Below are 50,759 nucleotides of genomic sequence, written 5' to 3'. Positions count from 1 at the left end.
ACCGGCGGTTTATTACTGACGCTCCGTATCCGACATAGCTTTCATCCCACCCCTAAAGGAGTGGGCTTTCTCGCTATGAAGTTCTGTAATGTCAACTCGTCAAGGTCGATGTCCGCCTCGACGAGATAGATGTCATCGAACCCTTCGTCAAAGTTGACCGTCAAATGCGGTCGTGTGTTGGACAAATCGAGTTTCAGCCCAATCTCCTCCTCGAGCTCGCGCATCGCCGCCTGTTGGCTCGTATCACCTACCGTGGCGCTGCCGCCGACGGTGATGTCCCACATGTTCGACCAACCGTCTTTAAACGGCTGGCGCTGTTGAATCAACATCTGTCCGTCCTTGTTGAAGATACAGACGTGGATGACGAGGTGATAGTCACCGTTCTCGAGACGGTTGCCCCGTTGCCATGTCCGCCCTGTTTTCTCGCGATCGACCGTGTACACGTCCCATAATTCCATCTTGTGTTCCCCTTTACGTCGCAGCGCTCGAAGATGCCGCTTGGTCGGCTTTGACGCAGTCGATGGCGACGACGATCGAGATGAGCAAATGTTCCATCGCGTCATCGACCACTCGAATCTCGTACGTATCGCCCCACGTCAGCCATTTCTTTTGGACACTGCCGATGACATGGCCGTCCTGTTTCACTTCGAAGTCCATGTCCCACCAGTTGCCGTCGACTTCAATCCCGGCCGCGTCAATCGTATAGCGCGGTTTGAAGAACGTGAACTCTTTTGAAATCGTCAACGTCTCTTCTCCCTCGACGTCGACGTAAAACGTCGGCAAGAAACTGAACGTCTTCTTCGTGATCGTCGTAATTTCACGTCCGCTCGTATCCGCGATCGTGAACGACTTCGGCAGCTTCATGAAGCTTCCTTCGACGAAATAAATGTCGTGCTCATCCGCATCCTTAATCGTAAAACGTCCGCGCAGACTAAACACTTTCTGTTTCATGTAGAGCGTATTCATGTTCATCCCTCCGATTCGTTGATTATTCTTTTCTTTATACGACTGTTTACCCGAATATGGTTCAACCTTTCATGCTGCAAAACAACTGTTTATACGAAACGTGAAGGGCGTATAATGAGATAAGGGGGTGGGAACATGGTTTCTGACGTGATTAACCAAGCAGTCATCGAAACGATTCGACAGAAGACAGACGCGGATTTCATTTTGTTGTTCGGTTCGTTCGCAAAAGGGACAGCTCGAGATGACAGTGACGTAGACCTCGCATATTTCAGTCAGAAACGCCTCTCACCTTATGAACGATTCACGTTGGGGAACGAAGTGGCCCTCTTATGCGGTCGAGACGTCGATCTGGTCGACATCCGTGAAGTGGACACCGTCTTCGCCATGCAGATTTTCTCAGAAGGCCTCCCTCTGCTCGTGCAGGACGAAAATGAATGGGTCCGGCAACGGATCAAAGCATATCGAATGTATGCCGAGTTGAACGAACAGCGCCAAATGATAGTAAACAATATTCAATCTAGGGGAAGTGTGTTTGATGAATGATGTGATTCTAAACAAAGTGACGACAATTGAGCGTTGTATCAAACGGGTTCATGAGGTCTATGAGGGAAATCCAGAGCACCTTCACGATTTCACGAAACAAGACAGCATCATCCTCAACATTCAACGCGCGTGCGAAGCGAGTATCGACATCGCGATGTACCTCGTCAGCCAAAAGAAGCTAGGGGTGCCAAAAGCGAGCCGAGACGGGTTCATCATGCTCGCGGACGCAGGAATCATTGATCACGACCTAGCCAAGACGCTCATCAACATGGTCGGCTTCCGCAATGTCGCGGTCCATGACTATCAAGCGCTCCAACTAAATATTTTAGAGGCGATTCTCGAGAAACACATTGATGATTTCAAAGCGTTCACAAAAATCATCCTCCAGTTGGATGTGTGACAATCATGGGGGAGCAAATTTCAATTGAACTAACGATTGATTCCTTAACTTATGACACCCAAATCGTTGGCAACATCGCCTTCGTCATCAATTCGTATAATTATTTCCCGGGACAAAGCTGGTCCGATTTTGTCGCCATCGTCTTGAACTGGTGGATTGACAGTTGTCGTGCCCTTGTATTTGCGCCGATACATGAATCGTATGCATTCTCCTTTATGGACGGACCAGTCAAAGTGGTTGCGAGAAAAGTGAACGAGACAGAAGCCGAACTTTTCTACGTGGATCGCGATGCATGTCACGCGCACATGGGGACGGTATCGATTGAAGAGCTAAGTCAATCTCTCATCAAATCGACATACCAGCTTCTCAACGCAATCGACCGAAACGGCTGGGAGAACGAGGAGGCCGAGACGTTACGTCACACCGTAAAATCCATTGAACGCATATAAAAAAGCGCCGCCTCTTTCGAGACGGCGCTTCGTTCGTTATCCGTTTTTCATGCTGAACGAGTCGGCGAGCGTGAACGTGATGTCTTTCACGTCGAGTCCACCGAGCGCGAAATAGAGCTGCAAGTAGTTGTGTTGATTCAAGAAGAACACTTGCTTCGTCTGTGTCACCCATTCCCCGTCCGTCCCGTTGAACGTGAACGTCGGCCCTGGGATGTTGTTCGCGAACAGCGTCACCGGCATCTGGGCGAGTGCGCCCGCGTCCGACTTGGCCGTGATCGTCACGTCATACGTCCCCGTCTCATCGACCGAGACGGCGAAGACGTGCATGCTCCCTGTCGATGTGTCGGCATCACTCAGGCTGACGGGCTCGCCGCTTTCAAGATGACGATACGTCACATCGAAGTCGATGGCCTGGTCGGCTTCCTCGTCGAGTCCGATCACTTCGACCGAGCCGTCGTGGATGCCGAGCGCACGCTCCATCGCCGGCGACGTCAACACGAACCGACAGATGTTCGCCGCGCTCCGGAGCAGTTCTCCGCGTGTGAGCGAGCCGTCGGCAAGTGCCGCCGCCGTATTATCGTCGAACGAGTTCGTGTCCGGACGGTCGACGACCATATACAAGTCGTTTTGTGCGCGCACCATCGCCGCCGTGTTCTGGCGGTTCGCCGGCTCGTCTTCATGATGGTTCACTTTCGCCCACCAGTCGGTCATGACGATGCCGTCAAAGCCCCACTCGTCGCGAAGGACGCGCGTGTTCTGGTCATACAGACCGGCCGTCCAGATGCCGTTGACGGCGCCATACGTCGTCATGATTGAGGTCGCCTTGCCTTCCTTCACCGCCATCTCGAACCCTTTCAAATAAATCTCACGAAGCGCCCGCTCCGAGACGACCGAGTCGATGTCGTGGCGGTGGGCTTCTTGGTTGTTGGCGCTGAAGTGTTTGAGCGTCCCCGTCACCCCGACACGGTGCATCCCGTTCAACTGGGCGACCGCCATCTTGCCGGTCACGTGCGGGTCTTCCGAGAAGTACTCGAAGTTCCGGCCGTTGAGCGGGTTGCGGTGGATGTTCATCCCAGGTCCGAGGAGCGTATCGACGCGGTTCTTCCGCATCTCAAGTCCTGTCATCTCGAACAAGTCTTCCACCAATTGCGTGTTGAACGTCGAGGCGAGGAGCGTCCCGTTCGGAAGCGCGAACGCCTTCGTCCCGATGTCCATGCGGATGCCGGACGGGCCGTCCGCACAACAGGCGGCCGGGATGCCAAACGTTTCGAGACGGTCCGACACCCCGCCGAACGCAGCGGCCGTCCCCGGCGTCACGCGTGGCGAGTTCATGCCTTGACCGCGGACGATGCAGGCGAGGTCCTCATCCGTCAATTGGTCGAGGAACGTCTCAAGGTCTGCTTTCCCGTGATAGACGTCTGAAAGCTTCACGCCTGTGTCACCCGTCTCTTCACGCACGACCGGACGTTCTGCTAGATAACGTGCCTCGACGTCGACGCTGCGAAGCGGTGTCGCCTCATAGCCGACCGTCAAGCCAGACTCGGTCGCACGCGGTTTGATGCGCTCGAACGAGGTGACCGGGGCCATGTTCTCGCTGAGCGTCTCGACGACCTCGAGCGCCTCGACCGCATAGTCGTAGCACGCCTCGGCCGAACGGACGTCAGTCCCGACGTAGAGGCGATACATGCCGGCCTCTAACACGAAGCTTGATTCGTGACCGGTCGCCCCATTGTCGTCATAGCTCGCGAAACCTGTGATGGGAACGCGCAGCGTGAGCGTCTCCCGCTCACCCGGTGCCAAGCGATTTGTCTTGTCGAAGGCGACGAGCGCACGAGCCGGGTTGCCGAGCACACCTTGCGGCTTCTCGACATACAGCTGCACGACTTCTTTCCCGGCGACGTCTCCCGTGTTCACGACGTCAATCGTCACCGTGATCACCCCGTCCGCTTCATCTGAGGATACGACGTCCGTCGAAAACGTCGTATACGACAACCCGAACCCGAACGGATAGAGCACATCGTCTTTCGCGAACGTCTCAAAGTAGCGATAGCCGACGTAGATGTCTTCTTGATAAATGCCTTTGTCGGCGTGCCCGAAGTTTTTCGTCGACGGATAGTCGTCAATCGATTTCGCGATCGTGTCGGTCAACTTACCGGACGGGCTGACCGTTCCCGTCAGTACATCGACGAGCCCGGTGCCACCTTCAAGACCCCCTTGCCAGGCGTAGAGGATCGCGCTCGGTTCGTTCGCCCAACGCATATCGATGATGTTGCCGACGTTCAAGACGACGGCCGTCTTCGAGAACGTCCGCGAGACCTTTTCAATCAACTCGAGCTCGATGTCGGTCAACAAGTAGCTGCCCGGGTCGGCCGTGTTGTCACGGTCTTCCCCAGCCGTGCGCCCGATGAAGACGAGCGCGACGTCTGATGCGGCAGCCGCTCGCTCAACGAGTTCATCTGTCACCGCCATCTCCGGCTGTGACCACGGTTCGCCGGCCCAGCCGACACCTTGGTCGAACGGGTTCTCCTCGACCCACGTCTCGTACGTTTCGAGGAGCGACTCGTTGACGTCAATCCCTTCTGTCGCTTGAAGCGCCTCGAGCGGGCTCGTCACGTGGGAGACGTTGACCATCCCGCCAGAACCGGTGCCGCTCTTGTAGTAGTTGAATTGACTGCGGCCAAAGACGGAAACGGTCGTCCCCGCTTTTAGTGGGAGCGTCGCCTGCTCGTTCTTTAAGAGGACCGCCCCTTCTGAAACAGCTGTCCGTGCCAGTTGCTTATATGTATCCCAGTTCAATGTATATGTCTTCATCTTGTCATCTCCTTTAATCCATTTGCGATTTCAGCCAGGCAATCTTCTGCTTGGGGATAGTCACCGAGTTTGTCCATGAACGCGTGGTCCACCCCCCGGTATTGAATCAACCTCGTCTTCACCCCATCACGCGCCAACTTCCGCGCGTACGCCTCACCTTCGAGCCGTAAATAGTCGTACTCGGCCGTGATGATTAACGCCGGCGGCAAGCCTGTGACGTCTTCTGCGAAGAGCGGGGAGACGAGCGGGTCGGTTAGCTCGGCCTTGCCTTGTAGATAGATTTGGTTCAACAGATTTTCTGAATCTCCGAGTGCCATCACGACGCCACGGATCAAGTCGTGATGATGCTTGATTTCATAGCGGTCGAGCGTCCATTCGTAATCTTCTGTCGGAATCGACCCTAAATTGACGACCGGATAAACGAGCGCTTGGAAGATGATCCAGTTCGTCCCTTGCGCCCGGTCCATGAGACAACACGCCGTCGCCAAGTTCCCACCGGCACTGTCACCGGCGACCGCGATTTGATGGCGATCGACGTTTAACTTTTCTGCCTGCAGATACACCCATTCGACGGCGGCGAAGCAGTCGTCTAGCCCCGCTGGGAACGGATGCTCCGGCGCGAGCCGGTAATCGACCGAGACGACGAGAGCGTTCGCCTTCTCGGCGAGCCGTTTACACGGGTTCTCGACCGTATCGAGCGTGCCGCCGAAGAAGCCGCCACCGTGGAAAAAGAGGATCGCCGGTAACGTCTCGGTCGTGTCCGGGCGATACATCCGGGCCGGAATATCCCCGTCTCCACTTGGAATGTTGACTGTCTCCGTCGTGATGACGGTCTTGGTGACGTCCCGGTTCGGCCAGCCCATGCTCGCCCGGGCACTCGCCAAATCGAAAATCTCGGGTCCGTCAGACGGCACAAAGGCGCGCATCGTGGCGAGCACCCTCGGGTCGAGATCACCCGGGACGTCCGAATCCGGGATCGGTTTTGTGATCGTCTCGACACCGTCAATCGTCTGAGACGGACGTGCGGTTTTGAGTCGCTCGACTAACCGTTCATACACTTCAACATCGTTCGACATATCAAGTTGCCCCTTCCAGTTCAAAATTAGGAATATAGTTAAACGATGATTCAATCATGCACAAGAAGAAATTGACAATTGCGTTTCTTTTCCCTACCATTTCTACTAATACCCAAATGGAGAGGGATGGATGGAATGACTGATATACAGTATGACGTCGCCGTGATTGGGGCCGGGACGATGGGGATGGCGGCTGCCTCGTTTTTGACAGCACGAGGTGCGCAGACGCTCGTCATCGATGCCTTCGACCCGCCCCACGACAAAGGGAGTCATCATGGTGATACGCGAATGATTCGCCACGCTTACGGAGAAGGACGGCAATATGTCGCGCTCGTCAAACGGGCCCAAACGTTGTGGGAAGAACTCGATCGCGAGGCGGCCTATCCGGTTTTCCAAAAGACAGGTGTTCTCGGCCTAGGTCCAGCCGATTCTGTATTCTTGAACGAGATGATGGCCTCGGCCGATGAACATAACTTGTCGCTTCAACGTCTTTCGTCTACGGACGTCATGAACCGGTGGCCCGGTCTATCGATTCCCGACGACTATATCGGCTGTTTCGAGACGGAGTCGGGCCTGCTCTATAGCGAGAATGCGATTCGGGCGTATCGCGAGCGTGCTGTTCGAAACGGTGCCACCCTTGCCATGAACACGCCGGTCGTCTCCATCACACCGACAGCCGTCGACATCACAATTGCGACACGGAACGAGACGTTCCACGCGAAGAAAGTGATCGTGACGGTCGGGGCTTGGGCGAAACAGCTCCTTCCTGATATCTCACTCCCGCTGCAACCGACAAGAAAAGTCGTCGGTTGGTTCGATGCCGATGAAACGTTGTTCAGCGACATGGCGTTCCCTTCTTTCTTTATCGAGGACGACGAACGCATGTTTTACGGCTTCCCGAGCCTAGATGATTCCGGCTTAAAAGTCGGCCGTACCGATGGCGGACAACCGATTGACCCGGGGCTTCACACGCAAGACTTTGGCCGCTATGACGCGGACGAAGGTGACTTGCGACGATTCCTATCCGCCTATATGCCGGCGGCGAACGGTCCGTTGAAACAAGGGAAGACGTGTCTTTATACGATGTCGAGCGACCATGACTTCATCATCGACTTTCATCCCGAGCACGACTCGATTCTCTTCGCATGCGGCTTCTCCGGTCATGGGTTCAAGTTTGGTAGCGTCATGGGTGAAGTGTTGAGTGAACTCTCGTTACACGGTGAGACACCGTTCGATTTATCACGCTTCTGCTTGGCCCGTTTTCAGGCATGAACGACGAACTGCCTCGTTTCGTGTATAATGAGGCGTAATCCAAATCGCTAATGAAAATTTCGAATACAGAAGTTTCTTACATGAAAACGAGGTAAACACATGAATCAACCACAATTTGCAGACTACCGCTTAAGCGAAGAAATCCAACGCGCGCTCGGTATTATGAAGTATGTCGCCCCGACCGAGGTCCAACAAAAAGTCATCCCGCTCGCACTCGAGCGTCAAGACCTCGTCGTCAAAGCGCAGACCGGAAGCGGGAAGACAGCCGCCTTCGGCATCCCGGTCACCGAGCTCATCGACTGGACCGAGAACAAGCCGCAAGTCTTGATTCTTACGCCGACGCGCGAACTCGCCGTTCAAGTTCGAGAAGACATGACGAACATCGGCCGTTTCAAACGCATCAAAGCGGCAGCGGTCTACGGGAAAGAACCGTTCTCGAAGCAACGCGAAGAATTGAAACAAAAAACGCACATCGTCGTCGGAACACCGGGACGCGTCATGGACCATATCGAGCGTGAGACGCTCGCTTTAGACAAAATTGAATACTTGATTATCGATGAGGCGGACGAGATGTTGAACCGCGGCTTCCTCGCCGACGTCGAAGCGATTCTTGATCAGTTGCCGACAGATCGCGTGACGATGGTCTTCTCGGCCACGTTCCCGAACGACATCGAGCGTCTCTGCCAAAAGCATATGAATGAGCCAGTCCGTGTCGCGATCGAATCTGCTGGCGTCACCGCCTCAACGATTGAGCATCGTTTGATCGAAGTCCGCCGCGAAGAGAAACTATCAGTCTTAAAAGACGTCACCGTCGTCGAGAACCCGGACAGCTGTCTCATCTTCTGTCGGACGAAAGAACATGTCGACACGGTGTACAGCGAACTCGACCAAGCTGGCTACTCGTGTGAGCGACTTCACGGCGGGCTCGAGCAAGAAGACCGCTTCGCCGTCATGAACGGCTTCAAGATGGGCAACTTCCGCTATCTCGTCGCGACCGATGTCGCCGCTCGCGGCATCGACGTCGACAACGTCGCGCTCGTCATCAACTATGACGTGCCGATGGAAAAAGAGAGCTACGTACACCGGACGGGCCGAACAGGGCGCGCCGGGAAGCAAGGAAAAGCGATCACGCTCGCCACACCGTATGAAGGCAAGTTCGTCAACGCCATCGAGTCGTACATCAAGTTCGAGATCCCGGAGATGGACGCGCCGACCGAGAGTGAAGTCGCGAAAAACCAAGCCGCGTTCGAAGAGAAGTTGAGCGGACGCCGCGTCGTTCGAAATAACAAGACGGCACGTATCAATCAAGACATCATGAAGCTTCACTTCAGCGGCGGGAAAAAGAAAAAGCTCCGCGCCGTCGACTTCGTCGGGACGATCGCCAAAATCCCAGGCGTCACGGCCGACGACATCGGCATCATCACGATCACCGATCAGATGACATACGTCGACATCTTGAACGGCAAAGGGTCGCTCGTTCTAGAAGCGATGGAGACGACACCGATTAAAGGGAAGAAGTTGAAAGTAAGCAAAGCCCGGAAATAAACGATGCCTTGGAGGACGTGTTCCTCTAAGGCTTTTTTATTGTCATCCACATAACCGAAAGCGCTTTCGATAAGGTTCAAAAAAATAAGGGTGATTGAGAGAACGCTTTCAAGAGCATCATACCGATATTGATGTCTAAATTCAACCGCCCTTACGCGATTGTCATAAAAAAGCCCAGGAGGAAATCGCCTGGGCTCGCTTCATAGAAACAATCTCTGCCTCTCTGTGAATCTCAAATCAGTCAAGCAACTCTTCCGAGATTAACTTGAATCCTTCAATCTCCGTGTCGTCCTCCACTTCAATCAACAGGCACGGTCTTCCTTTATAGTTCACTTGCTTCACGTATTTCAAGTCTTGTGGGCTGATGGCGATATTGGCGACTTTCGTGTTGATTTTAATCGATTTCGACGTATATTTCGGGATGACGCTGCTCGCTTTCATCTCGTATTGGCGGTCGTCGACGACTTGTTGGAACGCCGCTTCGACCTTTTCCGTCGTCACGTCCTCGACCCCGCTCGCCTTCAATACGATCTCGACCGTGCGGGCATCCATGACCGGTACCGTCTGGTCCTCTTCCTCGCGCTCGGCCTCGGCGACGATGATTTGGTTAATCTCGTCATACACGGTCGCGAGCGTCGCTAAGTTAACCTCTTCGCCGATGACGGTTTTGACGACTTCTTCGAACATCGCCTTCTCCTCGACCGCCGTCACGATCTCGGTGCCGTTCAACACGTTCTCGATGAAGCGATAGTCCGGTTGATGCGGTTTTTGCGCCGCATACAAGATATGGTTGACGTCGGCCGCGTTGTCCGTGAAGCTCGGGAACATGAACCCGCCGACCGGCGCGTCGAGCTTGATCACCGGATTGATGAAGATGTTCGACTTGAACTCGCGTTCGATGAAGTCGAAGACGAGCGATTGTTTCGGCAACTCCGTCTGATTGATGCTGCAGAGGATGAACCGGGACGTCCACACCTCGTCACGCATGTCGATCTCCGTCTCCTCCGAGTGGCGGCGTGTCGGTTTATTGTATTTGAAGCGGATGAACGTGATGACCATGTCCTTCTCGAACGTGGCGTCCTGTACCGTCTTCAAGGCGACCTTTTGCATCGAAGACGCCCATCCTTCGATCTCGTCCGTCTTCAACCCCTCGTAAAGAAGCGTCTGCGTATGGTCACTCTGCCCGGGTTCCGGATGTTGGAACTTCACCTCGAACAGCTTCTCGTCCATCTTCCCGCCGAGCACTTTCTTGAAGTTCGCGAGGAACAGCTCTTGGTGCTCCTGCTCGAGAAACGGGAACGAGCGCAACTCCTCATGGAAGATCTCATTGCTGTCCTGTCGGATATAAATATTATAAATGTCGGCGATTTTGACCGCCTCGGCATTCAATTTGAAATGTTTGCGGATTGCCGCGATGTCTTTTTGGTTCATGTGTTCCAACTCCTTCGTTCTTCACTACAAGCCGCCTTCATTATACCAATAGTTCGGGCTCACGCGAGGATGTATAGTGCTAAAGCCGGGACGTCTGATGTCATATATTATGTCTCTCATCTTAACTTTTCTAATCTTTCTATTCATTTTTGTAAATTTCACACTTTCTTCATCTTATCCCTTGTATAGTCGATGTGCGTCCACCGATTGGGCGCTTGATTTCGTCGTCATACATATGAGGAGGTTTACCCATGTTGAAGAAAATGCTCAGTTCTTTATTCGCCATCGTTCTCGTTTTGACCACGCTCCACTTCAGTACACCGACCGCTTCGGCCTTGCCGCCGAACATTCCGTCGAAAGCCGACGCACTCACGAAACTAAACGCGTTGACCATCCAAGCGGAAGGGCCGATGACCGGCTACAGCCGTGACTTGTTCCCCCATTGGAGCAGTCAAGGGAACGGCTGTAACACCCGTCACGTCGTCTTGAAGCGTGATGCCGATTCAGTCGTCGACACTTGCCCGGTCACGACCGGAAGATGGTACAGTTACTATGACGGTCTCGTCTTCACGTCCGCTTCTGATATAGACATCGACCACGTCGTCCCGCTCGCGGAAGCGTGGCGTTCAGGTGCGAGCAGCTGGACATCGACGAAGCGTCAAAGCTTCGCCAACGATTTGAACGGGCCGCAGTTGATTGCCGTATCCGCGACATCAAACCGTTCCAAAGGGGACCAAGACCCGTCGACATGGCAGCCGCCGCGTGCCGGTGCGCGTTGTGCCTATGCGAAGATGTGGGTTGAGACGAAGAGCCGTTGGGGACTCACGCTCCAATCGTCAGAGAAAGCAGCGCTTCAAACAGCCATCAATGCCTGCAGCTATTGATTCAAAAAGGAGGCCATTATGGATCAACAATCGTCTATCTTTAAAGCTTCTCACGGTGTCATGACCGAAGAAGTCGGCGTCATCAGCGGAGAACTCGAACTGAAGACGTCGTGCCATGATGATGGCACACTCGAGCTCGCCGTCACGTACGTCGGGGCAGCCGAATGGTACACATTACCCGGGAAAGACTACAAGCTTCACGACGTGCGCGACCACGCCGTCGTCCATCAACTGCTCGTGAACGTGCTCGAGCGGGCGTAACACGAAAAGGAGCCTCGACACCTCATTCTGGTGACGAGACTCCTTTTTTGTGCGGGCTCATTTCATTCTTCTCATAATAGAACGAATGATTAGGAACAGGATGCCAATCATAACCCCTGTCAACAGCAAGCTGGCGCCCCCGACGATGCCGAATGTGAACATAGTGGTCCTCCGTGGTGATGTGATAATCGTTACTTCCCTACTATATCATTTGTCCTACTTCTACATAAGCTAAGTTTATTTTTACATCGTTGTTCAACGCTTGTATTTCTCAAGCAACGCTTGCGGGATGTGACAATAATCGTCCGGACAGCGGGCGAGACGGTCCTGATGCTCCGCTGCGCTCGGAACGTAATTCGTAAGGGGCAACACTTCGACCGCGATTCGGTCCGCGTCGCTTCGCCTTTGGATAAACGCACGGGCCGCCTCCATATGTTTCGCATCCTCACTATATAAACCGGTCCGGTACTTCTCTCCGACGTCTTCGCCTTGTCGGTTGACGCTATACGGGTCAATGATTTCGAACAAGTACCCCATCAACGCTTCAATCGTGACGATTGTCGGATCGAACGTTGTTTTAACGCATTCAGCGTATCCATCATAGTCTCCTTCGAGCGTGGTTGTCTTTCCGTTCGCCCGTCCGGCTTCCGTCTCGACGACGCCGGGTAACGTCTTGACGAACGCCTGCACCCCCCATAGACAGCCACCGGCGAGATAGATTGTCTGCATCCTATCACCTCTTTAAATATTAGTAAAAATTCCCACTATCATGCATACATACGCTACACTAAAAGAAAAGTCGCGCTCACTTGGGAGGAACTCCTATGAAAAAACTCATCTTGACCACATTTTATACGATGACGCTTTGTTCAGGCATCTATTATATGGCGACAGGCGAATCGTTCGTCACGATAAGTCAGTCCGTCCAACTTGATCAAGCCGCGGTGGAGCGCTACTTGGCGACCGAAGTGATGGCGCCGAATTTTGGTGGTGAGGTCTATACGACGTATAAAATTCTCGACACGAGTACGACGAAACATGAGATTTACGTCTGGGCTCTCATTCAAGAACATGTGCGAGAAGGGGACCACTTCGAGCCAGGGACGGGCATGGCAGGTCCGCTCGTCCTCTACGTCGACAGCGAGGCAGAGTCGTTCACGATTACAGGGCATGAATCGCCACGTCCTGGGGATTACTATCCGGATGATGTGCGCCGTATGTTCCCGCTTTACGCCGAACTCTCTGTCCTCCCGAATCCAATCTCGCTCGGCCAAAAACTGCATGATCAAATGGAACAAAAGCTTTCACGAAGCCTACTCGTGAAAGAATGAAAGGAAAATTTTTATGAAACGACTGACCCACGCCGCTCTCACTTCGGCGGCACTTCATCTTGTTTATTTCATCGCCACGTTCGGAATCGGCTTTCTCCGGACGTTCACGTATGAGCCCGACATCATTGCCGAAGCGGACAACGTCGTCGTCTTACAAGACGCGGTCGTCATCGGGACGACCTGGCCGCCGCTCCTATTCGTGCTTACATTTATCGGTTTGACCGCCTTTATCGCAGTCGGCTTACAGTTTGTCGCTTATAAACGTGACCACACGTTTGATTGAACAACTGAAGACTATTCATAGGTTTGAGGCAGATATAAAAGGTTGATGAGCGCTGGCTCATCAACCTTTTTATTTGATTTCACTTTATTTATGATACGGCTCATTCCGATTGATTCGATATGCCCGATAAATCTGCTCGCACAAGACGAGTTTCATCACTTGGTGCGGGAACGTCATCTTCGAGAATGAGATCGTATCGTTCGCGCGTTTCATAACGTCCTCGGATAAGCCGAGCGAGCCACCGATCACGAAGGCGATTTTACTTTTCCCATACGTGGCGAGTTGATCGAGCTCACGGGCGAACTCTTCACTCGTCCGTTGTTTGGCGTTGATGGCGAGTGCGATGACGTGCGTATCCGGACTGATTTTGGCCAAAATTCGCTCGCCTTCTTTTTGTTTTACTAGTATCATATCCGCGTCACTTAAATGCTCAGGCGCTTTCTCGTCTGCGACCTCGATTTCCTGCACTTTTGCATAGGCAGACAGCCGTTTCGTATACTCGGCAATTCCTAGTTTCAAATACTTCTCTTTTAGTTTGCCGACCGTGATAATTGAAATATTCATCCAATTCTTCCTTTTTCCACAGTTTTTTCGGAGTTATCCATAGGGTTATCCACAGAGTTATCCACAAATCCACATGTTGATAATCATTTTTTGCTTGACACAACATATGTTGCATCGGCGTCACAGAACGCACACGTCACTTGTCCACTTGTGGATAGCTCTTCGAGCACCGGGTATTCCCCCGTCTCATCGACGATGATGTCTAAAGCGATTTCAACATGTTCCTTGCATACTTTTTTTTCCACAGGTTTTCCTCCTTAAAAAAGAAGCGTCGCCGCTTCTTTATCTCGCTTCTGTTAGCGTTGCATCGGTCTCGTTCCGCTCACCGCGCCGCGTATATTCGATCGTGACCGTATCCCCGACCGTCGCGTCGCGGTAGAGCGCGTCCCGTAAGTCGACGTACCGTTTAATCTCCCGGTCGCCAATCTTCACGATGACGTCCCCGACTTGAAGCCCCGCCTGTTCGGCCGGACTGCCGGGTGTGATCTCTTCGACAAAGACCCCGTCCTCATTGTCAAAACTGATGCCATACTCTTCCCGGACGTTGCCCGGGACCGCGATGACCTCTTGAATCGTGACGCCGAGCTGGGCCCGCGTCACGCGCCCGTCCCGTTCTAGCATATCGATGACGGGGAGCGCCACGTTGACGGGAATCGAGAACCCGACCCCTTCGACGCTCGCTTCCGCGATCTTCATCGAGTTGATGCCGACGAGTTCGCCTCGGATGTTGATGAGCGCCCCGCCGGAGTTGCCCGGGTTGATTGCCGCATCGGTCTGGATGACCTCGGCGTTGTAATCCATGAGCCCGTCACTATTCGTGTCGACCGGCACGGTGCGTTCGACACCACTGACGATACCACGGGTGACCGAGTTTGAAAAGACACCGAGCGGATTGCCGATCGCCATGACCGTCTCGCCGGCTTGAAGCGTCGTCGAATCGCCGAGGACGATCGGTGTCGCCTCGATGTTGTCCGGTAACTCCACGGCCGCGACGGCCAAGTCGTTCAGCGGATCTTCGCCGAGGACGGTCGCCGTGGCGACTTGTCCGTCCGAGAAGGCGATGCTAATCTCATCGGCCTGTTCGATGACGTGGAAGTTCGTGACGATATAGGCCGTGTCGTCCTCGACTTTATAGATGACGCCGGAGCCTGCGCCCGCCTCCCACTGCGAGTTCGATGTAAAGGCGCGCTGGATGTTCGTGATGCTGACGACGGACGTCTTCGCCCCGGTCACGGCCGTCGTGATATCCGACTCGGTGAACGTGACGGCCTGTTCGGTCCGAATCAACTCGTTCGTCACAAAACGAGAGGTCGGCGAATCCCAGAGCATCATCGCCAAAAAGAACAAAGCCGCTCCTAAGAATCCGCCAACCCCTCCGAGTAACAACGGTTTTATATTCGTTTGCGGCTTGTGGCGCACGCGTTCCTCACTTTTCGGACGCCAGTCGCTGCGAGATGGGTAAGTCGATTGACTGTTCATCGTGTCTGCTTCGTGCGGTAAAGGTTCGACGTCTTGAGGTTCATACTCATGGTGTCTCTCTTCATTCACGACGCGTCCCCCCTTTAAGACAGTGTGTTATCTGTCTTTTCCCAACTTCGCTTATAAAGAAACGAGGGAAGTCGGAACGGTTGGGTCGGTATCGCACAATTTGATGCGACCGAGGTCGACATCGCGCATGCCGAGCGTCTGAGAGACGCTCATCTGGGCGAGTTCTTTCATGTTGTTGTCTTTACTGAGGTGAGCCAAGTAGATGCGTTTCGTCCGCTCGCCGATGACCTCGCTCATGGCGATGGCCGCGTCCTCGTTCGAGACGTGGCCGTAATCACCGAGGATTCGCCGTTTGACGCTCCACGGATAACGTCCCATCTGCAGCATCGACACGTCATGGTTCGACTCGAAGATGAAGTCGTCCGCACCGCGGATGACACCTTTCATCCGGTCCGACACGTAGCCGGTGTCCGTAATGTGGGCGAGCCGCTTGCCTTCGTGGGCGAACTGATAGAACATCGGATCGGCCGCGTCATGGCTGACGTTGAACGACTCGATCTCGATGTCTCCGAACTGTTTGATGTCCCCGACCTCGAAATGAAACTTGAGCGCCGGGTCAATCTTCCCGATGTTCGCTTCCATCGCGTCCCACGTCTTCGCGTTCGCGTAAATCGGCAAGTTGAACTTACGGGCCAAAATTCCGACCCCTTTTATATGGTCGGAGTGCTCATGGGTGACGAGCAGTGCGTCGATGCCTTCGAACGACCGGCCAATCTGATGGATGCGCTCTTGCATCGCCTTCCCGGTCAATCCGGCATCGACGAGCAGCTTCGCCCGTTCCGTCTCAATGTAGAGCGCGTTACCGGTCGAACCGCTCGCAAGTACACTATAGCGTAAAGTCACGCCATCACTCCTTTCTTTCATTCTTCCGTTAAAAACTCGACTCGCTCGACCGTCCCGTCAATCGCGTTGACGAAGTAGACGTTCTCGTCAATCGCAATCGACCAGAGCGGTGGCATGATAATCAAACTGCCCGAGCTGTCGAGCGGGAGGCTGTAAAAGCCTGTATTGATGGCCCGCATCTCTTGGTTCGGCTGGAAATACTTCCTGGCCGCGAGTTGCGAGATGGCCTCGCTCGCCGTCAAGACGAGATCGTCTTGCGACTTCGACGACAAGTTCGTCAAATGACGTTGTTTGTAGTCGGTCACTTCGTATGCTTCGTTCAATTGGAGTAATAACAGCGACGGACCGATATATTTCTCTGTATCGGCCTCGATTTCAGGGTTTGAGAAAATCTTGTTGTTCTCATACGTCTGCACGAACGCGATTTGACGCGTCGCTTCATCGAAACGCCAATACGCATACTCGGAACCGAACGGCACGTACTCGGCGACGAACGTCGCCGCTGTCGTCCGTAAGTCCGCCTCATCGAGCGGGACGGGCTCCTTCAACTCGACTTCGAGCTGCATGTTGTCGAGCGTCGTCGCGAGCTGGGCTTCCCGGTTTTTCGTGATCATCGATGCCGACATCTGCTCGGACGAACCGGTCAAATAACCGATATCTCGGCCCATCCTCGGCAGTTTGGACGCATCGACGTCACGTTGATTTAAGATTTGCGCAATCGACGTATTGTCGTTTGAGACGACCTCGGTCGCCCACGTCTCGGTCAAGAGCTGGAACAACAGGTAGATGTTCAGCGCGAGGAAGGCGAATAAGAGAATCGTTTTCGCTTTACTCCAATCCACGGTACATCATCCTTTCTGTCCAGTCTCCCGGTTTATCATAAGGAATCCAACGACCCGCCTCACGGACGAACCAGTTCGGTGAGAACGTGACGTAACGGCTCGTATCCTCATTGTATTCAATCTCATACCCGAGGCGAATCTCCGTGACGTTCTCGAACCGTCCCGTGTTGACGAGCATGTCAATCACGTCTTGGCCGTCCGCGAGTTTCGTCGTTCCGACCGAGATCATCCGATCGATTTCAAGGTGGTGCCGTGTGACGGATCGGACTTGCGCCCCGTCGTTCTCGACGCGAAGCGTCGACAAGTCGACCGCGTCGTTATTGATGAACGCTTCCCGTTGACTAAACACCGGATAGCCGTTCACGTGAAACCGGAAGACGGTCGTCTCGAACCCTTTATTCGCGGGTGTGATCGCATCGAACCGGAGCGACAACCCTTGGCCCTCAGACGTCTCGTCGACCCAACCGCCGTGGAAGTTGACGAACTCGACGATCGTATCGAGTCCGATAGCGGATTCACGCTCGGCGCTGTTACGCGACAAGTTCCGGTAGCGGCTCGCGTTCAGTTTCGCGTCGTATTCAGCGACGCTAATCCCGTTCGTGAGGGCCCCGACCGAGCTCGCCGGGTCGACTTCTTGGACGTTCGGGTCTCCCGGGAAGAACGTATCCCGCATCCAATCGAGACGGGCCGCGATTTGAATTTGTGAGACGTCATACGCGAACAGTTCGTTCATCTCTGGTCCGACGACTGGGATATAGTTCACCCGGTCCTCCGTATACGTGACGCGCTGCATTGAACGGCTCGAGTCTTTCAAGAACAGGCTGTTGACGTCGCCGTTGCCGACTTTGGCCAACCGTCCTTCCCAAATCGACTGGTCGCTCATGATCGCCCGAATCTTCCACACGTCACTGTCTACGAACAAAAGGGCGCGCTGCGGCACTTTTCCGGACAGGCTGTACGAGCCCGGCACGATATAGCTGAGCGTATCCGAGTAATACGGTTCCGGCAACACGAGTTCGAGCGCCTCGTTAATATCCGTGTACAAACTTGGCACGTTTTTCGCGGCGAGCGGCTTGAACTCGTTCGCTTCGAACGTGTCGCGGATGACCCGGGCGATCTGTTTCGGCGTATTCTTCGTCGCAAAGACGGCGTTATTCTCATGGACGACCGTTTGCGCTGGGATAATCACTTGACTCGCCCGACGTTGGAGCGACGTGTCGACCGTCGCGACTTGCGTCTCCGACTGGACCGACTGGTATTTCGGATGATAATCCCACAGGATGATCGTTTGGACGATGGACGTGACGATCAAGGTGAGCAAGACGAGCGATTTCACTAGTTCTGGCTTTCCCCAAAAACGTTTGCGTTCCATCAGTCATTCACCTCCACAATCGTGTCGAACGGGATGGTGAAGTAAATCGTCGTCCCGCGGCCGAACTCACTTTCCGCCCAAATGTCCCCACCGTGCGCCGAGACGACTTCTTTGGCGATCGACAGACCGAGCCCGGTCCCCCCGATGTTACGGGCCCGTGCCTTATCGACACGGTAGAACCGCTCAAAGATTTTCTTCAAGTTCGATTTCGGGATGCCGACGCCTTCGTCTTTAATCCCGACGACGAGCCGTTTCGCCCGAAGCATCGTACGGAACGTGATCGTCCCGCCTTCTGGAGAGAACTTGATCGCGTTCGTGATGATGTTGTCAATCACTTGCGTCATCTTGTCTTGATCGGCGTGCACGTACACACGGCGCTTCATGAGCTTCCGACGAAACTCAATCGTCTCCCCTTTCGTCATCTCGTGACGGTCGATGATGTCGTTGAAGAACTGGATGAAGTCGAACTTCACTTTTTGCATCTTATACTCTTTACTGTCCATTTTCGAGAGCTGCAACAAGTCGTTGACGAGGCGAATCATTCGCTCCGTCTCGTTTTGCGTCGTCTCGAGGAACCGTGGTGCGAGCTCATCGTCTTTATACGCGCCTTCGGCGAGTACTTCGAGATAGCTGCGCATCGTCGTCAATGGCGTCCGAAGCTCATGGCTCACGTTCGCGACGAACTCACGACGGTCCTGCTCGACTTGCTCCTGTTCGGTCACGTCGTGCAAGACGACGATGAGACCGGTGATGGGACCGCTATGCTTTTGAATCGGCGAGAAGTAGGCGCGTACAAGGAACAGCTCATCGTCCGTACTGAGGTCGATCAGTTTCGGCGGCATCGTCCCATCTTCCGGGATGACGATCTCGTCGTCAAACTCGAGCAAGCTCTGAAGGTTCGCCCCCATCGCCTCCTCTTCGTCGACACCGATCATGTCGCGGGCCTGGTCGTTCATGAGAATGACACGGAGCGAACGATCGGTCGCGACGACCCCGTCCGACATGTTCTCGAGTACGCTCGTCAAACGACGGCGTTCGGCCTCGGTCGTGGCGTTCGCTTCCATCAATTCATCGGTCAATTCGTTGAACGCGTAAGCGAGCTGTCCGACCTCGTCGTCAGAGTACACTTTAACCTTTCGGGAGAAGTTCCCTTTTCGCATCTCGACGGCTTGACGACGCATATCCGCAATCGGCCGCGTGATCGTCCGTGACAGCAAGATGCCGAGAATCGAGGTGATGATGAGGGCGATGAGCGTCCCGGTCGCAAGGATTCGGGTCACCTGCTCCATCTGGTTATAGATGGACTGCATCGATGCCTCGATATAAATCATGCCGGTCGTCGTGCCGTCGACTTCCGATTTGACCGGAACGGCGACGACGCGCATCCGTTCGTTCGAGTCCTCGTAAACGACCGTCTCTTGGGCCCCGCTCGTCGCGAACGATTTTTGGATAAACGTGCTCGCCGTCCGTTGCCCGACGAGACTTTGATTGTTCGGGTTCGACGTCGCCCGGACGACACTGTTCGTGTCGATGATTTGGACTTCGCGAATGTCGTCAGCTAGCGTCGTGCTCTCCGTAAATTCAGACAGCAGTTGATCCAGTACCTGGTTCAACTGCTGATCGGAGGTCGAGTCGCCGCCGTTCGATGCCACCCCTTGGCTGACGTTATAGCTCAGAAGGTTGGCTCGGTCGACGAGCGACTGCGAGAAGTTGTTGATGTATTGCCGTTCAAGGGAACGTACGAAGTACACCCCGATGACTTGCATCGCAACAAGGATGAGCAGCGCATAGATGACGACGAGCTTCCACTGGATAGATTTAAAGAAGTTCGTCCGTTTCATCGTTTAGTCTTCTTCTCCTGCTTTTAAATAGTAGCCGACCCCACGACGCGTGATGATATACGTCGGCGTCGACGGGTTGTCTTCGACTTTCTCACGAAGACGTCGCACCGTCACGTCGACCGTCCGGACGTCACCGAAGTAATCGTAACCCCATACGGTCTGGAGCAAATGCTCACGCGTCATCACTTGCCCGATGTTTTGGGCGAGGTAATGGATGAGCTCGAACTCACGATGTGTCAGTTCAATCTTCTCTTCCCGCTTCGTCACCATGTACGAATCGGGGTGAATCGTCAAATCTCCGATGACGATATCATTTTCATTGGCACCTTTCGTCTCCGGCGCCGGTGCCGTCGCATGACGGCGCATGTTCGCCTTGACGCGTGCCAACAGCTCGCGTGAGCTGAACGGTTTCGTCACGTAGTCGTCGGCGCCAAGTTCGAGACCGAGTACTTTGTCGATCTCTGAATCTTTCGCCGTCAACATGATGATCGGCATGTCGTATTTCTTCCGGACTTCCCGGCAGACTTCCATCCCGTCTTTGAGCGGAAGCATGATGTCGAGTAAGATCAAGTCTGGCTTGACCTCTTCGACTTTCACGAGCGCCTCTTCCCCGTCGTATGCGACGTGGACTTGGTACCCTTCTTTTTCAAGTTTGAATTTCAATATATCAGCGATTGGTTGTTCGTCATCTACCACTAAAATCGTACGATCCATTCAGTGAGTCCTCCTCTATCATTAAACGTACATGTCTACATTGTAACTCTTTTTCTATAGGTTAGAAAGCATGGGTCATTTCCGTGGAAATGAAAAAGAGAGCCGCGCGGGCTCTCTGTCTTATGCTTCGTAAATGTCACGCAAGATGACCGTCTGCTCACGTGCCGGTCCGACCGAGAACGTCAACAACTCGATGCCCGTCAACGCTTCGATGCGCTTGACGTAGTTCTGTGCGTTCACCGGTAAGTCCTCGAACGCGCGGACGCCTGTAATATCTTCTGTCCAGCCCGGGAGCTCTTCATAGACCGGGACACACTTCTCGAGGACACGGAAGTTTGGCGGGTACTCATCGAGGAGCTTGCCTTCATACTCGTATGCCGTACAAATCTTCAACGTCTCAAGCCCTGTCAACACGTCAATCGAGTTGAGACAAAGGTCCGTGATTCCGCTGACGCGACGTGAGTGGCGAACGACGACCGAGTCGAACCAACCGACACGACGCGGACGACCCGTCGTCGTACCGTACTCTTTTCCGACTTCCCGGATCATGTGGCCAATCTCATCGTCGAGCTCGGTCGGGAACGGGCCGTCACCGACGCGCGACGTGTACGCTTTACACACCCCGACGACGTGATGAATCTTCGACGGGCCGATTCCGGCACCGCTCGACACGCCGCCAGACGCCGCGTTCGATGACGTGACGAACGGGTACGTCCCGTGATCGATGTCGAGGAGGACGCCTTGCGCGCCTTCGAAGAGCACCTTCTCGTCTTCGTCGAGCGCGTCGTTCAAGACGACCGACGTATCACAGACGTACTTGGCGAACTGTTGGCCATACGCATAATACTCTTCGAACACGTCATCGAACGCGACCGCGTCGACTTCGTACATCTTCACGAACATGCGGTTCTTGATCTCAAGAACGGTCTTGAGCTTCTCGGCGAACACTTCTTTATCGAGCAGGTCGGCGATGCGAATCCCGATGCGCGCCGCTTTGTCCATGTAACAAGGACCAATCCCTTTTAACGTCGTCCCGACTTTCGCGTCGCCTTTCGCATCTTCTTCAAGCTTGTCTTGAAGCTGGTGATACGGCAAGATGACGTGCGCCCGGTTCGAGATACGGAGGTTGTCCGTGCTCACACCTCTCTCATGCAAGTAGGCGAGCTCTTTGACGAGCGATTTCGGGTTGACGACCATCCCGTTCCCGATGACACACGTCTTATCCGAGTAAAAGATCCCCGATGGAATCAAATGAAGTTTGTATTTCGTATCATTGAAGACGATTGTATGACCAGCGTTGTCTCCCCCTTGATAACGCGCGACGACGTCGGCTTGTTTCGACAAGAAATCGGTAATCTTCCCTTTTCCTTCATCGCCCCACTGCGTTCCCACTACGACTACTGATGACATAATGAATCCTCCTTGTAAATAAACGTTCTGTTCAAACCATCCGTAAGTGTACACCTGACACTTCAGAAAGTCAACCTAATACCGAACGATATTTTTATACTGTAATCTTTCGTTCGTTATTGACTTAACTTTCTTCGCTCACTTCTCGAATTCTTGATTTTCCGAAGACGTTTGGGTATAAAGTCGGACAAAAAAAGCGACGCCTCGTCGACGTCGCTTGATTCGTCGCTACATCGGCGGCGCAAAGGCTTGCGTCTCCATGTTGACGAACTTGTTGAATTCTTTTCGGAACGAGAGTTTGACCGTACCGGTCGGACCGTTACGCTGTTTGGCGATGATAATCTCGATCGTGTTCGCATCTTCACTCTCTTTGTCGTAGTAATCGTCACGATACAAGAAGGCGACGATATCGGCATCTTGCTCGATGGCTCCGGATTCCCGGATATCCGACATCATCGGCCGCTTGTCTTGCCGGCTCTCTACACCACGCGAGAGCTGGGACAAGGCGATGACCGGAACTTGCAGCTCACGCGCGATCGCTTTGAGCGTACGTGAGATCTCCGAGACTTCTTGTTGCCGGTTCTCGCCCGGTTTCCCGTTCCCGACGATGAGCTGCAAGTAGTCAATCATGATCATGCCAAGGCCATGTTCTTGCTTCAAGCGGCGGCATTTCGCACGAATCTCGTTGACCCGGAGGCCCGGCGTATCATCGATATAAATCCCTGCTTGAGACAACGATGACATCGCGAGCGAGAGCCGTCCCCAGTCCTCGGCCTCGAGCCGTCCGGTCCGGAGACGCTGGGCATCGATATTGCCTTCCGCACAGAGCATCCGCATGACGAGTTGCTCGGCGCCCATCTCCAAACTGAAGATGGCGACGTTCTCGCCGGTACGGACCGCGACGTTTTGCGAGATGTTGAGCGCGAACGCCGTCTTCCCGACCGAAGGACGAGCCGCGACGATGATGAGGTCGTTTCGTTGGAAACCGGCCGTCATCTTATCCAAATCGGTGAAGCCGGTCGCAATTCCTGTGATCTCGCCGCTTGATTGGTGTAATTTTTCAATCGTCGAGTAGGCGTCCGATAAAACCGACCCGATCGGGTGGAAACTGGACTGCCCTTTTCGCTGCGACACTTTTAAAATGTTTCGCTCCGCGTCGGATAAGACCGCATCGACTTCGTCTTGGCGCTCATACCCGTCCGAGACGATATTCGTTGCCGTACGGATAAGTCGGCGGAGCGCCGCCTTTTGGTCGACGACGTTCAAGTAGTAACCGATGTTTCCGATGGCCGGAACCGCTTCAGCGATTTCCGCCAAGTAGTTCAAGCCACCGATTTCATCGAGGATCCCTTGGGCTTGAAGCTCCGAACTGAGCGTGACCAAATCGACGAGTTCGCCGCGGTCATTGATTTTTAACATCGCCTCAAAGATTCGTTGATGGCTGACGCGATAAAAATCGTCCGGGTCGACTCGTTCCGAGGCAGTGATCAGACGGTCCGAGTCGAGGATGACGGCTCCGAGGACGGCTTGCTCCGCCTCAACGCTATGCGGCGGGGTATTCACTTGAATCGCATCACTCATCCGTCATTCCCTCACCTTCACGCTTCTTGGACATGGACGTTTAACGTGGCCGTGACGTCCTGATGCAACTTCACTGGCACTTTTGTGAAACCGAGCGCTTTAATCGGGTGCTCGAGCTCGATTTTACGCTTGTCGAGCTTGTAGCCCATCCCTTTCAACGCCTCGGCGATCTGCTTGCTCGTGACCGAACCGAAGACGCGGCCACCTTCACCTGACTTCGTCTTGACGACGATCGTCTCTTTCTCGATTTTGGCTTTGAGTGCTTGGGCTGCTTTCAACTCTTCTTCAGCCGCTTGCTCGGCCCGACGTTCTTTCGCCGCGAACGCCTTCAAGTTGCCCGGCGTCGCTTCGACGGCCAAGTTCTTTTTGAAGAGGACGTTCTTTGCATATGCGTCGGCGACGTCTTTCACGTCTCCAGCTTTTCCTTGCCCTTTAACATCTACTTTCAAAATGACTTTCATTCCGTTTCCTCTCCTTCGGTTTCATCTGTCAAATAATGATCAATCGCTTCTTTCAACAGCTTCTTCGCTTGGTCGCGATTGACGTCGAGCTGTGTCGCCGCGTTCGTCAAATGACCGCCCCCGTCAAGCATCTCCATGACGACTTGAACGTTGACGTCTCCGAGCGAACGAGCGCTGATCCCGGTTCGTCCGTCCGGTAAGACGGCGATGACGAACGAGGCTTTGACGCCTTCCATATTGAGTAACTGGTCGGCCGACTGGGCGATGAGCACTTGGTGGTGCGGTTCATCGTCCGGGGCGACGGCAATCGCCATGCCGTCCGAATAAATCTCGGTATTTTCAAGAATATGCGACTGTTCGATATATGAATCGAGGTCTTGTCGCATGAAATGTTGAACGAGTACCGTATCGGCCCCTTGAATCCGCAAGAACGATGCGGCGTCAAACGTCCGCGATCCAGTCCGGAGCGTGAACCCTTTCGTGTCGACCATGATGCCCGCAAGGAGCGACGTCGCTTCTAAAATCGATAGTTTACGCGTCCCGGCCTGATACTCAATCAGTTCCGTCACGAGCTCGCACGTCGATGACGCGTACGGCTCCATATAGACGAGCACCGGGTCTTCGATGAACTCTTCGCCACGGCGATGATGGTCGATGACGACGACGCGCTCGGCCCGATCAAGAATCTCGCGTGAAATGACGAGCGAAGGCCGGTGCGTATCGACGATGACGAGTAACGTCTGCTCATCGATGAGCGGTTGGGCCTCGAACTCGGTCAAGAAGCGGCTATACAGCTCCTCATCGTTCTCGACCTCATGAACGAGACGCTGGATGCCGACACTCGTCTCGCCGGCCGGAATGACAACATACGCCTCACGTCCGACGAACTCAGCGAGCTTCATGATTCCGATCGAGGCGCCAAGTGAGTCCATATCCGGGTTTTTATGGCCCATAATGAGCACACGGCTCGATTCTTTAATCAAGTCTCGCATCGAGTTCGAGATGACACGGGCTCGGACGCGCGTCCGTTTCTCGGTCGGGTTCGTCTTGCCGCCGAAGAAGCGGACTTTCCCGTTATGCCGTTTGACGACGACTTGGTCGCCGCCACGGCCGAGTGCCAAATCGAGGCTCGATTGTGATAAGTTACCGAGTTCAGTCAATGACGTCTCCCCGCAACCAATCCCAATCGAGAGCGTGAGCGGAATCTTATGTTCTTTCGTCGCTTCCCGGACCTCATCTAAAATCGCGAACCGATTGTTCTCGAGTTCTGAGAGCGTCCGTTCGTTCATGACGAGGAAGAAGCGGTCAGCTGCCGTCCGGCGCATATAAATGTGATACTTTTGCGCCCATTGATTGAGAAGGACGGTCACGCGGCGATTGATTTCGCTACGAATCTGCTCGTCGACCCCCGTCGACATCTCATCATAGTTGTCTAAATACAAGACACCGATGACAGTCTGGGCTTCTGAGTACTTCTGTTCAATCTCAGCCTCCTCCGTCATGTCGAACAAGTACAGCGTCTGAAATTCTTGATTGTATAACACACGATACACCCGGTCTCCGACTTCGATCGTCGCTTCGTCCTCTTCTTCTTCAATCAACTCGGTGAACGCGGAATGAATCGCATCAAGCGGGATACCAAGTTCCATCTCGAGCTCGAAGATGAGACGGGATTGCTCGTTGAACCAACTGATGCGACGCGCCTCATCAAAGACGAGAATCCCGATCGGCATCCCGGTCAACGCTTCTTTCCCGACGTCTTCAATCCGGTGGGACAGCAAGTGAACGTACTGTTCCCACGCTCTACGTTGCCGGCGAATCGTCACTTGTTGATAGATGAAGAAAATCAGCGTGAAAACGAACAGGGTGACCGCTGCCACGATGTTGTAGAACGCCAATCCGAACGCAGCAAGGATCCCGAACACGTAAGGGAGCGCGTGCTTTGATTGGTTCTTCACGGATGTTATTGCTTCACCACTGTGCATGTATGCCTCCTAAAATGAGTGTCAAACACCCATGATGTCGAAATGGTTTCTGCTTTATCATACCATATCCGTCCGTTCGACTTACACTCCGACGATAAACAAAAAACGACTTATCCCGAAGGATAAGTCGTGCGCCAAGATTACTCTGCAACGTATGGAAGCAAAGCCATTTGACGTGAGCGCTTGATAGCGACAGTAAGTGGACGTTGGTATTTCGCTGAAGTACCAGTCACACGACGTGGAAGAATTTTACCACGCTCCGAAACGAAGCGTTTGAGCAATTCTACGTCTTTATAATCGATATGAGTGATGTTGTTCGACGTAAAGAAACATACTTTACGACGACGACGACCTCCTGGACGACGTGCCATGTGAAGACCTCCTTTATAAGTTTAGTTTCGAATCGGCTCGATCAAAATGGTAGATCGTCATCCGATAAGTCGATTTTGCCTCCGCCCGAGAACGGGTCGGCGTCAAAACCTTTGTTTGAGTTCGAGGACTGAGATGAAGTCGAAGAAGCGGCTGCGCCCCATCCTGACCCACTTGACTCACCACCACCGAAGACATCTCCAGCCGGTGCTGTATCACGTTGCCCTGAGGCTCCGCGTGGTTCAAGGAAGCGTACGCTATCGGCTACGACTTCTGCCCGGTAACGACGTTGGCCATCTTGACCTTCGTAACTACTGATTTGAAGGCGACCGTCTACGCCGGCCATGCTGCCTTTTTTCAAATATTGTGCCACGTTCTCTGCCTGTTTGCGCCATACGACACAATCAATGAAGTCCGCCTCGCGCTTCCCATCTTGTCCAGTGAATGGACGATCGCAAGCGAGAGTAAAGCGAGTTACGGCGATGCCGCTCTGCGTGTAACGCATTTCTGGATCGCGTGTCAATCGACCAACTAACACAACTCGGTTAATCATCTCAAAGCTCCCCTTTCGCAATATGAAGCGTCAAGAATCAACGCTCGTCTTTAGTTGTCATTTGACGGACAACGTCATCAGAGATCTTCATGAGACGCTCTGTTTCTTGAATCGCTTTCGGCTCAGCAGTGATGTTAAGAAGAACGTAGTGTCCTTCGCGCATCTTGTTGATTTCGTAAGCGAAACGACGTTTACCCATGTCTGTTGTTTTATCAACAGTACCACCGTTGTCAGTGATGACGTTGTTGAAGCGCTCGATCAAAGCTTTCTTCGCTTCCTCATCAACTGATGGACGGATAATGTAAAGAAGTTCGTATTTACGCATTATCTTTCACCTCCTCTTGGACTAACGGCTCCTACCGGTTGTAGGAGCAAGGAGCAAACAATTGTTTTACTCACGTCATAATATACTATCAAACTTCTCTTCGTTTTACAACACATTTTCGTAAATTGACTTAGACGTTGAAACGGAACGTAACGACATCACCGTCGGCGAAGACATACTCTTTTCCTTCTGAGCGAAGCTTCCCTTGCTCTTTTACCGTCGTCATGTTGCCAGCGGCTGAAAGATCGTCAAATGACACGACTTCGGCACGGATGAATCCGCGTTCGAAGTCCGAGTGGATGACACCCGCACATTGCGGTGCTTTCATACCCTGTTTAAACGTCCACGCGCGCACTTCTTTTTCACCCGCCGTGAAATAAGTCGCGAGTCCGAGCGTAGAGTAGGCAGCACGAATTAATTGGTCGAGACCCGACTCCTCGATGCCGAGGTCTTGCAAGAATTCAAGACGCTCTTCTGGCTCGAGCTCAGAAATCTCTTCTTCGATGCGGGCGCAGATGACAATGACTTTTGCGCCTTCTGTCGCTGCGTGCTCGCGAACTGCTTGTACATACGGATTGTTATCCGAGTCTGCCACTTCGTCTTCGCTTACGTTTGCGACGTAAAGCATCGGCTTCATCGTGAGCAATTGGAAATGCTTGACGATGGCGAGTTGTTCATCTGTCAATTCCGCGACGCGGGCTGGACGCTCTGACTCGAGCACCGCTTGCACGATTTCAAGTGCCTCGAGTTCTTGTGCGGCGCCTTTATCTTTTGACTTCACCATCTTTTGAACGCGCGTGATGCGTTTCTCGACGAGTTCAAGGTCCGCCAAAATCAATTCGAGGTTGATGGTCGTGATGTCATCGATTGGCGACACTTTACCGGCGACGTGCGTGATGTTGTCGTCTTCAAAACAACGGACGACTTGGCAAATCGCATCGACTTCACGAATGTTGGCGAGGAACTTGTTGCCAAGCCCTTCCCCTTTTGACGCTCCTTTGACAATTCCGGCGATGTCCGTGAATTCGAACGCGGTCGGTACCGTCTTTTTCGGTTGAACGAGTTCCGTCAACCGATCAAGGCGTGAATCCGGTACTTCGACGACACCGACGTTCGGGTCGATCGTAGCGAACGGATAGTTGGCCGCCTCTACACCTGCTTGCGTAATCGCGTTAAATAATGTCGATTTCCCGACGTTCGGCAATCCGACGATTCCTGCTGTTAATCCCACTTGTATGTCCTCCTCATCCGGGTTTTCCGGGAAATGTTGATCCGTCTGTGGAGTGGGTACATTGAGTACACCACACCGTCACATCCTTCACAATTATAGTTAGTCCACGATTAAACCGCAACTCAACACGTGAACGTAAAGAAAAACGCCTCTTATTCAGCGGCGTTTTCTTCTTTAAGCACTTTCTTTAATCGCTTATCAAAATCGCGACGTGGCATGAGCACGCTCGCACCGCAGCCTTGGCATTTGATGCGGATGTCCATCCCGACCCGTGTCACTTGCCAACGGTTCGTCTTGCAGGCGTGCGGCTTCTTCATTTCCACATAATCGTTTAACTCATACGATTTAGCTTGCATCTCCAGGCGCTCCTTTAGTCGAGGTAGTCGGCGACATCATGACCGTGCGTGGGTACGGAATCTCGATGCCACGCTCGTCTAGTCCCGCCTTCAATTCTTTATGCAAAATGCGGCCGGCCGCGAAGTGTTGTGTCGGCGGCACCTCGGCCATGAGTCGATAGACGACTTCAGACGGTCCGAGCGATTGGACGCCGGCGAGTGTGATCGGTTGAATGAACAAGTCGTGATATTTCGCTTCGACCGTCTTCGCGATCTCTTTTAGCGCCGTCTCGACTTTACCCATATCTTCTTCATAGGCGACACCGATATCGACGACGGCGACACTGTTCTCAAGCGAATAGTTCGTCACTTGCATGATTTGACCGTTCGGGATAATCGTCACTTGGCCGTTCAAACCTTTCAGCTTCGTCGTCCGAATCCCGACTTCGATGACCGTTCCATCGACTTGCTGGTTCAAGTTGACGTAGTCCCCGTTCTTATATTGGTTTTCAAAGATGATGAACGCGCCCGTGATGACGTCCTTGACCAAGTTCTGCGCGCCGAACGAGATCGCAAGACCGGCAACCCCGGCCGACGCAATCAAACCGGCGATGTTGACGCCGAACTGGCCGAGCACCGTCAAAATCATGACGAGGCCGAGCACGTAACGAATCGTATTTTGCGCCAGTTTCAATAACGTCTCGTTTTGGCGCTGGGCGACGATGTTGTCTTCATGGATTTTGCGTAACGTGAAGACGCGTTGTACCATCGACGTCAAAATGCGTGATGCGATATAGAGTGCCAAGATGATGAGCGCGACGCCGGCGAGCTTGAAACCGAAGCCGATCCACATCTCGGTATCTTGAAAGTAAGCGACGAACCGGTTGACGTTCTCAATCGTCTGATCCGCCACTGATGACAAATCAGTTGGGTCTGTATTTTGTGAAGCCATGTTTTCACCTCGTAAAATCGTATATTCTAACCCATCAAAACATACTTTACGACTTTTCTCAAACGCTACATCCAGACGTTATAAGTTTCAACGTTTTGGGAATGGGATAGTACGGTATCTTTCCGACAAGGCAACTAGACGTTCTGCAGCTCAGAAGAGAGGATGAGATTCATGCCGTTTCGCTTAAAACCACACAAACCCTACTCGTTCTTCATCGAACATACCGAACGGAGCGGTTCACAGCTATTCGCTGACCAGCTGCACGAGCAGTTGGCGAGCGAGGCGCATCGTCCCATCGTCCTCGTCTGCATCGGCTCCGATCGTTCGACCGGCGACTCGCTCGGTCCTCTGGTCGGTACGTTTCTCGAAGAAAAGTCGGTTCGTAATTTATACGTCTATGGGACGCTTACGAAGCCTGTCCATGCGTTAAACCTCGTCGAGACGCTTCACGAGATTCAGACCCGCTTTCATCGGCCGCTCATCATCGCCATCGACGCCTGTCTCGGTCGATTGTCGAGCGTCGGGTACGTCTTCTTCTCAGAAGGACCGCTCGCCCCGGGCGCCGGTGTCCAAAAAGAGTTACCTGCCGTCGGTGAATACAACATTAAAGCCGTCGTCAACGTGAGCGGTTTCATGGAGATGATGATTTTACAAAACACACGCCTCCATCTCGTCTATGAGCTCGCCCGTTTCATCACGGAAGGGTTCGCCGAGTTCGATGCACGCATCGGTCGGCTCCATCATGAAGAAGCGGCGATCACCCGGCTCCGTCAATCCCGTGACGAATCGAAATCTTGAGGCGACAGGAGCGTCAACAGATGCTCGAGGTCGTCCTGTGAGAAATATTTCAGTTCGAGGACGCCGCCTTTTCGTCGGGGGCGAATCGATACATCCATCTGAAGACGTTCCGCTAGAACCGCTTCGACAGCTTCGACGTCGGCGCTCGAGCGTTTGAGCGTCTTTTTTGCTGTCCGCTCTTTTTGCAAAAACCGTTCAAGTCGACGTACCGTCCATTGTTCGGCGATGACCCGGCGCGCGATTTGTTCCATCGCTTGTTCGGACTTCATCCCGGTGATGGCACGCGCATGCCCCATCGTCAATTCTCCGACCATGACGGCATGTTGAACGGCGCTCGGCAGACGGAGTAGGCGCAAACTGTTCGTCACATGGCTCCGGCTCTTTCCGACGCGTTCTGCGAGTTGCTGTTGCGTCAGCTCGAGCGTCTGCATGAGCTGTTCATAGGCGAGCGCCTCTTCAATCGCGTTCAAGTCGGCGCGTTGAATGTTTTCGATGAGGGCGAGTTCCATGACCCGGTCCGAGTCGGCCGTCACGATCAATGCCGGAATTTCTGATTTACCGGCGAGCTTTGCCGCTTGATAACGTCGTTCTCCGGCGATAATCTCATAAAATCCGCTCGCCTTACGGACGACGATCGGTTGTAACACCCCGTACCGCTCAATCGACTGGCGCAACTCGTCGAGCTGTTGCGGTTCGAATTGCTTCCTCGGTTGGTTCGGGTTCGGGCGGATGAATTTAATCGGTAACCGTTCCATGTTGCTCCTCCTTTTTATTTCGATGATTGAAAAAAGCACGGGCTCACTGTTGTGGCCGTGCTTTCGGGATTCGAATTCGAATCTCGACGAACCCGTCTTCTTCGACTTCTTCTGTTTCCACTTCGATGCCGGTCTTTCCGATCAGTTCGACCGAGTCACGAATCGTATTGATGGCGATTCGTGTGTCACGGGCAAAACTCTTCGTTCGACGCGGCCGTTTTTTCGGCTTGCGCTTCTCTTCCTCAATCGGTGTGAGTAAAAATTCGACGCGTTGCTCCGTCTCTTTGACGTTGTACTCTTGCTCGATAATCTCGATGAGCACTTCTAATTGCAACCGTTCGTCTTTTAACGGCAACAAGGCACGGGCATGCCGCTCGTTGATTTGACGATCGCGCAAGCAATGTTTGACGTCTTCCGGCAATTTCAACAGACGTAACTTGTTCGCGATGGTCGACTGGCTCTTTCCGAGACTTTTCGCAAGCGCGGCTTGTGTCAACCCGTTCATCGCCAACAGACGCTCGTACGCCTCCGCTTCTTCAATCGGGCTGAGCTGCTCGCGCTGCAAGTTCTCGATCAATGCGAGTGCGGCGGTCGTATCGTCATCCATATCGCGCACGATGGCCGGAATCGATGACCAACCGAGCGATTTGGCCGCACGAAAACGTCGCTCCCCGGCGATGATTTCGTAGCGGTCGAGTTCGACCCGTCTGACGACGATCGGTTGGAGCAGACCATGCTCTTGAATCGTCACGGCCAGTTCTTCAATTTTAGCCGGCTCGAACACTTTACGCGGTTGATAGCGGTTCGGAAGCAAAAGCGACAACGGGATCTCTTCTACTTGGTCGTGCGGCTTGACTTGCGCCATTTCCGTGACGGCCACTTCTTCTCGATTTCCAAACCACTTGGCAAATGTTTTTTTCAACGTCGGCACCCCTTATGTAAAAAAATAAGCAGACTCCCACCGGAATCTGCTTTTAGTTTCACGTGAAACACTATTACTCAGATTAGTGGCTCTTTCGCCGGTGTACCCGCTTTACGCGGATATTTCCCAGGCGTTTTTCGTAATTTATCTACAATTACGATATTACGCTCACTCATCTCTCCTGGCAATAGGAACTGGTGTGTCGCTTTTACCTTCCCACCGAGTACCGCCAAGGCGTTTTTCGCGTCCACGAGCTCGTCGGAAACTTTCGCCGCTTTGAGCGCTACGAACGTTCCACCGACTTTTGCAAGTGGTAAACAGTACTCGGCGAGCACCGTCATTCGGGCGACGGCACGGGCCGTCACGACATCAAATTGCTCACGAAATTTTTTATTTTTTCCAAATTCCTCGGCCCGTCCGTGATGGAACGCGACGCCTTCAAGTTCCAGCGCGAGCGCGAGCTCGTTCAAAAACGTAATGCGCTTGTTCAAGGAATCGATAATCGTCACATGAAGGTGCGGGTATAGAATTTTGAGCGGCAAGCTCGGGAATCCGGCGCCGGCTCCGACGTCACATACCGTCTCGACGGTCGTGAAGTCAAAATGAAACGCTGCGCTGAGCGAGTCATAAAAATGCTTCAAATAAACTTCTTCTTGATCGGTGATGGCCGTCAAGTTCATCTTCTCGTTCCATTCGACGAGCATCTCGAAATAGCGTTTGAACTGAGCGAGTTGTTTCTCACTCAATTCAAACCCTTCTGCTTGTAACGCCTCAATAAATTGGGATTCGTTCATCGTCTCACTCCACCGTCGCGTATTGTCCTTGCTCGATGTAGACGAGTAAGATCGACACGTCAGCCGGGTTTACCCCGGAAATACGTGACGCTTGCCCAATCGAGAGCGGACGCACTTGTTTCAACTTTTGTTTTGCCTCTGTCGCTAAGCCGCCAATCGCGTCATAGTCGAGGTTTTCAGGGATTCGTTTTTCTTCCATACGCCGCATCTTCTCGACTTGTTCAAGTTGTTTTGAGATATACCCCTCATACTTCACTTGAATCTCGACTTGTTCGGCGACGTCAGCCGGCAATTCGACCGGTGCCGGCACGACGGTCATGAGTGCCGCGTACGTCACTTCCGGTCGCTTCAACAAGATGTTCGCATGTGTCGCTTCTTTCAGCGGGTTCGCCCCGACTGACTCGAGCATCGCGTTCATCTCTTCCGTCGGCTTGACGACGAGCGACTCCAATCGTTTCACTTCTGTCGCGATTGCTTCGCGCTTCTCGTTCAATTGTGTTTGACGCTCTTCTGAGAGCAAGCCGATTTCATGACCGATGTCGCTCAAGCGAAGGTCAGCGTTGTCGTGACGCAACAACAACCGATACTCGGCCCGTGACGTCAAGAGACGGTACGGTTCGTTCGTTCCTTTCGTGACGAGGTCGTCAATCAAGACGCCGATATACGCTTGTGAGCGATCCAAGATGACCGGGTCTTTCCCGAGCACCTTACACGCGGCGTTAATACCGGCCATGACGCCTTGTCCGGCCGCTTCCTCATATCCGCTCGTCCCATTGATTTGTCCGGCCGTGAACAGTCCTTCGATCGCCTTCGTCTCGAGTGTCGGCCAAAGCTGAGTCGGGACGACCGCATCGTATTCGATCGCGTAGCCCGGTCGCATCATCTCGGAATTCTCAAGTCCCGGAATCGTCCGGAGCATTTGATGTTGTACGTCTTCTGGCATACTCGTCGAGAAGCCTTGCACGTAAATCTCTTCCGTGTCACGCCCTTCCGGCTCGAGGAAGATTTGGTGACGTGGTTTATCGTTAAAACGGACGACCTTGTCTTCAATCGATGGGCAATAGCGTGGACCGGTCCCTTTGATTGCGCCTGAGTACATCGGTGAACGATGCAAGTTCTCGTCAATCAATTGATGGGTCCGCTCGCTCGTGTACGTGAGCCAGCACGGAATCTGTTCAATCGGGTCGAGGTCTTTTGACGTGTACGAGAACAGCGACGGATTGTCGTCACCCGGCTGAATCTCCGTCTTCGAATAGTCAATCGTCTTCCCGTCGATACGAGGCGGTGTGCCGGTTTTGAAACGGACGAGCTCAATCCCGAGTTCTTCGAGATGCTTCGACAGTTCGACCGATGGCATCTGGTTGTTCGGGCCGCTCTCATACGACAGTTCGCCGATGATGATTTGACCGCGCATGAACGTCCCCGTCGTGACGATGACCGCCTTGGCGCGATATTCCGATCCCGTGTTCGTCACGACACCGGCGATTTTCCCGTCCTCGATGAGGAAGCGTTCGACGAGCGCTTGACGAAGTAATAGGTTCGGTTCGTCTTCAAGCACTTTTTTCATATGATTTTGATATTGGAACTTGTCCGCCTGGGCACGTAGCGCGCGTACCGCCGGACCTTTCGAAGTGTTGAGCATCTTCATTTGAATGTATGTCGCGTCAATCGCTTTCGCCATCTCGCCGCCGAGCGCATCAATTTCGCGGACGACAATCCCTTTCGCCGGTCCGCCAATTGACGGGTTGCAATACATGAACCCGACCATGTCTGGGTTCATCGTCAGCATCGCCGTTTTCGCGCCCATGCGCGCCGACGCAAGTGCCGCCTCGATGCCTGCGTGCCCGGCTCCGATGACGATGACGTCAAACTCGCCTGCCGTGTAAGCCATAGTATTTCCTCCTTATTATTTACCAAGACAAAACTGTGAAAAGAGTTGGTCAATCAAGCTTTCTTGGACCGTATCTCCATTGATTTCGCCGAGCGTATCCCACGCTCGTCGTAAATCGATTTGTACCATATCGATCGGCATGTTCATGAGGGCGCTACCGAGCGCCTCATCGATTTGCTCAATCGTCTGTTTGATGAGTTGAATGTGTCGTGCGTTCGAGATATACGTCATGTCCTGTGACTCGACCCCTTTAGCGAAGAACAAGTTCGAGATCGCCTTCTCGAGCGCATCGATTCCTTCTTCTAGTAACAGCGAGGTGGCGACAATCGGACGCCCTGCCGCTAGTTTCTCTAGCTTAGAAGAATCCATGTTTTGTGGCAAGTCCGTCTTATTGATGATAATGATGGCGTTCATGCCTGAAATCGCTTCGAATAACGCCTCATCTTCCGGTGTCAGTCCTTCGTGCCCGTTCAAGACGAGTAGAATCAAGTCTGCGCCGGCGAGTGCTTGCCGTGACTTCTCAACCCCAATCCGTTCGACGATGTCTTCGGTTTCCCGAATCCCGGCCGTATCGATCAGTTTGAGCGGTACCCCTTTGACGTTGACGTATTCTTCAATCGTATCGCGCGTCGTCCCGGCGATATCCGTCACGATCGCTTTCGTCTCTTGCACAAGCGTGTTCATGAGCGACGACTTTCCGACGTTCGGGCGACCGATGATCGCCGTGGCGAGGCCCTCCCGCAGAATCTTGCCTTGACGGGCCGTCTCAAGCAGTTGCTCGAGAATCCGCTTCACTTCTCCGGCCTTCTCTTCGACGATCGCTTGCGTCATTTCTTCAGCGTCATACTCCGGATAGTCGATATTCACTTCGACGGCCGCGATGGTCTCGAGCAACTGCTGGCGCAATTCACGGACGAGACGGGACAAACGTCCCTCCATCTGAGACATCGCCACGTTCATGGCCCGGTCCGTCTTGGCGCGAATCAAGTCCATAACAGCCTCGGCTTGTGACAAGTCGATGCGGCCGTTTAAAAAGGCGCGTTTCGTGAACTCGCCTGGTTCTGCTAAGCGGACGTTCGGTTGTTCGAGGATCAACTCGAGGACACGATTGACCGCGACAATCCCACCGTGGCAATTGATTTCGACGACGTCTTCTCGTGTGAACGTCTTCGGCGCCCGCATGATGCTGACCATCACTTCGTCCACGACTTCTTCCGTGTCCGGACGCTTCAATTTGCCGTAATGAATCGTATGTGACTCGACTTCCGTCAAGTTTTTTCCAGAAAATACGCGTGCCACCGTCTCGACGGACCGGTCCCCGGACAAGCGGACGATTCCGATTGCCCCTTCACCCATCGGTGTCGAGATGGCTGTAATCGTGTCAAACTCTAGCATCGTTCTCTCCCTCCAAACTCCAAAGCTTCTTCTATCATATGCATAACGAACCTACTATACACGATATTTGACTTGAACGAAAGGGTCGGACATCTCAGGATTTCATTGCATTCCCCCGACTCATTTTCGTACAATAAAGTAATATATTTCCAATGGAGGAGTGGATTTGATGCGACAACAAGTAGCCATCCAAACACTGACGGAGGCGTTACGTAAGGATGACGCTGTCGAAGCGATTTTTTTGAAGGGATCGTTCGGCCGCGGTGAAGGGGACGAGCATTCCGACGTCGACTTATACGTCCTCGTCGCTGATGGGGACGTGGCTTCGTTTTTAACGCGACGGCGTGACCATCTCGCCGCGTATCGTCCAATCTTATTAACCGATGAGATTCATATCGTCGCCCCGCAGCTCATCGTCGTGTATGACGATTTCTTACACGTCGATTTGTTCACCGTCACGATCGAAACGTTGAACGATCAGGACGAGTTGACCGTTCTGTACGACCCTGAGGCGCGACTGAAATCGCACCGCTCGAAGCTGACGTTGTCGGACGACGCGCTCTTTAACCATGCGTTTGACGCGGTTTGGTTCTTTTTCCAATATACGAAAGCACGTGACCGTGGCAATGACATCTGGGCGACCGAGATGCTCCGCCAAGGCATGAGTCATTTCGTTTACGCGCTCGCCGCCCATTACGATTCGTCCCGTTCGACGCTCGGCTTGAAGGATGTGGCGGCTCGTGGCCTCATCCCGCTCCGTGATTGGTACGAACGGTTAACCCCGTCGCAGCATGCTTCCGCTGCCGCGGAATACGTCCGTCGCCTTGAATCAGAGGAGACGTTCTTGACTTCCATCGTGGGCTTCGAGCGAATCGAGACGTTTTATCGACAGTTGCTACATCGTGAAAAGAGCCGCCTCGCGTGAGGCGGCTCTTTATACGACTTGGCGTCTCGATCGGCGCAGCGTGAAATACAAGACGAGCTCCATCATCCCTACGGCAATCAAGAAGCCGCCGAACAATTGGAACAAGACGAGCAGGCTACTGAACGGGTTCGTCAATAGGAGAAGTCCGATCCCGATCCATAATATACTCGTCACTAGAAAGTACATCCACCGGTTCGCCATCACACGGCGATAGCCAAACGCCTGAACGAGTCGGATGATGCCTCCGAACAAAAACAGTAAACCGATAAAGATTGGGAGTAGGCTCGCGAGCACTTCTGCGAAAAAGAAGACGATGAGCGCCATCACCAAATAAACGATGCCCATAAAAAAGGATGGAGGCAAGCCGTCGCGACGATGGCGCATCCCTTGCACGATGGCCCAAAGTCCGAGAATAGCAAAATAGCCAGCTACCAAATAGACGATGATGTCAAAGAAGAAACGCGGATTCCATAAAATGAATAGGCCGACGAGCACATAAACCGCTGCCTGGACGAGCGTCGAACGCTCCAACCGCTTAATTAACGTCTCCATAGGAAAGACTCCTTTCTTCAGCTATCAACACCCTTTCTCTCTTCTATTCCCGCCTTTGCTCAAACTTACGTCATAAACAAAAAAGACTGCGAATTCACGATTCGCAGTCTGGCATATTATTTACGTTTTTTCTTTTTGTTCTTCTTTTCTTCTTCCGCGAGGGCGGCACGTTCTGCTTCTTTCGCCGCAATCTTCGCTTCCGCTTGAACCTTCATCTTCTCACGCATCGGGAGCATGATGGCCATCGTCACGATAATCGAGATGATGTAACCAACGACCCAGTACATCGAGAGCGCGGCCGGAAGGGTGATCGACATGACGAAGATCATGACCGGGAAGATGTAGAGCATCATTTTCAACTGCGGGTTCTGTTCTTGACCGGCCATCGAGATTTTTTGTTGGGCGTATGTCAATACAGCCGCTAAGATCGGCAAGATGAACGTCGGGTCTGGTGCCCCAAGGTCGAACCAGAGGAAACGGGCTTCGAAGATTTCAGGCGTCCGACGAATCGCGTCATAGAAAGCGAAAAGAATCGGCATTTGAATCAAGATTGGCAAACAACCTGCGAGCGGGTTGATTTGGTACTCTTGATACATTTTCATCATTTCTTCTTGCAGTTTACGCTGTGTCTCTTGGTCTTTTGAGCTGTACTTCTCACGAAGCTTCAACATTTCCGGTTGCAATACTTGCATCGCACCCATGCTCTTCGTTTGTTTGATCATGAGCGGTAAAATCAACAGACGGACGATGATCGTCGCAACGATAATCGAGTAACCGTACTGCCATGTCCCGCCAATCAAGTACGCTACTTCTTTCAATAACCAGGCAAGTGGCCAAACAAAGTATTTCGCCCAAAAGCCTTCTGTCTCAGCCGTGATCGGCTCTCCTTGGATCGTCGAAGGGTCGACACAACCGGCCATCAATAAAATGGCACCGGTCATAACGGCTAACAATCCTAATTTTAGCTGTTTGCTCATAGTTCCTCCTACACTTTCTGTATCGATTCTTTTTTGCTTCATCCCACGTCTATCGGTCAATCCTGATTCGTTCGCGTTATATATGAAAGAACAAGTCCGAATTGTCATGAGCGGTCGGCTTATCTTGATTTCCAAACTTTCGCACGTTTAAACACATGCTTCAAGCTCTCCGTCACTTCATCTTGCGTGAGCGTCGTCGCCGGTTTCCGCGCGATGATGACATATTGATGAGGGGCGACGTTCGGTTCAAGCAAGCGAAGCGATTCACGCATGAGTCGTTTCATCCGGTTTCGTTCCACAGCGTTTCCTAACTTCTTGCTGACGGAAAGACCAACTCGAAAATGCGCTTGATCCGCTTTGAGCGTGTAGACGACAAACTGACGATTGGCCACGGAGTGTCCTTCGCGAAACACCGCTTGGAACTCTTCATTCTTTTGCAAACGGTATTCTTTTTTCAAAATTCTCACTCCATCCTTCGGTTCAAAAATCGTCAACTAACATCATACCATATCCCTTTCGATTCAACGAGGGCGAATCAACGTTTTCAATGCGATTGTGACAAAAAAAAGATTGCCCGAGGAGAGATCCTCAGGCAATCTTGTGAGTTTACATTAGACAGTCAAGGCTTTGCGGCCTTTACGACGGCGAGCTGCAAGAATGTTGCGGCCGTTTTTCGTCGCCATACGCGCACGGAATCCGTGAACTTTTTTACGCTTACGGTTGTTCGGGTTAAACGTTGGTTTCATGGTTAAGCACCTCCTCAAGGTTAACGCTCTATTAGCAAGTTATAGTTTCATTTAAGGCAGTCTTTAAGATTATATAAACTGTTACTCTGAATGTCAATCCATTTTCCTGAGGTTTTCGTGGGAAAGGAAGACAACGAAGACCGATCATCCGATTTGGACGATTGTGGTGGTCCTTCCAATGGTTTGCATCCACAAAGGAAGGAAAGATTGACGAAACGTTAACACGATTATGGGTGTCTTCTTTACAAATAGCCCAACGAAGCCATTTTATCCACATTCTTTATTAGTTATCCACACCTATATGTGAATAACTCCTCTTTTTTCAACAAAATAAACGCGTTGATTTTAATATTTTCGTTTTCCTCTCTTACAAAAACTTTCTCTACTTTTGCCGCTTCCTCTTTTGTGTATAACTTTTTTCATTTCTCATTCTCTATCGCTCGTTATCCACAACATATCCACAGTTTATCCACACTATACACAGCATGTGGATAACTGCCTGTGGATTGTTTTTCTTATCTGTGGATAAATACCGAAAAGCGTTGCCACGTCTATTTTATTTTGATAAACTGAATGTGCACAAACTTGTGGATGAACTTTTAGGCAAAACAAGATATACACAGACTGTGGATAACTGTTATCCCCAACATGAACACCGTGTGGATAACTTTATCCACAGTTTTTGTTCTCTGTGGATAATCCTAGTATCTACTATAGAATAGTGATTGTGTATATCGTGTGAATAAGTTTCGCCTACATAACCGGTAAAGGAGGTCTTTCATTGAACAATGCTCAAGAGATTTGGAGAAACGTGTTGTCGTTGATTGAAGAAGAGGAACGAACACCGAAAGCAAGTTTCGATATGTGGTTGAAATCGACCGAAGGCATATCTTTGATGGGGACGACGCTCGTCGTCTCGGCGCCAGCTAGCTTCATCGTGACGTGGCTTGAGCGCCAATACTTGTCGCTCTTGCAAGATACGATTGAAGAAGTGACGAACAGTCAACTTGAGATTCATTTTATTGAAGAGTCACAAGCACACAAGTATGCACCTGCGGACGGACGGGTAAAAGAGACGATCGCGGTCACGGAAACGAAAGAGCAACCGATTCCAGTTCAATCAAAAGAGGAGGCAAGTCTCGGTCAACTGAACGACAAATACGTCTTCGAGACGTTCGTCATCGGTTCAGGAAACCGGTTTGCCCATGCTGCGTCGCTTGCCGTCGCGGAAGCACCGGCACGAGCATACAACCCGCTCTTCATTTACGGGGGTGTCGGGTTAGGCAAGACCCACCTCATGCATGCGATTGGGCATTATGTGAAAGGGCAGAAGCCCGGGGCCCGTATCGCTTACGTATCTTCTGAGAAGTTCACGAACGAGTTCATCAACTCGATTCGGGATAACAAGACGGAAGAGTTCCGCAACCGTTACCGGAATATCGACGTCCTCTTAATCGATGACATTCAGTTCTTGGCCGGTAAAGAACAGACGCAGGAAGAGTTTTTTCACACGTTCAACGCGCTCCACAACGATCAGAAACAAATCGTTATCTCGAGTGACCGTCCACCGAAGGAAATCCCGACGCTTGAGGATCGTTTGCGCTCACGTTTCGAGTGGGGACTCATTACGGACATCACGCCACCCGACTTGGAAACGCGAATCGCTATCCTGCGTAAAAAGGCGACGGCGGAAGAGCTCGATATCTCGAACGACGTCATGTTGTATATCGCCAATCAAATCGATACGAACATTCGTGAGCTCGAAGGGGCGTTGACTCGAGTCGTCGCTTACGCGAAACTCGTCGGTCGTCCGATTGATCCGGATGTGGCCGCTGAGGCGCTTCACAACATCATGCCGGTCCAAGAAGCGAGAAAGGTTGTCATCCGAGACATCCAAGAGATCGTCGGACGTCACTTTAATATAGAAGTCGACGAGCTAAAAGCGAAGAAACGGACGAAGACGCTCGCTTTCCCGCGCCAAATCGCGATGTATTTATCACGGGAGATGACGGAGAGTTCTTTGCCAAAGATTGGGGAAGAGTTTGGGGGACGCGATCATACGACGGTCATCCATGCCCATGAGAAAATCAGCACGTTGTTGAAGAATGATCCTGAGATGCAAGAGACGATTCAAACGTTAAAGAAAGCCTTGTCGTAAACAAGATGTTTTTTCTTGTGGATATCCTGTGGATAAACCACCTTAGTTATCCACAAGTTATTCACAGGCAAAATGGCTTAACACGAGTGGTTGAAGGCACTTATCCCCAGTATCCACAGCCCTTATTACTATTATGACTTAATTAATACTATTATAATTACTATGAATCATGACTTTGACTCATTTCACTTAGGAGGAATTATCCACATGCATTTAACGATTCAACGCGATGTATTCATGCAAGCCGTACAAGACGTATCAAAAGCAGTCGCTTCTCGAACGACGATTCCGATTCTTACGGGATTGAAACTTGAAGCGCATGCAGATGGGTTAACGTTGACTGGAAGTGATACAGAGATTTCGATTGAACGATTGATTCCTGTAGAAGAGGGTGGGATTGAACTCATTCAAATCAAACGCGCAGGTAGCGTCGTCTTGAACGCTCGATTCCTCGGTGAGATCGTCAAGAAATTGCCAACGAATGAAGTGACGCTCGAAGTGTCACCGAACTTCATGACGCGGATCGAATCAGGCCAAGCCGAGTTCCATTTGAATGGTCTTGACCCAGACGAGTACCCACGTCTCCCTGAACTCGCGAGTGACCGTCGCTTCTATCTTCCAGCGGATCTCTTGAAGACGATTATTCGTCAGACGAGTTTCGCCGTGTCGTCACAAGAGACACGGCCCGTTTTGACTGGCGTGAACTTCTCGGCTGAAAAAGGGTTCCTCACATGTGTCGCGACTGACAGCCATCGTTTGGCGCTTCGCCGTGCTCGTTTCGAGACAGATAACGACTTGACGTTCCAAAACGTCGTCGTCCCGGGCCGCTCGCTCAACGAACTCGCGAAATTGCTCGATCGTGAAGAGTTGCCAATCGAAATCGTTTTGACGGATCAGCAAATCTTGTTCCGCATGAAGAACATCTCCTTCTTCTCACGTCTCCTCGATGGGGCCTATCCGGACACGTCACGCTTGATTCCGGAAGAATACCGGACAGCGGTCCGGATGAATGCAAAAGACTTCCTTCAAGCGATTGACCGTGCTTCACTGTTGGCCCGTGCCGATCGGAATAACGTCATCAAGTTCGTCGCCGAAGAAGCGACGACGGTTGAAGTAAGTTCGCATTCGCCAGAAGTCGGAAAAGTATCGGAGCGCGTCAGCATCTTGTCGCTCGAAGGGGAAGAACTGAAGATTTCGTTCAACTCGAAATTTGTCATGGATGCCCTCCGCGCCCTCGACGCTTCAGAGATTGAGATTCAATTCACGGGTTCGATGCGTCCGTTCATCTTGCGTCCGGTCGAACAAGATAGTGTGCTCCAGTTGATTTTGCCGGTTCGGACTTCGTAAGCGGGACGAACAGGTAAGGGGATGATAAGGTCGTGTGCCTTGTCATCCCCGTTTTTTGCCTTATTCGACGTTTTTCGATAAACTAATAAGTATGGCGATTTTTTGTAATTAGTATGAAGGAAAGGGAGTGACGACATGAATAAAGTGTCGATTACAACCGAGTATGTGACACTCGGACAATTTTTGAAATTAGCAGATATCATCTCGAGCGGAGGTCAAGCGAAGTTTTTCTTGGAAGACGTTCAAATCAAAGTGAACGGGGAAGTAGACCAACGTCGAGGCCGTAAACTACGCGATGGCGACAAGATTGAAGTCGAAGGCTTCGGAGATTTCCAAATCGAGGGCAACTAACGTGCGTTTAATGTCGATCCGATTGCAAAACTACCGCAACTACGAAGCCCTTGAGCTCGACTTTTCAGAACAGACGAACGTTCTAATCGGGGAGAACGCCCAAGGGAAAACAAATCTGCTCGAATCGATTTACGTACTTGCGCTGGCTAAATCCCATCGGACGACACAAGATCGTGAGTTGATTGGCTGGGAGTCCGACGCTGCGCTCATCGAAGGACGAATTCATAAGCGGACCGGTGAGACGGTTCAATCGCTCACGTTCTCCGCAAAAGGGAAGAAGGCGAAACTGAACCATCTTGAGCAACGACGCTTAAGCGATTACGTCGGTGCGTTCAACGTCGTCTTGTTTGCCCCGGAAGATCTCGCGATCGTCAAAGGCAGTCCTCAAGGACGGAGACGATTTTTAGATATGGAAATCGGACAAGTGAGCCCGATTTACTTGCACGATTTAAATCAATACTTGAAGACGCTGAAGCAACGGAACGCCCTCTTGAAGCAACTGTCGATAAAAGGCGGGGACGAGACGCTACTTGAAGTCCTGACCGATCAGTTGATTGAAGTCGCTGTGAAAATCGTTTCAAGACGGCATCACTTCATCGACCAACTCGAAAAATGGGCCGGACCGATTCACGCGGGTATCACGCGGGACATGGAGACGTTGACGATTCAATACGTCTCGGACACGTTCCAAAAAGAACGTTACCCGAAAGAACAGATGTTTGAAACGTATCGTCAAAAGTTTGATAAAATAAGAGAGAACGAACGAAGACGCGGTGTGACGCTATTCGGTCCACATCGTGATGATTTCGAACTGTTCGTGAACGATCGAAACGTCCAAACGTTCGGTTCACAAGGTCAGCAACGCACTGCGGCCTTGTCACTCAAGTTAGCGGAGATTGAATTGATTCACGAAGAGGTCGGGGAATACCCGCTCTTATTGTTAGACGACGTCTTGTCAGAACTCGATGATCATCGCCAAACCCATCTGCTCGACACGATGGGCAAAAAAGTTCAAACCATCCTGACGACGACCAATATTGATGGCATTGCCCATGAGACGATTCAACAAGCTAAAGTGTTTCACGTGAAACAAGGCGAAGTCGAATCGGATTCTGTATGAAGCACAATTAAGACGAACACCAATTCATGTATAGTAGGTGAACAAAACCGATGAGTAACGAAAACGAAAAACAAATGCAAGACTACGGTGCCGATCAGATTCAAGTACTTGAAGGTTTAGAGGCTGTCCGTAAACGCCCGGGGATGTATATCGGTTCGACGAGTTCGCGCGGTCTTCACCACTTAGTGTGGGAAATCGTCGATAACTCGATTGACGAAGCGCTCGCCGGTCATTGTGACACGATCACCGTGACAGTCGAACCAGGAAACTCGATCGTCGTCGAAGACAATGGACGAGGCATCCCGGTCGATATCCAAAAGAAAACAGGACGCCCGGCCGTCGAAGTCATCTTCACAGTACTTCACGCCGGTGGTAAGTTCGGCGGTGGCGGTTATAAAGTATCGGGTGGTCTGCACGGTGTTGGTGCGTCTGTCGTCAACGCCTTGTCAACGAAGCTCGAAGTATTCGTCCGTCGTAACGGAAACGTCTACTATCAATCGTTCAAACGTGGTGTGCCTCAAGGCGAACTTGAAATCGTCGGCACGACAGATACGACGGGAACGACCGTCCGCTTCTTCCCAGACGGCGATATCTTCCAAGAGACGCTCGAGTACGATTTCGACTTACTCGCGACGCGCCTCCGTGAACTTGCCTTCTTGAATAAAGGTTTGCGCATTATCGCCAAGGACGACCGTGGCGACGAATTGATGGAACGGAACTATCACTATGAGGGTGGAATCAAGTCGTACGTTGAACACTTGAACCGCTCGAAAGCGTCGATTCACGAGGAGCCGGTCTACGTGCATGGAACGAAAGACGGCATCGAAGTCGAAATCGCGCTCCAGTACAACGAAGGCTTCGCCAGCAACATCTATTCGTTCACGAACAACATCCCGACACACGAAGGCGGGACGCACGAGACGGGCTTCAAGACGGCGCTCACACGTTCGATTAACGATTACGCGAAACGCTTCGGTTTGATGAAAGAAGCCGACGGCAGTTTGTCAGGCGATGACGTACGTGAAGGATTGACCGCAATCGTGTCGGTCAAACACCCGTCACCACAGTTCGAAGGACAGACGAAGACGAAACTTGGTAACGCGGATGCGCGTACAGCCACAGACTCACTTTTCACGGACACGTTCGAGCAGTTCTTGCTTGAAAACCCGTCGATCGGTCGATTGATTGTCGATAAAGGCTTGATGGCAGCCCGCGCCCGTCTCGCGGCGAAACGCGCCCGTGAGATGACACGCCGGAAAGGCATCCTCGAAGTCAGTTCATTGCCAGGGAAATTGGCCGACTGTTCGTCAAAAGACGCGTCGAAGTCTGAACTGTACATCGTTGAGGGGGATTCGGCCGGTGGATCGGCGAAGTCTGGTCGCGACCGTCACTTCCAAGCAATTTTGCCGATTCGCGGTAAAATCATCAACGTCGAGAAAGCACGACTCGATAAAATCTTGGCGAACCAAGAAGTCCGGACAATCATCACGGCGCTCGGCACTGGAATCGCAGAAGAATTCGATTTAGGGAAAGCCCGTTACCATAAACTCATCATCATGACCGATGCCGACGTCGATGGTGCCCACATCCGGACACTCCTTTTGACGTTCTTCTATCGGTATATGCGTCCGCTCATCGAGAGTGGCTACGTCTATATCGCCCAGCCACCGCTCTATGGTGTGAAGCATGGGAAAGAGATCGTCTACGTCCAAAACGACCGTGAATTACAGGAAGCGATTAAACGCCTTCCTGAGAATGCACGATATAGCGTACAACGTTACAAAGGTCTCGGGGAGATGGATCCTGAGCAGTTATGGAGCACGACGATGAATCCAGAGTCGCGTTCGATGCTTCGGGTCGACCTTCAAGACGCCATCGAGGCAGATGAAATCTTTGAGACGCTCATGGGCGACAATGTCGAACCGCGTCGCGACTTCATCCAGTCACATGCGCATTACGTGAAAAACCTCGATATTTAAACAGAAGGGTAGGCAATAACGAATGGCAGAACATGAAAATATCAAGGATATAAATATTAGCCAAGAGATGCGTACGTCATTCATGGACTATGCGATGAGCGTTATCGTGTCACGTGCCCTTCCAGACGTACGAGACGGCTTGAAGCCGGTTCACCGTCGGATTCTTTATGCGATGAACGAGCTCGGTATCCGTGCAGATAAGCCACATAAGAAGTCGGCTCGTGTTGTCGGTGACGTCATCGGTAAGTATCACCCGCACGGTGATTCGGCCGTCTATGAGACGATGGTTCGTATGGCGCAAGACTTCAGCTATCGTTATGAGCTTGTCGACGGTCACGGTAACTTCGGTTCGGTCGATGGTGACTCCGCGGCTGCAATGCGTTACACGGAAGCCCGGATGTCGAAGATTGCGATGGAACTCGTACGTGATATCGGCAAAAACACAATCGATTACCAAGCAAACTTTGATGGGGAAGAGAAAGAACCGGTCGTCTTACCGGCACGTTTCCCGAACTTCCTCGTCAACGGGACGAGCGGAATCGCCGTCGGGATGGCGACGAACGTACCACCCCACAACTTGAACGAAGTGATTGATGGCGTGCTCGCGCTTACACATAACCCGGACATTACGATCGCAGAGCTCATGCAGCATATCCCAGGACCTGACTTCCCGACAGCCGGTGAAATTTTAGGTCGGAGCGGGATTCGCCGTGCCTATGAGACGGGTCGCGGCTCGATTACGATGCGTGCGAAAGCCGAGATTGAAGTGTTGAAAAATGGACGGGAACGCATTCTCGTCCACGAGATTCCTTATCAAGTGAACAAAGCCCGCTTGGTCGAGAAGATTGCCGATTTGGTGCGCGATAAGAAAATCGAAGGCATCACGGATCTTCGAGATGAGTCGGACCGCAACGGGATGCGTGTCGTCATCGAAGTACGGCGCGATGCGAACGCGAGTGTCATTTTGAACAACTTGTACAAACAGACGCCGATGCAGACGACGTTCGGTGTCAACATGCTCGCCCTTGTCGGAGGACGCCCGAAGACACTCAACATCAAGCAGGCGATTTATCATTATATCGAGCACCAAAAAGAAGTCGTCCGTCGCCGGACCCAGTTCGACCTCGACAAGGCAGAGGCCCGGGCGCATATTCTCGAAGGACTTCGCGTCGCGCTCGATCATCTCGACGAAGTCATCGCACTCATCCGTAGCACGCGTACCGGAGACGAAGCGCGTGAGAAGTTGATTGCACGCTTCGGCCTTTCGATTGAACAGACGCAAGCGATTCTCGATATGCGTCTCCAACGTTTGACGGGACTCGAGCGCGAGAAAATCGAAGGCGAGTATCGTGAAGTTCAAGCGTTGATTGAAGAACTTCGTGCCATTCTCGGCGATGAAGAGCTCTTGCTTGAGATCATCCGCAACGAATTAACTGAAATCAAAGAGCGTTATGGCGATGCACGACGTACGGTCATCCGTACCGATATCGTCGAGCTTGAAGACGAGGACTTAATCCCGGTGCGTGACATGATGATCACGCTCACGAGTGAAGGATATATCAAATCGATTCCGACGGATTCATACCGGACCCAACGTCGTGGTGGCCGTGGGAAGCAAGGGATGGGAACGAATGACGAAGACTTCGTCTTACGCCTCCTTTCCGCTTCGACGCACGATACGATTCTCTTCTTCACGAACTTCGGTCGCGTCTTCCGTCTGAAAGGATATGAGATTCCTGAAATGAGCCGGACGGCGAAAGGGATGCCGATTATCAACTTGATTCAAGTAGATAAAGGCGAGAAAGTCGAGACGATGATTCCGGTCGACTTCAACAGCTACTTGGCTGAACAAGGCGTTAAGGAAGAAGTCGTGGATGATGCGGATGCGGAAGTGGCAGATGAGCAATTGTCGCTCGTCTTCATCACGAAGCAAGGTCTCATCAAACGATCGCCGCTCTCGGCGTATGCCCGCATCAATAAGAACGGACTTCGCGCCATCAGCTTGAACGAGACAGATGAACTCGTCACGGTCCGTCTCGCGAAGAGCGATGATGAAATGTTAATCGTGACACGTGAAGGAATGTCGATTCGCTTCCCGATTGAAGGTGAAGTTCGTTCGATGGGCCGGACGGCTCGCGGTGTACGTGCGATCCGTCTTAAGAAAGAAGATGATCAAGTTGTGTCGATGGAAATCGTACGGACGACACAAGACGTTTTAATCATCACAGAAAAAGGATATGGCAAACGGACACCGATGGAACAGTTCCGCACACAGGGACGGGGCGGTTCCGGGATTATCGGAATCAAGACGGACCGCGGCACTGTCGTCGGAATGCGTGTCGTCGATGAAGACGATGACATCATGCTCATGACCGAGCTCGGTGTTGCGATTCGAATCGACTCACAGACGATTTCCCAAATGGGGCGCAGCACGCGCGGTGTCAAAGTGATGAATATCGAAGATGGGGACCGCTTGGCGACCATCGCGAAATTGAAAAAAGACGAGCTAGAAGAGGAATCGGCAGTCGACATGGAGAATGGATTTGTTGGTGAAGCACCGGAAATCGACCCATCGTCTGAAGAAACCGAGTAAGGCGAAAAGGTCGAACGGAGCTTCCGTTCGACCTTTTTTATATAAAGGGGAGGAATGAGCATGCGATTGGCCATTTCGAACGTTCACGTCGGGATGACGTTGTTGGCGTCTGTCTCTTCGCTTGAGGCAGGCCTCAAATTAACGAATGAGCATTTGCGGTTGTTACGCTTCTTGAAAGTTGATGCGATCGAAGTCGCGCCGGTTGAACGTCGCCGGTTCACGCATGAGGAAGAACAAGAAGTCTGTGCGAAGATTCTTCAATATGAACGACACTATAATCAATGGGAAGAACGCATTGCACCAAACCCGTATGAAGCGCTAGAGTTCGTGCATCAATTGTTTCGTAACGATTATCCGCTCTCTGCGGTCGTCGCTTTCTTTACCGATCAGCCGCTCCGCAAAAACCATGTGATCCATCACGCTATTTATCGAGCGTTAATTGCGAAATCGTTATCGAAGTATCGCGGCGATGAACATCGTCTGCAGTTCGATTATGGGGTTGCGTCTTATTTTGCGGATGCGAGTTACGCAAAAATTCGTAAATGGTCGCATATGCGTTATTTCACGAAAATGGAACGTGAACTGCTCTATCAACACCCACTCGTCTCGGCTTCGATGCTACCAAAGGATGAGACGTTGCGTCAGCGTGTCGCAAAATTAATAATTGAACACCATGAACGGTTAGATGGATCGGGATTTCCGCATCGGCTAGAAGAACGTGAACTCCATCCGGCATCGCCACTGTTTATCGTGGCGGATCGTTTTTGCCAATTGACGGCACCGCGCACGTTCCGTCAGGCGCTGACACCGGAAGAAGCATATTTCTATATGTGGCAAAATGAAGCGTATGATGAAGAAGCGTTAACGCTATTGGCGACGTTACTCGGTTTTTTTGAAGTCGGACGAAATGTCGTACTTAGTAGCGGTGTCCGTGGTATCATTCAACACTATACGCCTCGTGTCGAACAACCGATTGTCATTGCTGAACAAGATCAAGAAACGTATGATTTAACTCGGCTAGAGGAAGTACGAATCATTGCGTTTCAATAACGGGTCAGCGTGTTTCTTCTATATAGTGTTCGAGAACGAAACATGCTGTTTCCCATTATTTTAAAATATTTTATTTTTATAGTTGACGAACGGAAAAGCAGATGCTATTATAAATGAGTCGCTAAGAGCGGCAGACGAACTTTGAAAACTGAACGATGAGGCAAAAATAAGTTTTACAATTTTTGAATGAAGCGCAAGCTTCGTCATTTCAAGAGCTATATCAAATTC

The 50,759-nt window shown here is 52.2% G+C and carries 50 protein-coding genes and 1 pseudogene; 18 read left to right on the top strand and 33 right to left on the bottom strand.

Going from position 1 to position 50,759, the window contains the following annotated elements:
• Positions 1-83: 83 nt before the first annotated feature.
• Together KNP76_RS10265 and KNP76_RS10260 are read right to left on the bottom strand one after the other, a co-directional pair.
• Positions 84-458 (bottom strand): annotated as a pseudogene (locus tag KNP76_RS10265) (NUDIX hydrolase); the annotation flags it as partial.
• 13 nt (positions 459-471) lie between these two features.
• The gene (locus tag KNP76_RS10260; RefSeq protein WP_029333979.1) at positions 472-966 is read right to left on the bottom strand and encodes an LURP-one-related/scramblase family protein; all 495 of its coding nucleotides are present in this window, start codon (positions 964-966) and stop codon (positions 472-474) included.
• Positions 967-1,101: 135 nt separating this feature from the next.
• Between KNP76_RS10260 and mntA the strand changes: the two genes are divergently transcribed.
• The 3 genes from mntA to KNP76_RS10245 are packed head-to-tail and all read left to right on the top strand — an operon-like array spanning position 1,102 to position 2,358.
• A complete protein-coding gene (gene mntA / locus KNP76_RS10255; protein WP_214844463.1) occupies positions 1,102-1,509 on the top strand; it encodes a type VII toxin-antitoxin system MntA family adenylyltransferase antitoxin in 408 nt (135 codons plus the stop codon).
• On the top strand, positions 1,502-1,909 hold the full coding sequence (hepT, locus tag KNP76_RS10250; RefSeq protein WP_214844462.1) for a type VII toxin-antitoxin system HepT family RNase toxin: 408 nt from the start codon (positions 1,502-1,504) through the stop codon (positions 1,907-1,909). The genes mntA and hepT overlap by 8 nt, the downstream gene beginning before the upstream one ends.
• A 5-nt stretch (positions 1,910-1,914) precedes the next feature.
• On the top strand, positions 1,915-2,358 hold the full coding sequence (locus KNP76_RS10245; protein WP_214844461.1) for a hypothetical protein: 444 nt from the start codon (positions 1,915-1,917) through the stop codon (positions 2,356-2,358).
• Between the two features lie 36 nt (positions 2,359-2,394).
• Here the strand turns inward: KNP76_RS10245 and KNP76_RS10240 are convergent, their stop codons facing one another.
• The gene (locus KNP76_RS10240; RefSeq protein ID WP_214844460.1) at positions 2,395-5,169 is read right to left on the bottom strand and encodes a glycoside hydrolase family 3 C-terminal domain-containing protein; all 2,775 of its coding nucleotides are present in this window, start codon (positions 5,167-5,169) and stop codon (positions 2,395-2,397) included.
• Complete coding sequence (locus KNP76_RS10235) at positions 5,166-6,245, bottom strand: alpha/beta hydrolase (RefSeq protein ID WP_214844459.1); 1,080 nt, start codon at positions 6,243-6,245, stop codon at positions 5,166-5,168. Before KNP76_RS10235 ends, KNP76_RS10240 begins: the two co-directional genes overlap by 4 nt.
• A 135-nt stretch (positions 6,246-6,380) precedes the next feature.
• Here KNP76_RS10235 and solA point away from each other — a divergent pair, with 135 nt between their 5' ends.
• Positions 6,381-7,517 (top strand): N-methyl-L-tryptophan oxidase, encoded by a 1,137-nt coding sequence (solA, locus tag KNP76_RS10230; RefSeq protein ID WP_214844458.1) that lies wholly within the window; start codon positions 6,381-6,383, stop codon positions 7,515-7,517.
• A 99-nt stretch (positions 7,518-7,616) separates the two neighbouring features.
• Positions 7,617-9,062, top strand: a complete 1,446-nt coding sequence (locus KNP76_RS10225) for a DEAD/DEAH box helicase (RefSeq protein WP_214844457.1) — start codon at positions 7,617-7,619, stop codon at positions 9,060-9,062.
• A 237-nt stretch (positions 9,063-9,299) separates the two neighbouring features.
• Here KNP76_RS10225 and KNP76_RS10220 read toward each other — a convergent pair whose 3' ends face one another.
• Positions 9,300-10,493 carry a DUF4317 domain-containing protein gene (locus KNP76_RS10220; protein WP_214844456.1) on the bottom strand — a complete coding sequence of 398 codons (1,194 nt, stop codon included), beginning with the start codon at positions 10,491-10,493 and terminating at the stop codon, positions 9,300-9,302.
• A 251-nt stretch (positions 10,494-10,744) separates the two neighbouring features.
• Here KNP76_RS10220 and KNP76_RS10215 point away from each other — a divergent pair, with 251 nt between their 5' ends.
• Together KNP76_RS10215 and KNP76_RS10210 are read left to right on the top strand one after the other, a co-directional pair.
• Positions 10,745-11,377 carry an HNH endonuclease family protein gene (locus KNP76_RS10215; RefSeq protein ID WP_214844455.1) on the top strand — a complete coding sequence of 211 codons (633 nt, stop codon included), beginning with the start codon at positions 10,745-10,747 and terminating at the stop codon, positions 11,375-11,377.
• Between the two features lie 18 nt (positions 11,378-11,395).
• Positions 11,396-11,638 carry a hypothetical protein gene (locus tag KNP76_RS10210; protein ID WP_034817014.1) on the top strand — a complete coding sequence of 81 codons (243 nt, stop codon included), beginning with the start codon at positions 11,396-11,398 and terminating at the stop codon, positions 11,636-11,638.
• Positions 11,639-11,893: 255 nt separating this feature from the next.
• Here the strand turns inward: KNP76_RS10210 and KNP76_RS10205 are convergent, their stop codons facing one another.
• Positions 11,894-12,367, bottom strand: a complete 474-nt coding sequence (locus KNP76_RS10205; RefSeq protein ID WP_214844454.1) for a peptide-methionine (S)-S-oxide reductase — start codon at positions 12,365-12,367, stop codon at positions 11,894-11,896.
• Between the two features lie 95 nt (positions 12,368-12,462).
• Between KNP76_RS10205 and KNP76_RS10200 the strand changes: the two genes are divergently transcribed.
• Both KNP76_RS10200 and KNP76_RS10195 read left to right on the top strand, forming a co-directional pair.
• A complete protein-coding gene (locus KNP76_RS10200) occupies positions 12,463-12,969 on the top strand; it encodes a hypothetical protein (RefSeq protein WP_251137435.1) in 507 nt (168 codons plus the stop codon).
• Positions 12,970-12,982: 13 nt separating this feature from the next.
• Complete coding sequence (locus KNP76_RS10195) at positions 12,983-13,252, top strand: hypothetical protein (protein WP_214844453.1); 270 nt, start codon at positions 12,983-12,985, stop codon at positions 13,250-13,252.
• An 84-nt stretch (positions 13,253-13,336) separates the two neighbouring features.
• On the opposite strand, the gene rlmH is transcribed toward KNP76_RS10195, so the two are convergent.
• The 18 genes from rlmH to KNP76_RS10105 all read right to left on the bottom strand — a co-directional run bounded on the left by rlmH (position 13,337) and on the right by KNP76_RS10105 (position 30,178).
• A complete protein-coding gene (gene rlmH / locus KNP76_RS10190) occupies positions 13,337-13,816 on the bottom strand; it encodes a 23S rRNA (pseudouridine(1915)-N(3))-methyltransferase RlmH (protein ID WP_034806255.1) in 480 nt (159 codons plus the stop codon).
• Positions 13,817-13,899: 83 nt separating this feature from the next.
• The gene (locus KNP76_RS10185) at positions 13,900-14,061 is read right to left on the bottom strand and encodes a CxxH/CxxC protein (protein WP_081825821.1); all 162 of its coding nucleotides are present in this window, start codon (positions 14,059-14,061) and stop codon (positions 13,900-13,902) included.
• 37 nt (positions 14,062-14,098) lie between these two features.
• The gene (locus KNP76_RS10180) at positions 14,099-15,364 is read right to left on the bottom strand and encodes a S1C family serine protease (RefSeq protein ID WP_214844452.1); all 1,266 of its coding nucleotides are present in this window, start codon (positions 15,362-15,364) and stop codon (positions 14,099-14,101) included.
• Positions 15,365-15,415: 51 nt separating this feature from the next.
• Positions 15,416-16,207, bottom strand: a complete 792-nt coding sequence (locus KNP76_RS10175) for an MBL fold metallo-hydrolase (RefSeq protein ID WP_211780224.1) — start codon at positions 16,205-16,207, stop codon at positions 15,416-15,418.
• Positions 16,208-16,224: 17 nt separating this feature from the next.
• Positions 16,225-17,049, bottom strand: a complete 825-nt coding sequence (locus KNP76_RS10170; protein ID WP_034817026.1) for a two-component system regulatory protein YycI — start codon at positions 17,047-17,049, stop codon at positions 16,225-16,227.
• The gene (gene yycH / locus KNP76_RS10165) at positions 17,036-18,421 is read right to left on the bottom strand and encodes a two-component system activity regulator YycH (protein ID WP_214844451.1); all 1,386 of its coding nucleotides are present in this window, start codon (positions 18,419-18,421) and stop codon (positions 17,036-17,038) included. Before yycH ends, KNP76_RS10170 begins: the two co-directional genes overlap by 14 nt.
• Positions 18,421-20,262, bottom strand: a complete 1,842-nt coding sequence (gene walK / locus KNP76_RS10160) for a cell wall metabolism sensor histidine kinase WalK (RefSeq protein ID WP_034806241.1) — start codon at positions 20,260-20,262, stop codon at positions 18,421-18,423. The genes yycH and walK overlap by 1 nt, the downstream gene beginning before the upstream one ends.
• 3 nt (positions 20,263-20,265) lie before the next feature.
• Complete coding sequence (gene yycF, locus KNP76_RS10155) at positions 20,266-20,976, bottom strand: response regulator YycF (protein ID WP_034806238.1); 711 nt, start codon at positions 20,974-20,976, stop codon at positions 20,266-20,268.
• 120 nt (positions 20,977-21,096) lie between these two features.
• Positions 21,097-22,386: an adenylosuccinate synthase gene (locus tag KNP76_RS10150; RefSeq protein WP_034817032.1), complete on the bottom strand. Its 1,290-nt coding sequence runs from the start codon at positions 22,384-22,386 to the stop codon at positions 21,097-21,099.
• Positions 22,387-22,614: 228 nt separating this feature from the next.
• Positions 22,615-23,967 carry a replicative DNA helicase gene (gene dnaB / locus KNP76_RS10145; protein ID WP_034806231.1) on the bottom strand — a complete coding sequence of 451 codons (1,353 nt, stop codon included), beginning with the start codon at positions 23,965-23,967 and terminating at the stop codon, positions 22,615-22,617.
• Positions 23,968-23,984: 17 nt separating this feature from the next.
• Positions 23,985-24,428: a 50S ribosomal protein L9 gene (gene rplI / locus KNP76_RS10140; RefSeq protein WP_034806227.1), complete on the bottom strand. Its 444-nt coding sequence runs from the start codon at positions 24,426-24,428 to the stop codon at positions 23,985-23,987.
• Positions 24,425-26,413, bottom strand: a complete 1,989-nt coding sequence (locus KNP76_RS10135) for a DHH family phosphoesterase (protein ID WP_214844450.1) — start codon at positions 26,411-26,413, stop codon at positions 24,425-24,427. The genes rplI and KNP76_RS10135 overlap by 4 nt, the downstream gene beginning before the upstream one ends.
• Before the next feature lie 140 nt (positions 26,414-26,553).
• A complete protein-coding gene (rpsR, locus tag KNP76_RS10130) occupies positions 26,554-26,784 on the bottom strand; it encodes a 30S ribosomal protein S18 (protein ID WP_015880232.1) in 231 nt (76 codons plus the stop codon).
• 41 nt (positions 26,785-26,825) lie between these two features.
• The gene (gene ssb / locus KNP76_RS10125; RefSeq protein ID WP_034806221.1) at positions 26,826-27,335 is read right to left on the bottom strand and encodes a single-stranded DNA-binding protein; all 510 of its coding nucleotides are present in this window, start codon (positions 27,333-27,335) and stop codon (positions 26,826-26,828) included.
• Positions 27,336-27,372: 37 nt separating this feature from the next.
• Positions 27,373-27,660 carry a 30S ribosomal protein S6 gene (gene rpsF / locus KNP76_RS10120; protein ID WP_034806218.1) on the bottom strand — a complete coding sequence of 96 codons (288 nt, stop codon included), beginning with the start codon at positions 27,658-27,660 and terminating at the stop codon, positions 27,373-27,375.
• A gap of 130 nt (positions 27,661-27,790) precedes the next feature.
• Positions 27,791-28,891 (bottom strand): redox-regulated ATPase YchF, encoded by a 1,101-nt coding sequence (ychF, locus tag KNP76_RS10115; protein WP_211780229.1) that lies wholly within the window; start codon positions 28,889-28,891, stop codon positions 27,791-27,793.
• 152 nt (positions 28,892-29,043) lie between these two features.
• Positions 29,044-29,247: a DUF951 domain-containing protein gene (locus tag KNP76_RS10110; protein WP_024371080.1), complete on the bottom strand. Its 204-nt coding sequence runs from the start codon at positions 29,245-29,247 to the stop codon at positions 29,044-29,046.
• Complete coding sequence (locus KNP76_RS10105) at positions 29,237-30,178, bottom strand: mechanosensitive ion channel family protein (protein ID WP_051690335.1); 942 nt, start codon at positions 30,176-30,178, stop codon at positions 29,237-29,239. The genes KNP76_RS10110 and KNP76_RS10105 overlap by 11 nt, the downstream gene beginning before the upstream one ends.
• A 171-nt stretch (positions 30,179-30,349) precedes the next feature.
• Between KNP76_RS10105 and yyaC the strand changes: the two genes are divergently transcribed.
• Complete coding sequence (gene yyaC, locus KNP76_RS10100; RefSeq protein ID WP_034817041.1) at positions 30,350-30,976, top strand: spore protease YyaC; 627 nt, start codon at positions 30,350-30,352, stop codon at positions 30,974-30,976.
• Here the strand turns inward: yyaC and KNP76_RS10095 are convergent.
• From KNP76_RS10095 to mnmE, 5 genes are all read right to left on the bottom strand, one after another.
• Positions 30,949-31,731 (bottom strand): ParB/RepB/Spo0J family partition protein, encoded by a 783-nt coding sequence (locus KNP76_RS10095; RefSeq protein WP_214844449.1) that lies wholly within the window; start codon positions 31,729-31,731, stop codon positions 30,949-30,951. The genes yyaC and KNP76_RS10095 overlap by 28 nt on opposite strands.
• A gap of 43 nt (positions 31,732-31,774) precedes the next feature.
• Positions 31,775-32,653 (bottom strand): nucleoid occlusion protein, encoded by an 879-nt coding sequence (gene noc, locus KNP76_RS10090; RefSeq protein ID WP_034806208.1) that lies wholly within the window; start codon positions 32,651-32,653, stop codon positions 31,775-31,777.
• 77 nt (positions 32,654-32,730) lie between these two features.
• Positions 32,731-33,447 carry a 16S rRNA (guanine(527)-N(7))-methyltransferase RsmG gene (gene rsmG / locus KNP76_RS10085; RefSeq protein WP_034806205.1) on the bottom strand — a complete coding sequence of 239 codons (717 nt, stop codon included), beginning with the start codon at positions 33,445-33,447 and terminating at the stop codon, positions 32,731-32,733.
• 4 nt (positions 33,448-33,451) lie between these two features.
• Positions 33,452-35,338 (bottom strand): tRNA uridine-5-carboxymethylaminomethyl(34) synthesis enzyme MnmG, encoded by a 1,887-nt coding sequence (gene mnmG / locus KNP76_RS10080; RefSeq protein ID WP_214844448.1) that lies wholly within the window; start codon positions 35,336-35,338, stop codon positions 33,452-33,454.
• 15 nt (positions 35,339-35,353) lie between these two features.
• Positions 35,354-36,733 carry a tRNA uridine-5-carboxymethylaminomethyl(34) synthesis GTPase MnmE gene (gene mnmE, locus KNP76_RS10075; protein WP_034817046.1) on the bottom strand — a complete coding sequence of 460 codons (1,380 nt, stop codon included), beginning with the start codon at positions 36,731-36,733 and terminating at the stop codon, positions 35,354-35,356.
• 169 nt (positions 36,734-36,902) lie between these two features.
• Here mnmE and KNP76_RS10070 point away from each other — a divergent pair, with 169 nt between their 5' ends.
• Positions 36,903-37,658 carry a nucleotidyltransferase domain-containing protein gene (locus KNP76_RS10070; protein ID WP_214844447.1) on the top strand — a complete coding sequence of 252 codons (756 nt, stop codon included), beginning with the start codon at positions 36,903-36,905 and terminating at the stop codon, positions 37,656-37,658.
• A gap of 9 nt (positions 37,659-37,667) precedes the next feature.
• Here KNP76_RS10070 and KNP76_RS10065 read toward each other — a convergent pair whose 3' ends face one another.
• The 4 genes from KNP76_RS10065 to rpmH form a co-directional block, all read right to left on the bottom strand.
• Positions 37,668-38,210 (bottom strand): HdeD family acid-resistance protein, encoded by a 543-nt coding sequence (locus KNP76_RS10065; RefSeq protein ID WP_214844446.1) that lies wholly within the window; start codon positions 38,208-38,210, stop codon positions 37,668-37,670.
• 116 nt (positions 38,211-38,326) lie between these two features.
• The gene (gene yidC, locus KNP76_RS10060) at positions 38,327-39,187 is read right to left on the bottom strand and encodes a membrane protein insertase YidC (protein WP_034806195.1); all 861 of its coding nucleotides are present in this window, start codon (positions 39,185-39,187) and stop codon (positions 38,327-38,329) included.
• 119 nt (positions 39,188-39,306) lie between these two features.
• Positions 39,307-39,645: a ribonuclease P protein component gene (gene rnpA, locus KNP76_RS10055; RefSeq protein WP_034806193.1), complete on the bottom strand. Its 339-nt coding sequence runs from the start codon at positions 39,643-39,645 to the stop codon at positions 39,307-39,309.
• 153 nt (positions 39,646-39,798) lie between these two features.
• Positions 39,799-39,933, bottom strand: a complete 135-nt coding sequence (rpmH, locus tag KNP76_RS10050; protein WP_015880216.1) for a 50S ribosomal protein L34 — start codon at positions 39,931-39,933, stop codon at positions 39,799-39,801.
• A gap of 781 nt (positions 39,934-40,714) precedes the next feature.
• Between rpmH and dnaA the strand changes: the two genes are divergently transcribed.
• From dnaA to KNP76_RS10015, 7 genes are all read left to right on the top strand, one after another.
• The gene (dnaA, locus tag KNP76_RS10045) at positions 40,715-42,091 is read left to right on the top strand and encodes a chromosomal replication initiator protein DnaA (RefSeq protein ID WP_214844445.1); all 1,377 of its coding nucleotides are present in this window, start codon (positions 40,715-40,717) and stop codon (positions 42,089-42,091) included.
• A 207-nt stretch (positions 42,092-42,298) separates the two neighbouring features.
• On the top strand, positions 42,299-43,438 hold the full coding sequence (gene dnaN / locus KNP76_RS10040) for a DNA polymerase III subunit beta (RefSeq protein ID WP_034806188.1): 1,140 nt from the start codon (positions 42,299-42,301) through the stop codon (positions 43,436-43,438).
• Between the two features lie 135 nt (positions 43,439-43,573).
• On the top strand, positions 43,574-43,789 hold the full coding sequence (yaaA, locus tag KNP76_RS10035) for a S4 domain-containing protein YaaA (protein ID WP_024371095.1): 216 nt from the start codon (positions 43,574-43,576) through the stop codon (positions 43,787-43,789).
• 1 nt (position 43,790) lies between these two features.
• Positions 43,791-44,909, top strand: coding sequence for a DNA replication/repair protein RecF (gene recF / locus KNP76_RS10030; RefSeq protein ID WP_034806185.1), 1,119 nt, complete (start codon positions 43,791-43,793; stop codon positions 44,907-44,909).
• Between the two features lie 50 nt (positions 44,910-44,959).
• Positions 44,960-46,888: a DNA topoisomerase (ATP-hydrolyzing) subunit B gene (gene gyrB, locus KNP76_RS10025; protein ID WP_214844444.1), complete on the top strand. Its 1,929-nt coding sequence runs from the start codon at positions 44,960-44,962 to the stop codon at positions 46,886-46,888.
• A 22-nt stretch (positions 46,889-46,910) separates the two neighbouring features.
• Positions 46,911-49,481 carry a DNA gyrase subunit A gene (gene gyrA, locus KNP76_RS10020; protein ID WP_214844443.1) on the top strand — a complete coding sequence of 857 codons (2,571 nt, stop codon included), beginning with the start codon at positions 46,911-46,913 and terminating at the stop codon, positions 49,479-49,481.
• 60 nt (positions 49,482-49,541) lie between these two features.
• Positions 49,542-50,531 (top strand): HD-GYP domain-containing protein, encoded by a 990-nt coding sequence (locus tag KNP76_RS10015; protein ID WP_034817060.1) that lies wholly within the window; start codon positions 49,542-49,544, stop codon positions 50,529-50,531.
• The last annotated feature ends 228 nt before the right edge of the window (positions 50,532-50,759 follow it).

It is taken from the genome of Exiguobacterium sp. s150, assembly GCF_018618435.1.
Lineage (GTDB): Bacteria > Bacillota > Bacilli > Exiguobacteriales > Exiguobacteriaceae > Exiguobacterium > Exiguobacterium alkaliphilum.
This window is presented reverse-complemented; position numbering and strand designations above follow the sequence as displayed.

Excerpts from the sequence above, each read along its gene's own strand:
- KNP76_RS10260 (WP_029333979.1), bottom strand. The coding sequence starts at position 966 with ATGAATACGCTCTACATGAAACAGAAAGTGTTTAGTCTGCGCGGACGT.
- mntA (WP_214844463.1), top strand. The coding sequence starts at position 1,102 with ATGGTTTCTGACGTGATTAACCAAGCAGTCATCGAAACGATTCGACAG.
- hepT (WP_214844462.1), top strand. The coding sequence starts at position 1,502 with ATGAATGATGTGATTCTAAACAAAGTGACGACAATTGAGCGTTGTATC.
- KNP76_RS10245 (WP_214844461.1), top strand. The coding sequence starts at position 1,915 with ATGGGGGAGCAAATTTCAATTGAACTAACGATTGATTCCTTAACTTAT.
- KNP76_RS10240 (WP_214844460.1), bottom strand. The coding sequence starts at position 5,169 with ATGAAGACATATACATTGAACTGGGATACATATAAGCAACTGGCACGG.
- KNP76_RS10235 (WP_214844459.1), bottom strand. The coding sequence starts at position 6,245 with ATGTCGAACGATGTTGAAGTGTATGAACGGTTAGTCGAGCGACTCAAA.
- solA (WP_214844458.1), top strand. The coding sequence starts at position 6,381 with ATGACTGATATACAGTATGACGTCGCCGTGATTGGGGCCGGGACGATG.
- KNP76_RS10225 (WP_214844457.1), top strand. The coding sequence starts at position 7,617 with ATGAATCAACCACAATTTGCAGACTACCGCTTAAGCGAAGAAATCCAA.
- KNP76_RS10220 (WP_214844456.1), bottom strand. The coding sequence starts at position 10,493 with ATGAACCAAAAAGACATCGCGGCAATCCGCAAACATTTCAAATTGAAT.
- KNP76_RS10215 (WP_214844455.1), top strand. The coding sequence starts at position 10,745 with ATGTTGAAGAAAATGCTCAGTTCTTTATTCGCCATCGTTCTCGTTTTG.
- KNP76_RS10210 (WP_034817014.1), top strand. The coding sequence starts at position 11,396 with ATGGATCAACAATCGTCTATCTTTAAAGCTTCTCACGGTGTCATGACC.
- KNP76_RS10205 (WP_214844454.1), bottom strand. The coding sequence starts at position 12,367 with ATGCAGACAATCTATCTCGCCGGTGGCTGTCTATGGGGGGTGCAGGCG.
- KNP76_RS10200 (WP_251137435.1), top strand. The coding sequence starts at position 12,463 with ATGAAAAAACTCATCTTGACCACATTTTATACGATGACGCTTTGTTCA.
- KNP76_RS10195 (WP_214844453.1), top strand. The coding sequence starts at position 12,983 with ATGAAACGACTGACCCACGCCGCTCTCACTTCGGCGGCACTTCATCTT.
- rlmH (WP_034806255.1), bottom strand. The coding sequence starts at position 13,816 with ATGAATATTTCAATTATCACGGTCGGCAAACTAAAAGAGAAGTATTTG.
- yycH (WP_214844451.1), bottom strand. The coding sequence starts at position 18,421 with ATGGAACGCAAACGTTTTTGGGGAAAGCCAGAACTAGTGAAATCGCTC.
- walK (WP_034806241.1), bottom strand. The coding sequence starts at position 20,262 with ATGAAACGGACGAACTTCTTTAAATCTATCCAGTGGAAGCTCGTCGTC.
- yycF (WP_034806238.1), bottom strand. The coding sequence starts at position 20,976 with ATGGATCGTACGATTTTAGTGGTAGATGACGAACAACCAATCGCTGAT.
- KNP76_RS10150 (WP_034817032.1), bottom strand. The coding sequence starts at position 22,386 with ATGTCATCAGTAGTCGTAGTGGGAACGCAGTGGGGCGATGAAGGAAAA.
- dnaB (WP_034806231.1), bottom strand. The coding sequence starts at position 23,967 with ATGAGTGATGCGATTCAAGTGAATACCCCGCCGCATAGCGTTGAGGCG.
- rplI (WP_034806227.1), bottom strand. The coding sequence starts at position 24,428 with ATGAAAGTCATTTTGAAAGTAGATGTTAAAGGGCAAGGAAAAGCTGGA.
- KNP76_RS10135 (WP_214844450.1), bottom strand. The coding sequence starts at position 26,413 with ATGCACAGTGGTGAAGCAATAACATCCGTGAAGAACCAATCAAAGCAC.
- rpsR (WP_015880232.1), bottom strand. The coding sequence starts at position 26,784 with ATGGCACGTCGTCCAGGAGGTCGTCGTCGTCGTAAAGTATGTTTCTTT.
- ssb (WP_034806221.1), bottom strand. The coding sequence starts at position 27,335 with ATGATTAACCGAGTTGTGTTAGTTGGTCGATTGACACGCGATCCAGAA.
- rpsF (WP_034806218.1), bottom strand. The coding sequence starts at position 27,660 with ATGCGTAAATACGAACTTCTTTACATTATCCGTCCATCAGTTGATGAG.
- KNP76_RS10110 (WP_024371080.1), bottom strand. The coding sequence starts at position 29,247 with ATGCAAGCTAAATCGTATGAGTTAAACGATTATGTGGAAATGAAGAAG.
- KNP76_RS10105 (WP_051690335.1), bottom strand. The coding sequence starts at position 30,178 with ATGGCTTCACAAAATACAGACCCAACTGATTTGTCATCAGTGGCGGAT.
- yyaC (WP_034817041.1), top strand. The coding sequence starts at position 30,350 with ATGCCGTTTCGCTTAAAACCACACAAACCCTACTCGTTCTTCATCGAA.
- KNP76_RS10095 (WP_214844449.1), bottom strand. The coding sequence starts at position 31,731 with ATGGAACGGTTACCGATTAAATTCATCCGCCCGAACCCGAACCAACCG.
- rsmG (WP_034806205.1), bottom strand. The coding sequence starts at position 33,447 with ATGAACGAATCCCAATTTATTGAGGCGTTACAAGCAGAAGGGTTTGAA.
- mnmG (WP_214844448.1), bottom strand. The coding sequence starts at position 35,338 with ATGGCTTACACGGCAGGCGAGTTTGACGTCATCGTCATCGGAGCCGGG.
- mnmE (WP_034817046.1), bottom strand. The coding sequence starts at position 36,733 with ATGCTAGAGTTTGACACGATTACAGCCATCTCGACACCGATGGGTGAA.
- KNP76_RS10070 (WP_214844447.1), top strand. The coding sequence starts at position 36,903 with ATGCGACAACAAGTAGCCATCCAAACACTGACGGAGGCGTTACGTAAG.
- KNP76_RS10065 (WP_214844446.1), bottom strand. The coding sequence starts at position 38,210 with ATGGAGACGTTAATTAAGCGGTTGGAGCGTTCGACGCTCGTCCAGGCA.
- yidC (WP_034806195.1), bottom strand. The coding sequence starts at position 39,187 with ATGAGCAAACAGCTAAAATTAGGATTGTTAGCCGTTATGACCGGTGCC.
- rpmH (WP_015880216.1), bottom strand. The coding sequence starts at position 39,933 with ATGAAACCAACGTTTAACCCGAACAACCGTAAGCGTAAAAAAGTTCAC.
- dnaN (WP_034806188.1), top strand. The coding sequence starts at position 42,299 with ATGCATTTAACGATTCAACGCGATGTATTCATGCAAGCCGTACAAGAC.
- yaaA (WP_024371095.1), top strand. The coding sequence starts at position 43,574 with ATGAATAAAGTGTCGATTACAACCGAGTATGTGACACTCGGACAATTT.
- gyrB (WP_214844444.1), top strand. The coding sequence starts at position 44,960 with ATGAGTAACGAAAACGAAAAACAAATGCAAGACTACGGTGCCGATCAG.
- gyrA (WP_214844443.1), top strand. The coding sequence starts at position 46,911 with ATGGCAGAACATGAAAATATCAAGGATATAAATATTAGCCAAGAGATG.
- KNP76_RS10015 (WP_034817060.1), top strand. The coding sequence starts at position 49,542 with ATGCGATTGGCCATTTCGAACGTTCACGTCGGGATGACGTTGTTGGCG.